This window comes from Vogesella fluminis, assembly GCF_014652335.1.
In the GTDB taxonomy this organism is placed as follows: domain Bacteria; phylum Pseudomonadota; class Gammaproteobacteria; order Burkholderiales; family Chromobacteriaceae; genus Vogesella; species Vogesella fluminis.
In genome coordinates this window covers 1-57,671 of record NZ_BMYP01000001.1, presented here as the reverse complement: position 1 = coordinate 57,671, position 57,671 = coordinate 1, and the positions used below count along the sequence as shown (strand labels likewise).

General features: G+C 64.3%; 50 protein-coding genes, 1 other RNA gene and 1 pseudogene (1 of these 52 running past the window's edge). 29 read left to right on the top strand and 23 right to left on the bottom strand.

Going from position 1 to position 57,671, the window contains the following annotated elements; translation table 11 throughout:
• Window positions 1–1,258, bottom strand: the 5' portion of a protein-coding gene (locus tag IE083_RS00260; RefSeq protein ID WP_189351638.1) for an aminotransferase class I/II-fold pyridoxal phosphate-dependent enzyme. It extends 710 nt beyond the left edge of the window; 1,258 of the gene's 1,968 nt are visible here — the first part of the coding sequence; its start codon is at window positions 1,256–1,258; its stop codon lies off the left edge, out of view.
• A gap of 132 nt (window positions 1,259–1,390) precedes the next feature.
• On the opposite strand from IE083_RS00260, the gene dinG reads away from it, so the two are divergent.
• The 4 genes and pseudogenes from dinG (at window position 1,391) to IE083_RS00240 (ending at window position 6,744) form a co-directional block, all read left to right on the top strand.
• Window positions 1,391–3,523 (top strand): ATP-dependent DNA helicase DinG, encoded by a 2,133-nt coding sequence (dinG, locus tag IE083_RS00255; protein WP_189351637.1) that lies wholly within the window; start codon window positions 1,391–1,393, stop codon window positions 3,521–3,523.
• Window positions 3,524–3,702: 179 nt separating this feature from the next.
• A pseudogene (locus tag IE083_RS00250) lies at window positions 3,703–3,990 on the top strand (DUF3579 domain-containing protein); the annotation flags it as partial.
• A 118-nt stretch (window positions 3,991–4,108) separates the two neighbouring features.
• A complete protein-coding gene (gene map, locus IE083_RS00245) occupies window positions 4,109–4,906 on the top strand; it encodes a type I methionyl aminopeptidase (protein ID WP_189351636.1) in 798 nt (265 codons plus the stop codon).
• 170 nt (window positions 4,907–5,076) lie between these two features.
• Entirely contained in the window at window positions 5,077–6,744 is a 1,668-nt protein-coding gene (locus IE083_RS00240; RefSeq protein WP_189351635.1) for a SulP family inorganic anion transporter, read from the top strand.
• 106 nt (window positions 6,745–6,850) lie between these two features.
• Here IE083_RS00240 and nagZ read toward each other — a convergent pair whose 3' ends face one another.
• From nagZ to rpoE, 16 genes are all read right to left on the bottom strand, one after another.
• Window positions 6,851–7,939, bottom strand: a complete 1,089-nt coding sequence (gene nagZ / locus IE083_RS00235; protein WP_189351634.1) for a beta-N-acetylhexosaminidase — start codon at window positions 7,937–7,939, stop codon at window positions 6,851–6,853.
• A gap of 13 nt (window positions 7,940–7,952) precedes the next feature.
• Window positions 7,953–8,348, bottom strand: coding sequence for a holo-ACP synthase (gene acpS / locus IE083_RS00230; protein ID WP_189351633.1), 396 nt, complete (start codon window positions 8,346–8,348; stop codon window positions 7,953–7,955).
• Window positions 8,348–9,082 carry a pyridoxine 5'-phosphate synthase gene (gene pdxJ, locus IE083_RS00225; protein WP_189351632.1) on the bottom strand — a complete coding sequence of 245 codons (735 nt, stop codon included), beginning with the start codon at window positions 9,080–9,082 and terminating at the stop codon, window positions 8,348–8,350. Before pdxJ ends, acpS begins: the two co-directional genes overlap by 1 nt.
• Window positions 9,083–9,107: 25 nt before the next feature.
• Complete coding sequence (gene recO / locus IE083_RS00220; RefSeq protein ID WP_229799513.1) at window positions 9,108–9,836, bottom strand: DNA repair protein RecO; 729 nt, start codon at window positions 9,834–9,836, stop codon at window positions 9,108–9,110.
• Window positions 9,817–10,173: an antibiotic biosynthesis monooxygenase family protein gene (locus IE083_RS00215; protein WP_189351630.1), complete on the bottom strand. Its 357-nt coding sequence runs from the start codon at window positions 10,171–10,173 to the stop codon at window positions 9,817–9,819. Before IE083_RS00215 ends, recO begins: the two co-directional genes overlap by 20 nt.
• A gap of 21 nt (window positions 10,174–10,194) precedes the next feature.
• Window positions 10,195–11,085: a GTPase Era gene (gene era, locus IE083_RS00210; RefSeq protein ID WP_189351629.1), complete on the bottom strand. Its 891-nt coding sequence runs from the start codon at window positions 11,083–11,085 to the stop codon at window positions 10,195–10,197.
• A 3-nt stretch (window positions 11,086–11,088) separates the two neighbouring features.
• A complete protein-coding gene (rnc, locus tag IE083_RS00205; protein ID WP_189351628.1) occupies window positions 11,089–11,793 on the bottom strand; it encodes a ribonuclease III in 705 nt (234 codons plus the stop codon).
• Window positions 11,794–11,798: 5 nt separating this feature from the next.
• On the bottom strand, window positions 11,799–12,167 hold the full coding sequence (locus IE083_RS00200) for a DUF4845 domain-containing protein (protein WP_189351627.1): 369 nt from the start codon (window positions 12,165–12,167) through the stop codon (window positions 11,799–11,801).
• 20 nt (window positions 12,168–12,187) lie between these two features.
• Window positions 12,188–13,150, bottom strand: coding sequence for a signal peptidase I (lepB, locus tag IE083_RS00195; RefSeq protein ID WP_189351626.1), 963 nt, complete (start codon window positions 13,148–13,150; stop codon window positions 12,188–12,190).
• Window positions 13,151–14,944, bottom strand: a complete 1,794-nt coding sequence (gene lepA / locus IE083_RS00190; RefSeq protein ID WP_189351625.1) for a translation elongation factor 4 — start codon at window positions 14,942–14,944, stop codon at window positions 13,151–13,153. It lies immediately after the preceding gene.
• A gap of 63 nt (window positions 14,945–15,007) precedes the next feature.
• Entirely contained in the window at window positions 15,008–15,262 is a 255-nt protein-coding gene (locus IE083_RS00185; RefSeq protein WP_047966275.1) for a glutaredoxin family protein, read from the bottom strand.
• Entirely contained in the window at window positions 15,259–16,674 is a 1,416-nt protein-coding gene (locus IE083_RS00180) for a DegQ family serine endoprotease (RefSeq protein WP_189351624.1), read from the bottom strand. Before IE083_RS00180 ends, IE083_RS00185 begins: the two co-directional genes overlap by 4 nt.
• A 2-nt stretch (window positions 16,675–16,676) precedes the next feature.
• A complete protein-coding gene (locus IE083_RS00175; RefSeq protein WP_189351623.1) occupies window positions 16,677–17,129 on the bottom strand; it encodes a SoxR reducing system RseC family protein in 453 nt (150 codons plus the stop codon).
• Window positions 17,130–17,131: 2 nt separating this feature from the next.
• The gene (locus IE083_RS00170; protein WP_189351622.1) at window positions 17,132–18,079 is read right to left on the bottom strand and encodes a MucB/RseB C-terminal domain-containing protein; all 948 of its coding nucleotides are present in this window, start codon (window positions 18,077–18,079) and stop codon (window positions 17,132–17,134) included.
• Window positions 18,079–18,573, bottom strand: coding sequence for a sigma-E factor negative regulatory protein (locus IE083_RS00165; protein WP_189351621.1), 495 nt, complete (start codon window positions 18,571–18,573; stop codon window positions 18,079–18,081). Before IE083_RS00165 ends, IE083_RS00170 begins: the two co-directional genes overlap by 1 nt.
• Before the next feature lie 7 nt (window positions 18,574–18,580).
• Entirely contained in the window at window positions 18,581–19,180 is a 600-nt protein-coding gene (gene rpoE, locus IE083_RS00160) for an RNA polymerase sigma factor RpoE (RefSeq protein WP_047966280.1), read from the bottom strand.
• Between the two features lie 255 nt (window positions 19,181–19,435).
• Here rpoE and prpB point away from each other — a divergent pair, with 255 nt between their 5' ends.
• The 8 genes from prpB to IE083_RS00120 all read left to right on the top strand — a co-directional run bounded on the left by prpB (window position 19,436) and on the right by IE083_RS00120 (window position 27,590).
• Window positions 19,436–20,314, top strand: coding sequence for a methylisocitrate lyase (prpB, locus tag IE083_RS00155; RefSeq protein WP_189351620.1), 879 nt, complete (start codon window positions 19,436–19,438; stop codon window positions 20,312–20,314).
• Between the two features lie 135 nt (window positions 20,315–20,449).
• Window positions 20,450–21,598 (top strand): bifunctional 2-methylcitrate synthase/citrate synthase, encoded by a 1,149-nt coding sequence (gene prpC, locus IE083_RS00150; RefSeq protein ID WP_189351619.1) that lies wholly within the window; start codon window positions 20,450–20,452, stop codon window positions 21,596–21,598.
• Between the two features lie 115 nt (window positions 21,599–21,713).
• The gene (gene acnD, locus IE083_RS00145; protein WP_189351618.1) at window positions 21,714–24,314 is read left to right on the top strand and encodes a Fe/S-dependent 2-methylisocitrate dehydratase AcnD; all 2,601 of its coding nucleotides are present in this window, start codon (window positions 21,714–21,716) and stop codon (window positions 24,312–24,314) included.
• Between the two features lie 57 nt (window positions 24,315–24,371).
• The gene (locus IE083_RS00140) at window positions 24,372–24,773 is read left to right on the top strand and encodes a GFA family protein (protein ID WP_189351617.1); all 402 of its coding nucleotides are present in this window, start codon (window positions 24,372–24,374) and stop codon (window positions 24,771–24,773) included.
• 8 nt (window positions 24,774–24,781) lie between these two features.
• Window positions 24,782–25,969, top strand: coding sequence for a 2-methylaconitate cis-trans isomerase PrpF (prpF, locus tag IE083_RS00135; protein WP_189351616.1), 1,188 nt, complete (start codon window positions 24,782–24,784; stop codon window positions 25,967–25,969).
• A 171-nt stretch (window positions 25,970–26,140) separates the two neighbouring features.
• Window positions 26,141–26,863 carry a substrate-binding periplasmic protein gene (locus IE083_RS00130; RefSeq protein ID WP_189351615.1) on the top strand — a complete coding sequence of 241 codons (723 nt, stop codon included), beginning with the start codon at window positions 26,141–26,143 and terminating at the stop codon, window positions 26,861–26,863.
• Window positions 26,864–26,961: 98 nt separating this feature from the next.
• Window positions 26,962–27,060: signal recognition particle sRNA small type (gene ffs / locus IE083_RS00125), an RNA gene on the top strand.
• Window positions 27,061–27,263: 203 nt separating this feature from the next.
• A complete protein-coding gene (locus tag IE083_RS00120) occupies window positions 27,264–27,590 on the top strand; it encodes a helix-turn-helix domain-containing protein (protein WP_047968489.1) in 327 nt (108 codons plus the stop codon).
• 220 nt (window positions 27,591–27,810) lie between these two features.
• Here the strand turns inward: IE083_RS00120 and IE083_RS00115 are convergent, their stop codons facing one another.
• Window positions 27,811–28,260, bottom strand: coding sequence for a universal stress protein (locus IE083_RS00115; RefSeq protein ID WP_189351614.1), 450 nt, complete (start codon window positions 28,258–28,260; stop codon window positions 27,811–27,813).
• A 127-nt stretch (window positions 28,261–28,387) separates the two neighbouring features.
• Here IE083_RS00115 and IE083_RS00110 point away from each other — a divergent pair, with 127 nt between their 5' ends.
• The 4 genes from IE083_RS00110 (at window position 28,388) to IE083_RS00095 (ending at window position 31,094) form a co-directional block, all read left to right on the top strand.
• A complete protein-coding gene (locus IE083_RS00110; protein WP_189351613.1) occupies window positions 28,388–28,834 on the top strand; it encodes an acyl-CoA thioesterase in 447 nt (148 codons plus the stop codon).
• Complete coding sequence (locus IE083_RS00105; protein ID WP_189351612.1) at window positions 28,831–29,247, top strand: hypothetical protein; 417 nt, start codon at window positions 28,831–28,833, stop codon at window positions 29,245–29,247. Before IE083_RS00110 ends, IE083_RS00105 begins: the two co-directional genes overlap by 4 nt.
• Window positions 29,248–29,361: 114 nt before the next feature.
• Complete coding sequence (locus IE083_RS00100) at window positions 29,362–30,201, top strand: AAA family ATPase (RefSeq protein WP_189351611.1); 840 nt, start codon at window positions 29,362–29,364, stop codon at window positions 30,199–30,201.
• Window positions 30,202–30,203: 2 nt separating this feature from the next.
• Complete coding sequence (locus tag IE083_RS00095; RefSeq protein WP_189351610.1) at window positions 30,204–31,094, top strand: tyrosine-type recombinase/integrase; 891 nt, start codon at window positions 30,204–30,206, stop codon at window positions 31,092–31,094.
• Between the two features lie 9 nt (window positions 31,095–31,103).
• Here the strand turns inward: IE083_RS00095 and IE083_RS00090 are convergent, their stop codons facing one another.
• The gene (locus IE083_RS00090; RefSeq protein WP_189351609.1) at window positions 31,104–33,236 is read right to left on the bottom strand and encodes a patatin-like phospholipase family protein; all 2,133 of its coding nucleotides are present in this window, start codon (window positions 33,234–33,236) and stop codon (window positions 31,104–31,106) included.
• 157 nt (window positions 33,237–33,393) lie between these two features.
• Here IE083_RS00090 and IE083_RS00085 point away from each other — a divergent pair, with 157 nt between their 5' ends.
• The gene (locus IE083_RS00085; RefSeq protein ID WP_189351608.1) at window positions 33,394–34,917 is read left to right on the top strand and encodes a cyclic-di-GMP receptor FimW-related protein; all 1,524 of its coding nucleotides are present in this window, start codon (window positions 33,394–33,396) and stop codon (window positions 34,915–34,917) included.
• 76 nt (window positions 34,918–34,993) lie between these two features.
• Here the strand turns inward: IE083_RS00085 and IE083_RS00080 are convergent, their stop codons facing one another.
• Window positions 34,994–35,824 carry an SDR family oxidoreductase gene (locus IE083_RS00080; protein WP_189351607.1) on the bottom strand — a complete coding sequence of 277 codons (831 nt, stop codon included), beginning with the start codon at window positions 35,822–35,824 and terminating at the stop codon, window positions 34,994–34,996.
• A gap of 204 nt (window positions 35,825–36,028) precedes the next feature.
• On the opposite strand from IE083_RS00080, the gene IE083_RS00075 reads away from it, so the two are divergent.
• The 4 genes from IE083_RS00075 to IE083_RS00060 are packed head-to-tail and all read left to right on the top strand — an operon-like array spanning window position 36,029 to window position 40,346.
• Window positions 36,029–36,262 carry an exodeoxyribonuclease VII small subunit gene (locus IE083_RS00075; protein ID WP_189351606.1) on the top strand — a complete coding sequence of 78 codons (234 nt, stop codon included), beginning with the start codon at window positions 36,029–36,031 and terminating at the stop codon, window positions 36,260–36,262.
• A complete protein-coding gene (locus tag IE083_RS00070; protein WP_189351605.1) occupies window positions 36,252–37,148 on the top strand; it encodes a polyprenyl synthetase family protein in 897 nt (298 codons plus the stop codon). The genes IE083_RS00075 and IE083_RS00070 overlap by 11 nt, the downstream gene beginning before the upstream one ends.
• A 24-nt stretch (window positions 37,149–37,172) precedes the next feature.
• On the top strand, window positions 37,173–39,026 hold the full coding sequence (gene dxs / locus IE083_RS00065) for a 1-deoxy-D-xylulose-5-phosphate synthase (protein WP_189351604.1): 1,854 nt from the start codon (window positions 37,173–37,175) through the stop codon (window positions 39,024–39,026).
• Window positions 39,027–39,050: 24 nt separating this feature from the next.
• On the top strand, window positions 39,051–40,346 hold the full coding sequence (locus IE083_RS00060; RefSeq protein ID WP_189351603.1) for an MgtC/SapB family protein: 1,296 nt from the start codon (window positions 39,051–39,053) through the stop codon (window positions 40,344–40,346).
• Between the two features lie 13 nt (window positions 40,347–40,359).
• On the opposite strand, the gene IE083_RS00055 is transcribed toward IE083_RS00060, so the two are convergent.
• A complete protein-coding gene (locus tag IE083_RS00055; RefSeq protein WP_189351602.1) occupies window positions 40,360–40,785 on the bottom strand; it encodes an acyl-CoA thioesterase in 426 nt (141 codons plus the stop codon).
• A gap of 133 nt (window positions 40,786–40,918) precedes the next feature.
• On the opposite strand from IE083_RS00055, the gene IE083_RS00050 reads away from it, so the two are divergent.
• The 3 genes from IE083_RS00050 to fdhF all read left to right on the top strand — a co-directional run bounded on the left by IE083_RS00050 (window position 40,919) and on the right by fdhF (window position 45,913).
• A complete protein-coding gene (locus IE083_RS00050; RefSeq protein WP_189351601.1) occupies window positions 40,919–41,470 on the top strand; it encodes a thymidine kinase in 552 nt (183 codons plus the stop codon).
• 295 nt (window positions 41,471–41,765) lie between these two features.
• Window positions 41,766–43,199, top strand: a complete 1,434-nt coding sequence (locus IE083_RS00045) for a complex I 51 kDa subunit family protein (RefSeq protein WP_189351600.1) — start codon at window positions 41,766–41,768, stop codon at window positions 43,197–43,199.
• Window positions 43,187–45,913: a formate dehydrogenase subunit alpha gene (fdhF, locus tag IE083_RS00040; RefSeq protein ID WP_189351599.1), complete on the top strand. Its 2,727-nt coding sequence runs from the start codon at window positions 43,187–43,189 to the stop codon at window positions 45,911–45,913. Before IE083_RS00045 ends, fdhF begins: the two co-directional genes overlap by 13 nt.
• A gap of 66 nt (window positions 45,914–45,979) precedes the next feature.
• On the opposite strand, the gene purL is transcribed toward fdhF, so the two are convergent.
• Window positions 45,980–49,861 (bottom strand): phosphoribosylformylglycinamidine synthase, encoded by a 3,882-nt coding sequence (purL, locus tag IE083_RS00035; protein WP_189351598.1) that lies wholly within the window; start codon window positions 49,859–49,861, stop codon window positions 45,980–45,982.
• Between the two features lie 149 nt (window positions 49,862–50,010).
• Here purL and IE083_RS00030 point away from each other — a divergent pair, with 149 nt between their 5' ends.
• Complete coding sequence (locus IE083_RS00030; RefSeq protein ID WP_189351597.1) at window positions 50,011–50,349, top strand: P-II family nitrogen regulator; 339 nt, start codon at window positions 50,011–50,013, stop codon at window positions 50,347–50,349.
• A 74-nt stretch (window positions 50,350–50,423) separates the two neighbouring features.
• On the opposite strand, the gene IE083_RS00025 is transcribed toward IE083_RS00030, so the two are convergent.
• Entirely contained in the window at window positions 50,424–51,215 is a 792-nt protein-coding gene (locus tag IE083_RS00025) for an outer membrane protein assembly factor BamD (RefSeq protein ID WP_189351596.1), read from the bottom strand.
• A 145-nt stretch (window positions 51,216–51,360) separates the two neighbouring features.
• Between IE083_RS00025 and rluD the strand changes: the two genes are divergently transcribed.
• From rluD to IE083_RS00005, 4 genes are all read left to right on the top strand, one after another.
• Window positions 51,361–52,479 (top strand): 23S rRNA pseudouridine(1911/1915/1917) synthase RluD, encoded by a 1,119-nt coding sequence (gene rluD / locus IE083_RS00020; protein ID WP_189351595.1) that lies wholly within the window; start codon window positions 51,361–51,363, stop codon window positions 52,477–52,479.
• On the top strand, window positions 52,454–53,233 hold the full coding sequence (gene pgeF, locus IE083_RS00015; protein WP_189351594.1) for a peptidoglycan editing factor PgeF: 780 nt from the start codon (window positions 52,454–52,456) through the stop codon (window positions 53,231–53,233). The genes rluD and pgeF overlap by 26 nt, the downstream gene beginning before the upstream one ends.
• A gap of 462 nt (window positions 53,234–53,695) precedes the next feature.
• Window positions 53,696–56,554: a ribonucleoside-diphosphate reductase subunit alpha gene (locus IE083_RS00010; protein ID WP_268245102.1), complete on the top strand. Its 2,859-nt coding sequence runs from the start codon at window positions 53,696–53,698 to the stop codon at window positions 56,552–56,554.
• 211 nt (window positions 56,555–56,765) lie between these two features.
• On the top strand, window positions 56,766–57,614 hold the full coding sequence (locus tag IE083_RS00005; RefSeq protein WP_189351593.1) for a tyrosine-type recombinase/integrase: 849 nt from the start codon (window positions 56,766–56,768) through the stop codon (window positions 57,612–57,614).
• The last annotated feature ends 57 nt before the right edge of the window (window positions 57,615–57,671 follow it).

The window sequence follows — 57,671 nt, the reverse complement described above, 5'->3', positions numbered from 1 at the left end:
CGGTCACCGCCTGCTTGCGCGCCACGTCGAGGCTGGCGATCAGGTTGTACTGCGGGCTGGTGGAGGCGTGCATGTTGAAGTTTTCGCGGAACAGGTGCTCGTCGAAAGCCGGATCGTTGACGTGGATCATGCTCGCCTGCGAGAACGCCGACAGCACCTTGTGCGTGCTTTGCGTGACATAGTCGGCGCCGGATTCCAGCGCCGTTGGCCGCAGCGCGTGGTGGAAGCGGGCGTGGCCGTACCAGGCCTCGTCGACCACCACCTTGATGCCGGCGGCGTGGGCGGCGGCGATGATCGGCGGCAGATCGTAGCGCAGGCCGTCGTAGGTGCAGGAGGTCAGGATCAGCGCCCGCGCATCAGGGTTGGCCGCAATGGCGTCGAAGATCACCTGCTTGGGCACCGGCCCGAAGATGCCGTAGTGGCGGTTGACCGAGGAATCGAGATACACCGGCAGCGCGCCGGACAGGATCACGCCGTGGTGCACCGATTTGTGACAGTTGCGGTCCAGCAGCAGCTTGTCGCCCGGCGCCAGCAGCGTCTGGAAGATCACCTTGTTGGAGGTGGAGGTGCCGTTGGTGGCGAAATAGGTCTTGCGCGCGCCGAACGCCTTTGCGGCCAACGTTTGCGCGTCGGCGATCACCCCGGTCGGGTGCAGCAGCGAGTCCAGCATCGGCACCGACACCGACAGGTCGGCGCGCAGCATTTCCTCACCGACGAAATCGTAGAAATCGCCCACCCACGGGCTGTTCTTGAACGAGTCGCCGCCGGAGTGGCCGGGGGTGTGCCACGAGTCCTTGGCCATGCTGACGTACAGCTTGAGGCGGTCGTAGAACGGCGTCGCCGATTTCTCCGCCAGCTCGGCGGCGAGGATGCGGAACCAGCCGTGAAAATCCTGCTCGTCGCGATAGAAATAGCCGTCCACCGCGTGGCTGGCCAGCGTCTCCATCAGCACCTTCTCGTCGTCGTCCTGCAGCAGGATGTACAGCGACAACTCCGGCCGCAGCGCGGAGATCTGGTTGGCCAGCTCCACCGCAGGCTGCGTCAGCCCCTGCTCCTTCATGCCCTTGTCCAGCAGCACGAACTGCAGCTCGCCGTCGTGCGCCACCTGTGCCAGCGCGTCGCGGCTGCAGGCGACGCTGGCAAAGCACAGCCCCAGCGGATTGTGCAGCTTCGCGGCGGCCGCGTTCAGCCCCGCCAGCACGCTGGCCTGCCAGCGTGCGTCGTTGCTGACGATCAAGACCCGGCTTACTGGTGTCATGGTTTCCTCCTGCGGCGCCAGCCGTGCTCCCAGTCTAGCCGCCCCGATGACAGACTGCTAAACGGCGTTGCGGGGTCGCCCGGCCGGCGACGCGGCAAAGCAGGCGGGCGGCCAATCCGCTACAATGCGCGGATGCTGACTGACGCCGAAAAAGATTCCCTGCGCGAGTACTATCGCGCCATTGCCGACAACCTGCCGGGCTTCCGCCCCCGTGCCGCCCAGCGCCAGATGCTGGCCACCGTCGCCAACGCCTTCGGCAACACCCTGAGCAAGGCCGAAGACAGCGACGACGCACCGGAACGCAACGGCGAGAGCATCGCCGTGATCGAAGGTCCGACCGGCGTCGGCAAGAGCCTGGCCTACCTGCTGGCCGGCGGCGTGATGGCCAAGTCGCGCGGCAAGAAGCTGGTGGTCACCAGCGCCACCATCGCACTGCAGGAACAGCTGGTCAACCGCGACCTGCCGTTCACCATCGAGAAAAGCGGCCTGCCGGCCACCTTCGCACTGGCCAAGGGCCGCGGCCGCTACCTGTGCCCGTACCGCCTGTACCAGCTCACCGCCGACACCGCTCAGGGCGAGCTGATCGCGCAGGACCCGGCGCTGGCACTGTGGGAGCGCAAGCCGGAACAGGGCGAGATCGAGGCGCTGCGCCAGCTGGCCGACGCCTTCTACTACCGCAAGTGGAACGGCGACCGCGACAGCTGGCCGGAGATGATCAACGACGAGTTGTGGCGCCGCGTCACCAACGACCGCCACGGCTGCCTGAAAGCCGGCTGCCCCAACCGTCCGGAGTGCCCGTTCTACCTGGCGCGCGAAACGCTGGAAACCGTCGACATCGTGGTCGCCAACCACGACCTGATGCTGGCCGACGTGGCGATGGGCGGCGGCGTGATCCTGCCGGCACCTGAAAACAGCTTCTACTGCATCGACGAAGCGCACCACCTGGCCAAGAAGGCGGTCAACCAGTTCGCCGCCGAGCACAGCCTGGCGCAGGCGATGGCATGGCTGGACAAGGTCACGCCGCTGGCCACCCGCGTCGAAAGCCTGATCGACAAGCCGGAGCTGGCCAGCAACGCCTGCGAGGCGGCGGCGGCCTGCATGGAGAGTCTCACCGAGTGGCTGTGGCTGCTGCAGACCGAGTCGTCGCTGGAAGCCAGCAGCGACAATCTGGAGCCGTCGTGGCTGATCGAGGACGGCGTGCTGCCGGAGTCGATGAAGATCCCTGCGGCCAACATGGCGCTGTCGGCGCGCATGCTCTACAAGAACCTGACCGGCATGAGCGACGGCCTCGGCCAGTTGCGCAAGGACAAGCAGCAGGAGACGCTGCTGATCGACAAGACCAGCTCCGACGTCGGCTTCATGGTCGGCAAGTGTGAACAGCTGATGGCGCTGTGGGACCTGTTCGAGAAGGAACCGGAAGAAAACGCGCCGCCGATCGCCAAGTGGGTGACCCGCCGCGCCGACGGCAAGGGCGACTACCTGTTCTCCGCCTCGCCGGTGAGCGCCGCCGGCAGCCTCGCCGCCACGCTGTGGCGCCGTGCCGCCGGCGCGGTGCTGACCTCGGCCACGCTGCGCTCGCTGGGCACTTTCGACCTGCTGCTGTCGCAAACCGGCCTCAAGTGGCTGGAGCAGGTGCAGACCGTGGCGCTGGATTCGCCGTTCAACTTCAGCGAACAGGGCGAGCTGTACGTGCCGCCGCTGCTCAGCACCCCGAAAGACCCGGCCGGCCACACCCGCGAAATCATCGACTGGCTGCCCAAGCTGGTCGACCTCAACGAGGCGGTCGGCACGCTGGTGCTATTCACCTCGCGCAAGCAGATGCAGGAAGTGGCGGAAGGGCTTGCGGCCAACCTGCGCGAACGGGTGCAGATGCAGGGCGAGCTGCCCAAGGCGGTGCTGCTGCAGAATCACCGCGACGCGCTGCAGGCCGGCCGCGCCAGCGTGCTGTTCGGGCTGGACTCGTTCTCCGAGGGGCTGGACCTGCCGGGCGAAGCCTGCGTGCACGTGATCATCGCCAAGCTGCCGTTCGCGATGCCGGATGATCCGGTCGGCCGCACCCTGTCGCGCTGGATCGAGAAACGCGGCGGCAACCCGTTTGTGGAGCTGACGGTGCCGGAGGCGTCGATCAAGCTGATCCAGGCCGTCGGCCGCCTGATCCGTACCGAGCAGGACTATGGCCGCATCACCATTCTTGACACCCGCATCGTGCGCCAGAACTATGGCAAACGCCTGCTGGCCGCCCTGCCACCATTCCGCCGGATTTGATATTGGGGAAAGCCGCCATCCTGCTGCCGCCTTGCAGGATGATGCCCACCCGGTTTTGCGGTAGAATAGCGGGTAAACCCGAACCGTGACTGACAGCGCAGAACAGTTTGCTCTGCCAAAACAACAATTCAGCACAGGGCAAGAGACCACACCCACTCAAGAACGCGCCCGGTTAAGCCATGATCTGTAATCCATACGAAATCGTTATCCAAGGCCTGACATCCGAAGGCCGCACCTTCCGCCCCAGCGACTGGGCCGAACGCCTCGCCGGCATCCTCTCGTCGTTTGGCGACGACCAGAAGCTGGCCTATCACCAGTTTGTACGCCCGATGATGCTGGACAATGTCCGCTGCGTCGCGGTAGACAAGAAGCTGGAAAAAAACCAGCCGCAGGTGTTCCGCTTCCTGATGGATTTTGCCAAGGACAACGATCTGCGCATCGTGGACTGCCGTACCCTGATCGACGAAATCTACCCGAACCAGTTCCTGGCCTGACATGCTGGCCGCACGCAGGCAGACGGCGCGGGTCGTCCGCTAACGTGATATTTGTTATCATTGCAGCTTGAACCCATCAAGCGATGAACGCATGTCCACACTGATCAAAAGCCAGCACGATATCGAAAAAATGCGCGTCGCCGGACGGCTCGCCGCGGAAGTACTCGACTACATCACGCCCTTCGTCAAGCCCGGCGTCACCACCAACGAACTGAACCAGCTCTGCCACGACTACATGGTCAATGTGCAGGACACCGTTCCGGCGCCGCTGAATTACGCACCGGATGGTGGTATTCCGTATCCGAAATCGATCTGCACCTCGATCAACCACGTGATCTGCCACGGCATTCCCGACGACAAACCGCTGAAAAGCGGCGACATCCTCAACATGGACATCACCGTGATCAAGGATGGCTACCACGGCGACAGCAGCCGCATGTACTACGTCGGCCAGGTCAGCGACTTTGCGCGCCGCCTGTGCAAGGTTACCTACGAGTGCATGTGGAAGGGCATCGAGAAGGTGAAACCGGGCGCGCACCTGGGCGATATCGGCAACGCCATCCAGCGCCACGCCGAAGGCGCCGGCTACAGCGTGGTGCAGGAATTCTGCGGCCACGGCATCGGCACCAAGTTCCACGAAGAGCCACAAGTGCTGCACTACGGCCAGCCGGGCACCGGCATGGAACTGAAAGCCGGCATGATCTTCACCATCGAGCCGATGATCAACCAGGGCAAGCGCCACCTGCGCCTGCTGGCCGATGGCTGGACTGTGGTCACAAAGGACCGCAGCCTGTCGGCGCAGTGGGAACACACCGTGCTGGTTACCGAAACCGGCTACGAAATCATGACCACTTCCGACGGCACCCCGCCAAAACCGGTGTGGAAATAAGCAGCACCAGCAAGGCCGGACCGGATGCCCGGCCTTTTGCGCAAACCTCTCTTCTCATCATTCTGCCGGCAAATTCAAGACGCTCCGGCGGCATACTTGCATAAAACCCTTGAGCGACACCGGGGTTTTTACTAGGCTGTGACTCTCCAGTTGCCAGCCGAGCCCACCCTATGCCTCCCCCCCGCTTTCACCCCGCCCTGCTGCACACCCTGCGCCACTACGACAAGAGCACCTTGCGCCAGGACGTGCTGGCCGGCATTACCGTCGGCATCGTCGCACTGCCGCTGGCGATGGCGTTTGCCATTGCCAGCGGTGTACCGCCACAGGCCGGCATTTTCACTGCCGTCATCGCCGGTTTCCTGACCTCGCTGCTGGGCGGCAGCAAGACATCGGTCAGCGGCCCGACCGGCGCCTTCATCGTCATCATCTACGGCATCGTGGTCAAATACGGCATTGCCAACCTGATCATCTGCACCTTCATGGCCGGCGCGATGCTGGTACTGATGGGGCTGCTGCGCCTGGGACAGGTGATCAAATTCTTTCCGATGCCGCTGATTACCGGCTTCACCAACGGCATCGCGGTGCTGATCCTGCTCACCCAGCTGAAGGACTTCTTCGGCCTGCCGATCGGCAGCATGCCCAGCGGTTTCTTTGCCGTTGTCGATATCCTGCGCCACACCATCAACCAGCTCGACCCGCTGACACTGGCAGTTTCCGCCGCCTCGCTGCTGCTGATCCTGCTGTGGCCGAAATCACTGAACCGGAAGCTGCCGGGACCATTCGTAGCACTGGTGCTGGCCACGCTGACCGTCAGCCTGTTCTCGCTGCCGCTGGCCACCATCGGCAGCAAGTTCGGCGGCATTCCGCAAGGACTGCCCGAGCTACACGGCCTGGCTTTTGATCCGGAACACCTGTCCGACCTGCTGGCCCCGGCCTTCACCATCGCCCTGCTCGGCGCCATCGAATCGCTGCTCTGCGCCGTGGTTGCCGACAACCTGACCGGCGACAAGCACGACGCCAACCAGGAGCTGATCGCACAGGGCATCGCCAACATGGTGGTGCCGTTCTTCGGCGGCATCCCGGCCACCGGCGCTATCGCCCGCACCGCCACCAGCATCAACAACGGCGGCAAGACCCCGGTTTCCGGCATCGTGCACGCACTGTTCCTGCTGCTGGTAATCCTGATCGCGGCACCGCTGGCGGCCTACATCCCGCTGGCAGTGCTGGCCGCCATCCTGATCGCGGTCGCCATCAAGATGGGGGACTGGGACATCCGCAAGGCGGCACAGTTTCCGAAGCGCGACACGCTGGTACTGGCAGTGACCTTCATATTGACCGTCGTGTTCGACCTTACCATCGCGGTGCAGATCGGACTGATGATCGCAGCGGTATTCTTCATCCAGCGCATGGCCGGCAGCACCAGCGTGCAGGAGTTGAGGGCTGAGCATCAGCAGCTGTACGAACGCCATTCCATTGCCGGCAAATACATTCCCGATGGCTGTATCGCCTACCGTATCGAGGGCGCACTGTTTTTTGGCGCCACCGACCGCATCGAGGCCATCGCCAATGCCCGCCCCGAAGCGCGGGTGATCATCCTGCAACTGCACCGGCTGGTGATGCTGGACACCACCGGCCTGCTGGCGCTGTCGGCGCTGAACCGGCACCTGAAGGCACAGGGGCGTACCCTGATCCTGTGCGGTGCCGGCACCGAGGTGATGCAGATGCTGAAGCAGGCACGCCTTGCCAGCGAGATGGGCAGCCGCAACATCCAGCCCGATCTGACCACTGCACTGCAGCATGCGGAAGAAGTGCTCACCGCCGGCGTGGTGTGGGCCTGAGCTGCGATGCCTCGACGCGCCGCGCCACAATCGGCGTAACCGTAAAGCAGACGTGAAAAGGGGCAGCCATCCGGCTGCCCTTGTCGCTTGCTGTGGACGGATTAACTCAGCAGGCCTCGCCCACTGCCGGCCCGGCCAATGCATCCTTGGGCATGCTCAGCTGCCGCACCGCCGCGCGCGCCTGCGCGAAGCCGTCGGAGGCCAGCAGCGCCTGCCAGTCCGCCTGCGCGCCCTGCCCGGCCATCTTCTGCAACCGTGCGGCCAACCTTGCAATCTGCGGATCGGCCAGTTCGGCCAGCAGCAGGTCGGCCAGATCCGGACGGTTGCACACCAGGGCCATGTCGCAACCGGCGTCAAAGGCAGCACGGGCACGCTCGACGATATTGCCGACGCCGGCGGCGCCTTCCATGGTCAGGTCGTCGGAGAAGATCACGCCGTCGAAGCCCAGCTCACCGCGCAGGATGTCCTGCAACCAGCGCCGCGAGAAGCCGGCCGGTTGCGCGTCCACCGCCGGATAGACCACGTGTGCCGGCATCACCGAGGCCATGCCGGCCGTCGCCAGCCGCGCAAACGGCTGCAGGTCGTCGGCCTGCAGTTGCGCCAGCGTCCGCTCATCGACCGGAATCACGTGATGGCTGTCGCCCTCGACAAAACCGTGGCCGGGGAAATGCTTGCCGCAGGTGGCCATGCCGCCGCCGGCCAGACCCTGCTGCAGTGCCAGCGCCAGCTCCGCCACCACTTGCGGGTCGCGGTGGAAGCTGCGGTTGCCGATCACCGCACACTGCCCCCAGTCCAGGTCCAGCACCGGGGTGAAGCTGAGGTCGATGCCGCAGGCACGCAGCTCGGCGGCCAGCACGTAGCCGACCTGGCACGTCAATTCCGCCGCCTTGTCGGCGTTGACATCCCACGCCTCGCCCAGCACCCGCATCGGCGGCAGGCGGGTGAAGCCGTCGATGAAGCGCTGCACGCGGCCGCCTTCGTGATCGACGGCGATCAGCAGCTGCGGCTCGCGCAGCGCGCGGATCTCGGCGGTCAGCGCCTGCAGCTGTTCTATGTTCTGGAAATTGCGGCGGAACAGGATCACGCCGCCGATCAGCGGGTGGCACAGCCGTTCGCGCTCGGCAGCGGTCAGGGTAAAGGCCGCGACGTCGATCATCACCGGGCCGCGGGGCAATTGCAGGGGAAGCTTGTTCATGGAGTGGACGCCATCAAGGGTTGGCCGCAAGCGCGCTTTCGCAGACCACGAAAGCGAACGCGTGTTGTTGTTCATCGCTGATCGACAGGTGCACCGCACAGATGCCGCACTGGTGCAGAAAGGCCTGCAGCGGATCGGAAAAGGCAAACATCGGCTTGCCCAGCGCATCGTGCACCACGGCGATCGCGGTCAGCAGCACCGGCGCGCGCACGCCGGTACCCAGCGCCTTGCCCAGTGCCTCCTTGGCGGCGAAGCGCTTGGCAAGAAAACGTGCCGGCTGTTTCGCCTGCGCCAGCTCGGCCCGCTCGGATTCGGCCAGCAAACGTTGGCCGCAACGCAGGCCATGCCGCACCAGCAGCGCGTCGAAGCGCTCGATGCGCGCCATGTCGGTGCCGATGCCGTAAATCATTACAGTCCCTGACGACCTTCGATCATCAGCGCCTTCATCTGGCGCACCGCCTCGGCAAAGCTGACAAACAGCGCGTGACTGACCAGCGCGTGGCCGATGTTCAGCTCGGCGATCTCCTCGATCGCGGCGATCGGCTTGACGTTGTGGTAGTTGAGGCCGTGGCCGGCATTGACCACCATGCCGAGATGGCTGCCGAACACCGCCGCCTCGCGGATGCGCGCCAGTTCGGCCTGCTGCTCGTCATGCTTGAAATCGGCGTGGGCGTAGGCGCCGGTGTGCAGCTCGATCACGCGGGCGCCGGCATCGAACGCGGCCTGGATCTGCTCGCGGTCGGGGTCGATGAAGATCGACACCCGGCTGCCGGCTGCCGTCAGCTGGCGGGTGAAGTCGCGCACCTGGTCAAAGTAGCGGATCACGTCGAGGCCGCCCTCGGTAGTGACTTCCTCGCGTTTTTCCGGCACCAGGCACACGTCTTCCGGCTGCACCCGCAGCGCGTTGGCCAGCATCTCGTCGGTCAGCGCCATTTCCAGGTTCATGCGCGTCTTGATCACGCGGCGCATGGTGTCGACATCGTGGTCCTGGATATGGCGGCGATCTTCACGCAGATGCAGCGTGATCAGGTCGGCACCGCTGGATTCGGCCACCAGCGCCGCTTCGATCGGGCTGGGGAAACGGGTACCGCGTGCCTGGCGCAGCGTCGCCACATGATCAATGTTCACACCTAGCAGTATCATTCTGTATCTCCGGCAAGGCGCGCCGTCAGTCGGACAGCGCGTAGAGGGTAGTCAGCAGTTCGCGCGAAGCCAGCGGCTCCGGGCCCAGCAATTCATCCAGCAACAGCCGCAACAGCAGGCGCGCTTCGCGCCGGGTTTGCGGCTGCTCGAAATCGGCGGCGGCCAGCGCCAGCAAGGTGGCGCCACTGACGTTGGCCGCACCGCGCGGCGCCTGTTCACTGTCGGTCGGCTCCGGCGCGGCGCCGAAGCGGCACAGGTAGCGCGCCTGCGGCACGATGGCCTGCGCCAGGTGATCCTGCGTCAGTGCCGGCGCGTAGCCCAGCTCTTCCAGCAGCGCCAGCTCGAAGCGGCGCAGCACGATGGCGGTTTGCGCATGGTCGACCAGGCTGCGCACCGCGCGATCGTACAGCTTGAACAGCGCCGGCGACGGGTCGTCGCGGGCCGCGAGGCGCAGCACCAGCTCGTTGAGATAGAAACCGGTCACCAGCCGCGCACCAGCAAACTGCGGCACACCGCCGCGCCAGTCGGCGGTGTGCAGGGTGCGCAATTCGCCCTTGCCGAACCAGGCCAGCTGCAAGGGCTGGAACGGCAGCAACAGCCCGCGCAAGTCGGAGCGTGGCCGCCGCGCACCGCGCGCCACCAGCGTGAAACGGCCGTAATCGCGGGTCAGCACTTCCACCAGCAGGCTGGTCTCGCGGTAGGGCTGGGTGTGCAGCACGTAGGCCGGCTGGCGATCAACCCGGCCCTGCTGCATCCGTCCCCGCCTGCGGCTTGCGCCAGCTGTGCACGCGGCCAACCTGCGCCACGCGCAGCTCGAAGCCGGCATACCACTGCGCAAAGCCCTGCCGCTGCGCCAGCTGGTGCTCGCTATTGGCCTTCCACGCCGCGATGGCCGCTTCGCTGTCCCAGTACGACACGGTGATGCCGAAGCCATCGGCATCGCGCACGCTTTCCACGCCGAGAAAACCGGGCTGCTCGGCCGCCAGTTCGACCATGCGCTCGCCCATGTCGGCGTAGCCCTCATCGACCGCGCTGCGCTGGCTGCTAAAAATCACCGCCCAGTAGGGCGGTGTCGGGGTACGGGCAAACATGCGGCCAACCTTTGCTCAGTCTCAGCTCAGGCCGAAATCGCGCAGGAAGCGCACATCGTCAGCCCAGCCGGATTTCACCTTCACCCACACCTCGAGGAACACCTTGCAGTCAAACAACTGCTCCATGTCGAGACGGGCCTCGGTAGAAATCTTCTTCAGTTTCTCGCCGCCACGACCGATCACGATCGGCTTCTGCCCTTCCTTGTCCACCAGGATGGCGACGTGGATACGGAACATGTGACCGTCGACCTCGAACGCCTCGACTTCCACGTTCATCTCGTACGGCAGTTCTTCACCCAGGTAGCGGAACAGCTTTTCGCGCACGATCTCGGCGGCAAGGAAGCGCTGGCTCTTGTCGGTGATCATGTCCTCCGGATACAGCGGCACCGAGGCCGGCAGATGCGGGCGCACCTTGTCCAGCAGCTCGGCCAGACGCTGGCCGTGCTTGGCGCTGACCACTTCGGCATCGGCGAATTCGAACTCCTCGCGCACCTGCTGGATAAAGGCGTTCAGCATCAGGCTGTCCTTGGCCTTGTCGACCTTGTTCAGCACCAGAATCACCGGCGTGTTCTTGGGCAGCAGCGCCATCACTTCGCGGTCGGCGTTGGACAGTCGCATCGCCTCCAGCACGAACAGCACACAATCGACGCTGCCAAGGGTGTCCTTCACCGACTGGTTCAGCGTGGCGTTGAGCGCGCCCTTGTGAAAGGTCTGAAAACCGGGGGTATCGACGAACACGAACTGCGCGTTCGGCTCGGTATGGATGCCGTTGACGCGGTGGCGCGTGGTCTGCGCCTTCTTCGAGGTAATGCTGATCTTCTGGCCGATGAGATGGTTCATCAGCGTGGATTTGCCCACATTGGGGCGGCCGACGATGGCGACAAAGCCACAGCGGAAATCGGTATCGGTCATGGCTTATTTCTTGCCTGCGGCAAAGTGTTGTTCAAGCAGCAGCAGCGCCGCATCGGCCGCCTGCTGCTCTGCCCCGCGGCGGCTGACGCCGTCACCGGTGGTGATGATGTCCAACTCGGCCAGATCGCACTGTACGCGGAAGCTCTGCTCGTGCGCTTCGCCGCTCTGCGACAGGATGCTGTAGCGTGGCAGTGACAGCCGGCGCGCCTGCAGCGCTTCCTGCAGCCGGGTCTTGGCATCCTTGGCGTGCTTGCTGGGGTCGATGGCGGCCACGCGCTCCTGGTACAGGCGGCGTACCACCCGCTCCGCCGCCATGAAGTCGGTATCGAAGCTGATGGCAGCAAAGATGGCCTCCACCGCATCGGCCAGGATCGACGGCCGGTTGAAGCCGCCGCTCTTCAGCTCGCCCTCGCCCAGGTACAGGTAGTCGCCCAGCTTCAGCTGCTGCGCGATCTCGGCCAGCGTGCTCTGGTTCACCAGGTTGGCGCGCAGGCGCGACAGTTCGCCTTCCGACAGTTTCGGAAAGTGATCGAACAGCATCCTGGCGACGGTGTAGTTGAGAATGCTGTCGCCAACAAACTCGAAGCGTTCGTTGTTCGGCGCACCGAAGCTGCGATGGGTTACCGCCTGACGCAGCAATTCGAAGCGGCTAAAAGAATAATCCAGCGCCGTACACAGGCGCCGGAAACGTTGATCAGACTGATTCACTGTATTTAGGGATTCGATTCCAGGACAGGGGTACCTGCCTCATGTTCAAAAGAAAGGATCAGGCCGAGATGGTCGACCAGCGGCACTTCGCGGCGATAGCGCACGCCGATGCCGACCGTGGTCGGTGTCGTCAGGATCAGCAGGTCTTCCGGCCTGATCGAGGCGATGCCCTGCACCGTGGTGCGGTTCCTGAATTCGCGACGCAGCTCTCCTTCGGTTTTTCCCGGGGTCACCACCATTTCGTCGATCGTCTTCTTGATCGCAAAATACTCGGTATACACCGGCAGCAGCTTGAAGAAGCCCAGCAGCACCACCGACAACACGATGGCCAGCGCCAGCACCACCAACAGGGAAAAACCACGTTGCTGCTTCATAGCATGCTCCTGCATCCGGATTAATGGATGGATTTGCCGATACGCGAGAAATCGCCCAGGTTCAGCCAGATCAGGAACGCCTTACCCACCAGCAGACGGTCCTCGACAAAGCCCCAGTAGCGGCTGTCTTCACTGTTGTCGCGGTTGTCGCCCATCATGAAATAGTGTCCCTGCGGCACCTTGCAGCGGAAACCGTCGTCACGGTATTCGCAGTTTTCGCGCCGCGCGAAGGAACGCACGCCGGCCGGGTTGTAAACCGGCGCCTCCGGGATGACCAGCGTATCGTAGCTGACCTTGCCCAGGGTTTCGGTATAGCGCTGGTTCTGCACCAGCATCAAGCCCTGCTCCAGGTAGCTGTGCTCGCCGGCGCTCAGGCGCGGCAGCGGCTTGCCATTCACCGATAGCTGCTTGTTGTGGTATTCCACCGTATCGCCCGGCAAGCCGATGGCGCGCTTGATGAAGCTGACCTTCTCGTTTTCGGGATAGGTAAACACCACCACGTCGCCATGCTCGACCGTGCCGACCGGCACGAACACCTTGTTCAGCACCGGCACGCGCAGGCCGTAGCCGAACTTGTTGACCAGAATGAAGTCACCCACCACCAGTCCCGGGCGCATTGAGCTGGACGGGATCTGGAACGGTTCCACCACGAAGGCACGCAGCAGGAACACCACCGCGATCACCGGGAAGAAGCCGCGCGGGAAGTCGATGTAGTGCGGCACCACCACGCCCGGCTGCCGGCGCTTGGCCAGCACCAGCTTGTCGAACAGCCACACGCCGCCGGTCACCACCACCACAAGCAGCATCACCGCAGTGAAGCTCATGTGGTCGGAGAGCAGGCCGAAGGCCCCGCCCAGAATCGCCAGATAGCCCCACTCGATGGATGACGCGTGGCTACCGTCTTCCCGCTTGCCGCCAAAAGCGATCAGCATCACGCCGACCGCCAGCAGCACCATCCACACCCAGAACAGGTTTGCCCCCATTTACTTGTCCCCGACTTGCAAGATTGCGAGGAAGGCTTCCTGTGGAATCTCCACGTTGCCGACCTGCTTCATCCGCTTTTTACCGGCCTTCTGCTTTTCCAGCAGCTTTTTCTTGCGGGTGATATCACCACCGTAGCACTTGGCCAGCACGTTCTTGCGCAGCGCCTTCACCGTCTCGCGGGCGATGATGTGACCGCCGATCGCCGCCTGCACCGCGATGTCGAACATCTGGCGCGGAATCAGCTCGCGCATCTTCGACACCAGTTCGCGACCGCGGTACACGCTGGTGGCGCGGTGCACGATCAGGCTCAGCGCATCGACCTTTTCGCTGTTGACCAGTACGTCCAGCTTCACCAGATCGGAAGACTGGAACTCCTTGAACTCGTAGTCCAGCGAGGCATAGCCACGGCTGGTGGATTTGAGCTTGTCGAAGAAGTCCATCACCACTTCGTTCATCGGCAGGTCGTAGGTCAGCATCACCTGGCGGCCCATGTATTGCATATTGCGCTGCACGCCGCGCTTGTTGTTGCACAGTGTCATTACCGAGCCGACATAGTCCTGCGGCACCAGGATGGTGGCGGTGATGATGGGTTCGCGCAGCTCTTCGTACTTGCCCGCTTCCGGCATCTTCGACGGGTTGGACACCACTTCCACCGTGCCGTCCTTCATCACCACTTCGTAGTTCACCGTTGGCGCGGTGGTGATCAGGTCCATGTCGAACTCGCGTTCGAGACGTTCCTGCACGATTTCCAGGTGCAAGAGGCCGAGGAAGCCGCAGCGGAAGCCGAAGCCCAGCGCCTGCGACACTTCCGGCTCGTACTTCAGCGAGGCGTCGTTCAGCTGCAGCTTCTCCAGCGCATCGCGCAGCGCTTCGTAGTCGTGGCTTTCCACCGGATACAGGCCGGCGAATACCTGCGACTGCACCTCCTTGAAGCCCGGCAGCGGCTCGGCCGCCGGCCTTGCGGCCAACGTGATGGTGTCGCCAACCTTGGCCGATTTCAGTTCCTTGATGCCGGCAATGACAAAGCCCACTTCGCCGGCGTTCAGGCTCTGGCGCTGTACCGATTTCGGCGTGAATACACCGACCTGTTCGCATAGATGCTCGGCCTGGGTGGCCATGAACTTGATCTTGTCTTTCGGCTTCAGCTGGCCGTCGATCACGCGCACCAGCATCACCACGCCGACGTAGTTGTCGAACCACGAGTCGATGATCAGCGCCTTCAGCGGGCCGTCCGGGTTGCCTTCCGGTGGCGGGATCTTGCTGACCACGGTTTCCAGGATATCCTCGATACCGATGCCGGACTTGGCCGAGGCACGCACCGCATCCACCGCCTCAATGCCGATGATGTCCTCGATTTCCTGGCTGACGCGGTCCGGATCGGCCGCCGGCAAGTCGATCTTGTTCAGTACCGGCACCACTTCCACCCCCAGCTCGATGGCGGTATAGCAGTTGGCCACGGTCTGCGCCTCGACGCCCTGCGAGGCATCGACCACCAGCAGCGCACCTTCGCAAGCGGACAGCGAGCGCGACACTTCGTAGGAGAAGTCGACATGTCCCGGGGTGTCGATCAGGTTCAGGTTGTAGACCTGGCCGTCGCGTGCCTTGTAGGTCAGCGCGGCGGTCTGCGCCTTGATGGTGATGCCGCGCTCTTTTTCGATGTCCATCGAATCGAGCACCTGCGCGCTCATTTCACGCATTTCCAGGCCGCCGCAATACTGGATAAAGCGGTCGGCCAGGGTCGATTTGCCATGGTCAATATGGGCAATGATCGAGAAATTTCGGATATTTTTCATCAGAATCCAGCAAAAATTAAGGGCACTGGTTTGTGCCCTTGATAACTCACACTGGCGCGGATTTTAGCCGATTTCGCCTGGCTGTGCAGCCAATCGTGCAAGCAGCCGCGGCAGGTCGAGATGCCAGTGGCAGATTTCGGTCGCCCCTTCCATCAATACCGGCACCAGCTCGTTGTATTTTTCTTCCAGCAGCGGATCGGCATCGACATCGACGACGTCCAGCGCAAAGCCGTATTGCTGCTGCAGCGGTTGCAGCTGTGCCAGCATGTCGTGGCACAGGCTGCAGTATTCGCGGAAATAGAGTGTCAGCTGCCTCATTGCGCTTTTTTCTCTGGCACCAGTGCCACGAACAGCGGATTGCCCTGTCGCAACAGCCGCATCGGCAGCGCCTGCCCTGCCGGCGTCGCCGCGATGGCATCCTGCAGCTGCTTGACGCTGCCCAGCTCGGCACCGGCAACACCGATGATCACGTCACCGACCACGATGCCGGCACGCTGTGCCGGGCCCTCGACCTTGCGCACCTGCAGCCCGAACTTGACGCCCAGCTGCTGTGCCAGCTGCGGCGCCAGCAACTGCACCGACAGGCCGGTGCGGTTCATCGCGTCACCGTCCTGCTGCTGGTGACCGTGATAGGCACGCTCGGCGGTGCGCGGGTCCTCTTCCTGCAGCGCAACGGTCAACACCGTCACCCGCGACAACGCACGGTTGCGCCACACGCCCAGCTCCACGCGCGAGCCCGGCTTGATCGCGCCAAGCAAGCGCGGCAGGTCGGCCGAGGCCTGCACATTCTCGCGGTTGACGCTCAGCACCACGTCACCGGCACGCAGGCCGGCCAGTTCCGCCGGGCCGCCCTTCTCCACCGAGTTGATCAGCGCGCCCTGCGGCTCTTTCAGGCCGAACGACGCGGCCAGTTCGCGCGTCAGCTCCTGGATGCTGACCCCAAGGCGGCTGCGGTTGACCTTGCCGTCCTTTTTCAGCTGCTCGGCGATATTCAGCGCGACATCGATCGGGATGGCGAAGGAAATCCCCATGAAACCGCCGGAGCGGCTGTAGATCTGCGAATTGATGCCGACCACCTCGCCGTCCAGATTGAACAGCGGGCCGCCGGAGTTGCCCGGATTGATCGCGGCGTCGGTCTGGATGAAGGGCACATAGCTCTCATCCGGCAGCTGGCGCCCCTTGGCCGAGACGATGCCGGAGGTCACCGTGCTCTCGAAGCCGAATGGCGAGCCGATCGCCAGCACCCACTCGCCGACCTTCAGCCTGTCCGACTTGCCGAGTTTAACCGTCGGCAGGTTGGCCGCATCGACCTTCAGCAGCGCGACATCGGTACGCGCGTCGGAGCCGATCAGGCGCGCCTTCAGCTCGCGCTTGTCACTGAGAGTGACGATCATCTCGTCCGCCTCGGCCACTACGTGGGCATTGGTCAGGATGTAGCCGTCGGCCGACAGGATGAAACCGGAGCCGAGGCCGCCGGTGCGGTACTCACGCAGCTGCGGCGGGGCAAAACGGCGGAAGAACTCGGCAAACGGGTCGTTCTGCATTGCTTCCGGAATCTGGCGCACCATTTCGCGCACCGTCTGCACGGTACGGATGTTCACCACCGCGCGGCCGTGCTGCTCGACCAGCTGGGTGAAGTCGGGCAATACCTGCGGCGCCGCCAGTGCGGGCACCGAGGCGCCCAGTGCGGCCAACATGGCAGAACACAGGATCAGTTTCTTGAACGGCATGTTTATCTTTTCTCCTGGATGATCAGAGACGGATCGACCCGGCGCACGATGCTGGGCATGAACAAGTGCCGGGAGGCCACGACTGCGGCATAACGTTTGACCCACCACAAGGTCAGGGCAAACAGGGAAAAAGCCAAGAGCACCGACTGCAACTCGCCCAGCGCCCGCCCCAGCACCGCCCCCGCCAGCAGCGCCAGCAAGGGCAGACCATACAGCAGACCGGTCGACACCAGCAGCGCACGCTCATGCACGGCGACGATCACCTTGTCGCCTGCACCGGCTGCAGCCGGGTTGCGCACGCGAAACAGCGGCTCACGCAGCACGAACATCCGCGCCAGCGACAGCGAACGGCAGCCGTGCACCGGATCGCACTGCCCGCACGGGGAATGTGGCGTTGGCCGCACCATGGCTTCGCCGCCATGACAGGACACCACTTGGGCTTCGGTTTCCAGCATGTTTATTTCTTGATCACGCGCACGGTGTTGATCATGTTTTCCAGGCCCTGCTCCGGCAGATCGCCAACCACGGTCAGCACTTGGTTGCCGAGGCGGCGCGATGCCAGCCCCAGTCCGCCGGGGCCGATCACGACCGGACGCGAGTCCGCCTCGCCCTTGCCGGATTCGATAAACAGCGACAGTTTGGCCAGGCCATCGGTATAGACAAAGTGTGACACCGGAGAATCATGCCCCGGCAGTTGGCGTGTTGCATAGCGCAGCAGGCGGAAGCCGGCCGGCATGCCGTGTATCTCGAAATCAGCCGACACCACCTCCTGCGGTGCGCTGACCGCAGCCCCCAGTGCCAGACTATGCTTGAAGCGCGGCCGCAACAGGGCCCGGTCTTTCGGATTGCCCAGCGTCAGATCGCTGAAAGCAAACTGCTCGATTACCGCACCCTTGGCGTCGTGGGTCACCGCCTTCAGCGGCAAGGTGCTGGCCGCGTCCACGCACACTTTCAGGCCATAGCGCAGGTTGGCTTCCTTCGGCGTCAGCAACAGCCACTGGCAGTCGCGACGCGCGACACGGTCCAGCTTGCCGCGGCTCAGCACGTAGGCCGGCCTCAGGTCTTGCGAACGCTCCGGCAGGATCGCAGGAAACAGCTTGATGGCATTGACCTTGGCCGCGCCCAGCGCCTTGGCATCCGGGGCGTAGCAGGTCAGCTCGTTGTCGTCGCGCACCAGCTCACGCGGCATGCCGTCCATCGACTCGCGCCGCTCGCGCACCACGCCGCCATCTTGTGCGCGATACAGGCGGAAGGTTTCCAGCTCGTCATCGACGTGATGGGTATAGCTGCCGCTCAGCGCCTGGTGACGGCCCGCCTGCGCGGCTTTTTGCAACAGATCCCAATCCGACTCCGCGGCCGCCAATAATGGAATGCCCAGCAACAGATAACCGGCAAACTTGACCATCAGCGCGCCACCCCCGACACCGGCTCTGCCAGATTGACACGCTCCAGTCCTTCGGCGGCCATCATGTCGCGATGGGCCTGCAAATAGGAATTGCGGGAGGAAACCTGCTCGGCCGACACCTGCACCGCGCCGCCCTGCGGCGTGGACACCGCCTGCGCCATCAGGCCCGGCACCGGCTCCGGCTGGTTCTGCCACACCGCCCAGCCGACCACTCCCGCCAGCGCAAAGGATGCCGCCATGGCGTAGCGCATCAGACCCCCCGTTCTGCGCGTGGGCTTGGGTGCCAGCACCGTCGGTTCCTGCTGCAGGGCCTGTCCGACTTCGGTGCGCACATCGACCGACAACAGCGCAGAGCCGCGAATTGCATCACCAATCAGATGGTATTCATTCCATGCCGCTTTCAACTCCGGATCAGCATCCAGCGCACGAATACACTGAGTGGAAGCCGCATCGTCCAGCTCCCCATCCATCAAGGAAGAAAGGTTTTGTTTCATAATCGGTTCACCATCTTTTGTTTTTTGCTGTATCCAGCAAGGGACGCAACTCTGCCGCGATCGCTTCGCGGGCGCGGAATATCCGCGACCGTACGGTACCGATTGGACAGTTCATGGCACTGGCAATTTCGTCATAGCTAAGACCTTCCATCTCGCGCAGCGAAATGGCCGTGCGCAACTCTTCCGGCAGCCGCTCCACCGCGGCATTGACCGCGGCGAGGATCTGCTGGTTCATCATCTCGGCTTCCGGCGTGTGGTAATCCGGCACCTGCGAAGCCATGTCCAGGCTCTCGCCGTCCTCGTCCTCGAACTCGGCACTGATTACCGGCCGGCGGCCGGCGGAAGTCAGAAAATTCTTGGCCGTATTGATACCGATACGATACAGCCAGGTATAAAACGCACTTTCGCCACGAAACGAAGGCAGTGCACGATAAGCCTTTACAAACGCTTCTTGTGTCACATCCTCGATATCCGCCGAATCCCGGATAAAGCGTGACAACAGGCGGGAAAGCCGTCGCTGGTACTTTGCCACCAACAAATCGAACGCACGCTTTTCACCACGCTGCGCACGCTCGACCAATTGCTGATCGATATCACGATCACTCATCGTTGCCGTTATCTCCCTGATTCGTCCTGCTTGTTTTTGTTGTGGCCAACGCCGGGCCAGCACAGGACAAAAACTGTGACCTGCCTTGTCCGGGATAAGTTCACCGTACAGGCCGTTGCACTTATAACAAAGCCGTCCACATCCGGCAAAGAAAGCACACAGAAATTCGTTTACTATTTTACCAAGCACTTGCTAGAATACAGACAACTACCGTTGGAACACAAAACATCCAAACCCGCAGACAGGAGAAAACCGATGACGACACCAGGCCAACGTTTCCGCGACGCCGTTGCCAACGAAAAACCTTTGCAGGTCGTCGGCGCCGTCAACGCCTACGCCGCCCGTCTGGCCGAGCACAGCGGCTTCAAGGCGCTGTACCTGTCTGGTGGCGGCGTCGCCGCCTGCTCCTGCGGCATCCCCGACCTCGGCATCACCACGCTGGAAGACGTGCTGATCGACGTGCGCCGCATCACCGACGCCACCGAGCTGCCGCTGCTGGTGGACATCGATACCGGCTGGGGTGGCGCCTTCAACATCGCCCGCGCCATCCGCAGCCTGGAGAAGGCCGGCGCCGCCGCGGTGCACATCGAAGACCAGGTGCAGCAGAAGCGCTGCGGCCACCGCCCGAACAAGGCCATCGTCAGCCAGGACGAGATGGTGGATCGCGTCAAGGCCGCCGTGGATGCACGCAAGCAAGACATGGTGATCATGGCCCGTACCGACGCGCTGGCGGTAGAAGGGCTGGATGCCGCCATCGAACGCGCGGTAGCCTGCGTGGAAGCCGGCGCCGACATGATCTTCCCGGAAGCGATTACCGACCTGGCCATGTACAAGCAGTTTGCCGAAGCGGTGAAAGTGCCGGTGCTGGCCAACATCACCGAATTCGGTTCCACCCCGCTGTACACCACCAAGGAGCTGGGTGCCAACGGCGTGAGCCTGGTGTTGTATCCGCTGTCCGCCTTCCGCGCCATGAGCCAGGCGGCGCTGGAAGTCTACGGCGCACTGCGCCGCGACGGCAGCCAGCAGAACGTGGTGGACAAGATGCAGACGCGCATGGACCTGTACCAGCACCTGGGCTATCACGATTACGAGCAGAAGCTGGACGCGCTGTTCGCCGAAGGCAAGAACAAGTAAGCGCTACGGGGTTGGCCGCAACACGCCACAACATACACAGAGAACCGTGCGGCCAACCTCACCCTCAGCAGCCATCGCGGCAACGCCGCAAAAGCATCGCCAGGCCGTGCACCGGCCCTACCTAGGAGAAACAACATGACTGAAGTGGTTCTGACCGGCAAGCCGAAGAAATCCGTTGCCCTGTCCGGCGTCGCCGCCGGCAACACCGAGCTGTGCACCGTTGGCCGCAGCGGCAACGACCTGCACTACCGCGGCTACGATATTCTGGACCTGGCCGCCGACACCGAATTCGAGGAAGTCGCCTACCTGCTGGTGCACGGCAAGCTGCCGAACAAGACCGAGCTGACCGGCTACAAGAAAAAACTGAAGAGCCTGCGCGGCCTGCCGGCATCGGTGAAGGCGACGCTGGAAGCGCTGCCGGCGGCATCGCACCCGATGGACGTGATGCGCAGCGGCGTGTCGGCGCTGGGCTGCACGCTGCCGGAGAAGGACGATCACGGCACCGCCGGCGCGCGTGACATCGCCGACCGACTGATGGCGAGCCTAGGCTCGATGCTGCTGTACTGGTACCACTTCAGCCACAACGGCAAGCGCATCGAAGTGGAAACTGACGACGACTCCATCGGCGGCCACTTCCTACACCTGCTGCACGGCGAGAAGCCATCCGAACAGTGGGTACGTGCCATGCACACCTCGCTGAATCTGTACGCCGAGCACGAGTTCAACGCCTCCACCTTTACCGCCCGCGTCATCGCCGGCACCGGCTCCGACATGTACAGCGCGATCACCGGCGCCATCGGCGCGCTGCGTGGCCCGAAACACGGCGGCGCCAACGAAGTGGCGTTTGAAGTGCAGAAGCGCTACGAGACCCCGGACGAAGCCGAGGCCGACATCAAGGCCCGCGTCGAGCGCAAGGAAGTGGTGATCGGCTTCGGTCACCCGGTGTACACCATCAGCGACCCGCGCAACAAGGTGATCAAGGAAGTGGCACGCGAACTGTCGCAGGCGGCTGGCGACAGCAAGATGTTCGACATCGCCGAACGCCTGGAAAGCGTGATGTGGGACATCAAGAAGATGTTCCCCAACCTGGACTGGTTCAGCGCGGTGAGCTATCACATGATGGGCGTGCCGACCGCTATGTTCACCCCGCTGTTCGTGATCGCCCGTACCAGCGGCTGGAGCGCACATGTGATCGAACAGCGCATCGACGGCAAGATCATCCGTCCGAGCGCCAACTACATCGGCCCGGAAGACCAGCCCTTCGTGCCACTGGCGCAGCGCTGATGCTTTACGCCCTGCCGGCAGCGACCGGCGGGGCGCTTACAACAGAACAGGAACGGCGCCATGCGGCCAACGTTGGCCGCAGGGCGAACTCCAACCTCACCCTCGTGCCCACGCCATGAATAGCCAATACCGCAAGCCGCTGCCCGGCACCCGCCTTGACTACTTTGACACCCGCGCCTCGGTGGATGCCATCGCGCCCGGCGCCTACGCCACCCTGCCCTACGTTTCCCGCGTGCTGGCCGAACAGCTGGTCCGCCGCTGCGAGCCGGCCCTGCTCACCGACGCGCTGACACAGCTGATCGAACGCCGCCAGGATCTGGATTTCCCGTGGTATCCGGCACGGGTGGTGTGCCACGACATCCTCGGCCAGACCGCACTGGTGGATCTGGCCGGCCTGCGCGACGCCATCGCCGACAAGGGCGGCGACCCGGCGCAGGTCAACCCGGTGGTACCGACGCAGCTGATCGTCGACCACTCGCTGGCGGTGGAATGCGGCGGCTTTGACCCTGAAGCGTTCGAGAAAAACCGCGCCATCGAAGACCGTCGCAACGAGGACCGCTTCCACTTCATCAACTGGACGCGCACCGCGTTCAAGAACGTGGACGTGATCCCGGCCGGCAACGGCATCATGCACCAGATCAACCTGGAGAAAATGTCGCCGGTGATCCAGGCGCGTGACGGCGTCGCCTTCCCCGACACCTGCGTCGGCACCGACAGTCACACCCCGCACGTGGACGCGCTGGGTGTGATCGCCATCGGCGTCGGCGGCCTGGAAGCCGAAACCGTGATGCTGGGCCTGCCGTCGATGATGCGTCTGCCGGACATCGTCGGCGTCAAGCTCACCGGCCAGCGCCAGAGCGGCATCACCGCCACCGACATCGTGCTGGCGCTGACCGAGTTCCTGCGCAAGGAGCGCGTGGTCGGCGCGTGGGTGGAGTTCTTCGGCGAAGGCGCCGACAGCCTGTCGATCGGCGACCGCGCCACCATCTCCAATATGTGCCCGGAGTACGGCGCCACCGCCGCCATGTTCTACATCGACGGCCAGACCATCGACTACCTGAAACTCACCGGCCGCGAGCCGGAACAGGTGGCGCTAGTGGAAAACTACGCCAGACTGACCGGCCTGTGGGCCGACGATCTGGCCAGCGCGCAGTACCCGCGCGCGCTGGAATTCGACCTATCCAGCGTGACCCGCAACATGGCCGGCCCGTCCAATCCGCACAAACGCCTGCCGACCTCGGCGCTGGCCGAGCGCGGCATTGCGGCCAACCTTGCCACCGCCCGCGAACAGGAAGCGCAAGGGCTGCTGCCGGACGGCGCGGTGATCATCGCCGCCATCACCAGCTGCACCAACACCAGCAACCCGCGCAACGTGGTCGCCGCCGCGCTGCTGGCCAAGAAAGCCAACCAGCTGGGCCTGACGCGCAAACCGTGGGTGAAGACCTCGTTCGCGCCCGGCTCCAAGGTGGCCAAGCTGTATCTGGAAGACGCCGGCCTGCTCGGCGAGCTGGAACAGCTGGGCTTCGGCATCGTCGGCTACGCCTGTACCACCTGTAACGGTATGTCCGGCGCGCTGGATCCAGCCATCCAGCAGGAGATTATCGAGCGCGACCTGTACGCCACCGCGGTGCTGTCCGGCAACCGCAACTTCGACGGCCGCATCCACCCGTACGCCAAGCAGGCCTTCCTCGCCTCGCCGCCACTGGTGGTCGCCTACGCCATCGCCGGCACCATGCGCTTTGACATCGAGCGTGACGTGCTGGGCGTGGTCGACGGCCGCGAAATCCGCCTGAAGGATCTGTGGCCGAGCGACGAGGAGATCGACGCCATCGTCGCCGCCAGCGTGAAGCCGGAACAGTTCAAGCAGATCTACATCCCGATGTTCGATCTGGGCACCGCCGAGCAGGCCAAGAGCCCACTGTACGACTGGCGCCCGCAGTCCACCTACATCCGCCGTCCGCCGTACTGGGAAGGCGCGCTGGCTGGTGAACGCACACTGAAGGGCATGCGCCCGCTGGCGCTCTTGCCGGACAACATCACCACCGACCACCTGTCGCCGTCCAACGCCATCCTGGCCAACAGCGCCGCCGGCGAATACCTGGCCAAGATGGGCCTGCCGGAGGAGGACTTCAACAGCTACGCCACCCACCGCGGCGACCACCTCACCGCGCAGCGCGCCACCTTCGCCAACCCGCAGCTGGTCAACGAGATGGCGGTAGTAAACGGTGAAGTGAAGAAAGGCTCGCTGGCCCGAGTCGAGCCGGATGGCCAGGTGATGCGCATGTGGGAAGCGATCGAGACCTATATGCAACGCAAGCAGCCGCTGATCATCGTCGCCGGCGCCGACTACGGCCAGGGCAGCTCGCGCGACTGGGCCGCCAAGGGCGTGCGACTGGCCGGGGTCGAGGCGATCGCCGCCGAGGGCTTCGAGCGCATCCACCGCACCAACCTGGTGGGCATGGGCGTGCTGCCGCTGGAGTTCAAGCCCGGCGTCAACCGCAAGACGCTGAACCTCGACGGCAGCGAGACCTACGACGTAGAGGGCGACATCGCGCCGCGCGGCGACCTGACGCTGGTGATCCACCGCAAGAACGGCGAGCGCGTGGCGGTGCCGATGACCTGCCGCCTGGACACCGCCGCCGAGGTGCGCGTCTACCAGGCCGGCGGCGTGCTGCAGCGCTTCGCCCAGGATTTCCTGGCCGGCCAGCCGGCTTGAGCATCAAGCGGCAGGCACCGTCCAGTGGTGCCTGCCACGTAACCGGGAACAGGCAATATGGAAAAGACCTATCATGGCAGTTGCCATTGCGGGTCTGTCACCTTTGAAGCAGACCTCGACCTGAGCCAACCCACCTACCGTTGCAACTGTTCAATCTGCCGACGCACCCGCTTCTGGCCCGCCATCGCCCGGGCCGGGCAGTTCCGCCTGCTGACCGGGCAAGCCGAGCTGACCCAGTACCTGTTCAATACCCGGAAAAATCAGCATTACTTCTGCAAACACTGTGGCGTGCGTTGCTTCGGCATCGGCACCGAGACCCCGACCGGCCTCATGTATGGCGTAAATCTGGGCTGCCTCGACGATGTCAGCGACACAGAACTGGCACAAGCCCCCATCACCTATGTGGATGGTCGTGACGAGCACTGGGATCGGCCGCCGGTGGTGTTTGCCCACCTTTGAGGATAGTCATGACTCATCAAGCTCAAGCCCGCATTGCCGCTACCTACATCCGCGGCGGCACCAGCAAGGGCGTGTTCTTCCGCCTGCAGGACCTGCCCGCCAGTTGCCAGCAGCCGGGACCGGCGCGCGACAAGCTGTTCCTGCGCGTGATCGGCAGCCCCGACCCCTACGCCGCGCACATCGACGGCATGGGCGGCGCCACCTCCAGCACCAGCAAGTGCGTGATCCTGTCCAGGAGCACGCGGCCCGACCACGACGTGGACTACCTGTACGGCCAGGTCGCCATCGACAAGGCCTTCGTGGACTGGAGCGGCAACTGCGGCAACCTGTCCACCGCCGCCGGCGCCTTCGCCCTCCACGCCGGCCTGGTGGACCCGGTGCGCGTGCCGGACAACGGCGTGTGCGTGGTGCGCATCTGGCAGGCCAACATCCGGAAGACCATCATCGCCCACGTGCCGGTAAGCAATGGCCAGGTGCAGGAGACCGGCGACTTCGAGCTGGACGGCGTGACTTTCCCGGCGGCAGAGATCGTGCTGGAGTTCCTCGACCCGTCCGACGACGGCGACGAAGGCGGCGCGATGTTCCCCACCGGCCAACTGGTGGACGACCTCGACGTGCCCGGCATCGGCACGCTCAAGGCGACGATGATCGCCGCCGGCATCCCCACCGTGTTCGTCAACGCTGCCGATATCGGCTACACCGGCACCGAGCTGCGCGAGGCGATCAACAGCGACCCGGCGGCGCTGGCCCGCTTCGAGGCCATCCGCGTGGCCGGCGCGCTGCGCATGGGCCTGATCAAGACCCCGGAAGAAGCCGCCACCCGCCAGCACACACCCAAGATCGCCTTCGTGGCGCCGCCGGCCGACTACACCGCCTCCAGCGGCAAGCAGGTGAAGGCCGCCGATATCGACCTGCTGGTACGCGCGCTGTCGATGGGCAAGCTGCACCACGCGATGATGGGCACCTGCGCGGTGGCCATCGGCACCGCCGCCGCCATTCCCGGCACGCTGGTCAACCTGGCCGCCGGTGGCGGCGAACGCAGTGCGGTGCGCTTCGGCCACCCGTCCGGCACCCTGCGCGTCGGCGCCGAAGCCAAACAGGTTGACGGCCAGTGGTCGGTGACCAAGGCGATCATGAGCCGCAGCGCGCGCGTGCTGATGGAAGGCTGGGTGCGCGTGCCGGGCGACATCCTGTAGCCCCAGCCGTCACCCCGTTGCGGCCAACCTTGCCGCCAATAACGCCCGACACAACAAAACCAGCTCTTGCCTTGCTTCCGGATATGCTGCCGGCAGAATCACGCCGGCAGCATTCCCGCACTCCCTCTACCGTGTTAGATTCACTCTTCGCACCATCGCAACGGATTGCGCATGAAACAAACCTTGATGGCCGCCAGCTGGCTGCTGGCGGCTTCACTGGCATCCGCCACCCCCGGCAAACTATTAATACTGCTCGATAACAGCACCGAGATGCCGCTGGCCAGCCTGCAAGGCTCAACCTTACTAGCCGGCATTCATCTGGAAGTGGGGCGCGCGCTTGCCAGTGAATTCGGCAAGCAGGCCAGTTTTCTGGTACTGCCCCGCAAGAGAATCAGCGACAGCCTGCAAAATGGCGACGCAGACCTGCTTTGTCTGTATCGGCCCGAATGGCTGCCAGGCCCGTTTCAGTGGTCCCGCCCGTTCCTGCCCAATGCCGAGCTGTTGATTACGCGCCGCGATCAGCCTCGCCCCGGCAGCATCACATCACTGGCCGGACAAGGCATCGGCACCATCCACGGCTTCCGCTACCCGGAGCTGGAAACCGGTCTTGGCAAAAACCTTATCCGGGACGACGCTCCCAATGCCAGTAGCAACCTGAAAAAGCTGGAAGCCGGGCGCACCCATCATGCTGCAATCAACCAGCTTTATCTGCACTATCAGCAAAAACTGGGGCAATTACCGGTTGCACTGCACCCGCCACTGGTGCTGAACAACTACCAGACCGGTTGCGCCCTGTCCCGACGCAGCCAGATCAGTTTGCCACAGCTCAATCACGCCATTACCCACCTGGTCAACAATAAAACCATAGCGCGCATCCTGGAAAAATATCGATAGCATCAGCATTGCCACCGCACCATGACTGCCGTACCCGCCCACACCGGCACCCCTCCTTGCCATGGCCGGAATTAATCTATACAATGCCTTTTCTCAATGGCGGGTCTCCCCGCATTGCGCGATGGTCAACCTGGTCAGGTCCGGAAGGAAGCAGCCACAGCCGTTTAGCGCAAGTGCCGGGGGTCGGGCTCGCCACCCCAATTTACCCCGTTGCCGGCAATCACCCTCGGCAACGGGCGTTTCGCATAAATTACACTGTCCTTTTCCTCGCAATCCTGCTATCATACCGATGCAAGTCAAATAAGGCTGGGCAAAGACTCGGCCATATGTTTTATTTTTGCAAAAGTCACGCGGACACTACCCCGTCCATGATTAACAGAACTCATATGCGAGGAACGCCATGAAATTGTTTGATAAAATCCCCAATCCGCGCGAAATCCGCCGCAAGCTTGGTTTGAACCAACAGGAATTCTGGAGCCGCATCGGCGTTACCCAGTCTGGCGGTTCGCGCTATGAAAGCGGTCGCAACATGCCAAAACCGGTACGCGAATTGCTCCGTCTGGTACATGTCGAGCAGATCGACCTGGCGAAAGTCCGCCGTGAAGACTTCGAGATTGTTGAATATCTCAAGGAAACCCACCCGGACCTGTACAAGAGCCTGCGCAAAGCGGTTCGTGCCCGCCTTGATACCCAAGGCGAAGCTGAAGGCACCGTTGCCGAAGCCTGAGCAAGCGATTGAAGCAGCAAAGAACGCTCCGGTCCGCCGGCAATGCCGCTCCATAAGGACTTTTGGGCTGCCTTTCCAGTTTGGAGAGCACCTGAAACCACAAAAAAGCACCGTTCCCCATACTTGGAGACGGTGCTTTTCTGTTATGTGAACGACATTATATCCGTCAGGGGCGTTCTTTAGTTACCGGCCGCCACAAAAACCGGCAGCACAGCAGCGATCAATCTCCGGCATTACGCACCAGCAGTACCGGCACGTCAGCGATCTTCAGCACCCCCTCGGCAACACTTCCCAGCAGCAGGTGCATCAACCCGCCAATGCCGTGAGTACCCATCACCAGCAAATCTGCCCCCCACTTGCCGGCGTCGTCCATGATGACACTGGCGATGCGGTCGCCCCAGCTTTCGATGATGGCAGCCTCCGGCGCCACACCCAGCGCCTCGGCACGCACACGTGCCTGCGACAGCACCTGCTCGCCTGCCTGGCGAATCGACCCCTGCAGCTCTGCCGCGTCCAGAAACTCGGCACCACCCCAACCAAACTGCGCCAAATCCACCACATGAACCATCCTCACGGCGGCACCAACTTCCTTGGCCAGCTTGCACGCCTCGGCCAGGGCCAGGGCCGATGTCGCACTATCGTCAACCGGTACAAAAATACGCTGATACATGGTGACCTCCCGTCTTGATACACGATTGGATTGCTGTATTCATACTAGATTACCGGTGCCGAGGAAAGTATTGATAAAGATTAACGGCGGGCGCAGTATGACAAAAACCCTCACAACAGGTTAACGCATGGCACGCCTCATCTTGCCTGAACTCGACAACCCGGTATTTGACTGCCGGCTCGACATCCGTATCAGCGACATCAACTACGGCGGCCACTTGGGCAACGATGCCGCACTGCGCTTTGCGCACGAGGTCCGGCTGCGCTTCCTGCAGAGTATTGACTGTACCGAGATGGATATTTACGGTGCCGGCATCATCATGAGCGACGCGGCGGTAATCTACCGCAACGAGGCCTTTCATGGCGACACGTTGGTATTCAGCCTCGGCATCACCGACTTTAGCCGCTGCGGCTGCGATTTCATTTACCAGGCCCGACGCTTGAGCGACAATGCCGCAATACTGCATATCAAGACCGGCATTGTCTTCTTTGACTACCAGCAGCGAAAAGCAACCGCTGTACCAGCCGCCTTTGCCGCGCAATTCAGACAGCAACAAGAAGGAATCGCGACATGAAAAACTATCCCACCAACAGTCCGGAAGCCCTTGCCCGCATCCTTGCCATGTTCATGATTACCGATGGCGAAATGGAAGCACACGAGATCGAGTCCATGGAAAGCCTGAACGTCTATGAGATCATCGGCCTGTCGCGCAAGCGGTTCATCGAAGTGCTGACCAAATACTGTGACGACATATCGGACGAAGCCGAGAACGACGGCACCATCCACCTGCTGTCGCCGCAGCGCGTCAACGAGGTGCTGGACGTGATCACCGATCGCAGCAAGCGCCTGTTGTGCTGCGCCATCGCGCTGGACATCTGCAAGGCCGACAGCGCGATCAGCGACCCGGAAATGCTGCTGCTGCGCCACATGATGCAGCACTGGCAGCTGTCGCTGGAAGACCTGGAAAATGAATTCATCCGCCAGTAACTCCCTGGTACACCTGTAGCTGAACCATAATCAGCGCAGGCACTGCTGCACCGCAACGGCCACCCTGAGTGGCCGCTTTCGTTCGGCAATCACCATCCAACACGAGCCCATCACATGAAGCAGAAATTCACCGGCAGCGAGCAGTATATTGCCACCCCCGACCTGATGACCGCGGTCAACGCCGCCATCACCCTGGAACGCCCGCTGCTGATCAAGGGCGAGCCCGGCACCGGCAAGACCATGCTCGCCGAGCAACTGGCGAAGGCGCTGGGCAAGCCGCTGATCGTGTGGCCGGTCAAATCCACCACCAAGGCGCAGCACGGCCTGTACGAGTACGATGCGGTATCGCGTCTGCGCGACTCGCAGCTTGGCAACGAGCGCGTGCACCACATCGGCAACTACATCGTCAAAGGCAAGCTGTGGCAGGCGTTCGAGGCCAGCGAGGCGCCGGTGCTGCTGATCGACGAAATCGACAAGGCCGACATCGAGTTCCCCAACGACCTGCTGCGCGAACTGGACCAGATGGAGTTCTTCGTGCACGAGACGCAGGAGCAGATCAAGGCCCACCAGCGCCCCATCATTGTCATCACCTCCAACAACGAGAAAGAGCTGCCCGACGCCTTCCTGCGCCGCTGCTTCTTCCACTACATCCGCTTCCCCGATCAGGACACTCTGCAGCGCATCGTCAACGCCCACTTCCCGACGCTGCGTGACAGCCTGCTGCGCCATGCGCTGGAAAGCTTCCTCGCCATCCGCGAGCTGCCCGGCATCAAGAAGAAACCGTCAACCTCGGAGCTGCTGGACTGGCTGCGCCTGCTGCAGGCCGACGGCACGCCGGACAGCGCGATCCACAACGGCGGCGTGCCGCCGTTTGCCGGCGCCCTGCTCAAGAACGAGCAGGACATGTCGCTGCTGGAGCGCATCCTCAACGCCACCCGCGCGCGCCGCAACTGACCATGAACGACGCCTGGACCACCAAGCTGCAACAGTTCGACCAGCAACTGCAGTTGGCCGCAAGGAGCGAACACACGCGCGCAGCCTACGCGCGTGACATCACCTACCTCGCCAGGCTGACCCGGCTGGAGCAGCCGGAACAGGTCAACACCCTCGCCGTGCAGCGGGCACTGGCGCAATTGCGCCACCAGGGACTGTCGCCGCGTTCGCTGGCGCGCATCCTGTCCAGCTGGCGCAACCTGTTTCACTGGATGATCCGGCAGGAGCACATTGCGGCCAACCCTTGCACCGGCCTGCGACCGCCACGGGCGCCGCAACGCCTGCCCAAGGCACTCAGCGTCGACGCCACCATGCAGCTGCTGGATCAGACCAGCGAGGGGCGGCTGCAATGGCGCGACCACGCCATGTTTGAACTGATGTACTCCTCCGGCCTGCGCCTGAGCGAAACCACCGCACTCAATGTTGCCGACCTCGACCTGTCACAGCAGCTGGTCAAGGTCAGCGGCAAGGGCAAGCGCGAACGGCTGCTGCCGGTTGGCCGCAGTGCTGCCGACGCGCTGCGCCGCTGGCTGGATGTGCGCGGCAGCACCCAGGATGACGCACTGTTCGTGTCGGAACAGGGAACACGGCTATCATCGCGGCAGCTGGCGCGGCGACTGGAAAAATGGCGACTGCAAAGCGACTGCGAACAGCACGTGCACCCGCACATGCTGCGCCACTCGTTTGCCAGCCACATCCTGCAGTCGTCCGGCGACCTGCGCGCGGTGCAGGAAATGCTGGGGCACGCCAACCTGGCCACCACCCAGATCTACACCAGCCTCGACTTCCAGCACCTGGCCAAGGTCTACGACGGCGCCCACCCGCGCGCCAAGAAGACACCGGACAACTCGTAACGCGCACCCTCAATACTGCGCGCCGAGGCTGAAATAGCCGGTCCACTGCCCGCCCTTGGCATTACCGACGCCGACCGACCACGGCCCCAGCACGGTGTCGGCGCCCAGGAATAGCGTCATGCCCGGCAACCAGCTGCTATTGCACTGATCCCACACCGTGCGCCACGCCTTGCCAGCCTCGAACGACACCCCGGCATACAGCCCGGAGCCGAGCGCCGACGGCAAGCCGGCGGCACGCCAGTACAGCATGCTGCGCAGCAAGGCGGTGCGACTGGCCAGCAACTCGCCCGGCTGGTAGCCGGACAGGTTGTTGAAGCCGCCCAGCGCGTAGACCATGCCGTCGCCACGCCCGAAGGAGCCGTCAAACCGCGCGGTGGTGCGCAGCGTGACGTCGCGCGGCAGCAGCTGCGCCGCGTCAAGGCGGAGGCCGACACTGTGATAGCGCTCATCCAGCGCCATGGTGTACGGCGCCGACAGCGAAAACTGTGCCGCCATGCCCTGTCGCGGCCAACGTGGATTATCCAGCTGATCGTAGTTGAACAGCATTCGCACACCGCGCGCACTCTGCCGCTCGCGCGCATCGTCATAGACCGCCGCGCCGGTCTTCAGTCGCAGCGCGGTACGGCTCTGGTACACCCCCAGCCGCAATTCGCCGAACTGCCGGAAATCCCAGCCCAGATCGGCATTGGCCTGCGTGGTGCCGAAGATGAAATCCGCCTCGCGCCGGTGACCGGGCGAGTACAGCGAATACAGCCGGTCCTCGTAGCGCGCCGACAGGCTGGCGAACAGCTGGCTGTCGGTTGCCAGCGGCTGATACCACTCGCTGCGCAACATCGGCTCCTCGCCCAGCCGCAACTCGTTGAGCCACATGCCGCCCGCGGCGTTCAGCCAGCTGCGCTTGTGCTCACCCAGCAGCGCGAAGCTGGCGCGGCCGTTGGTGGCGCTACTCAGGCTCAGCCCGGCACGCAGGTAATTGGGGCCGACAAAGCGCTCCTCTGCCGTCACCCGCGCCACATTCTGCCCCTGCTCGAACGCGGCGCGGTAGGACAGCCGCTCCAGGTCGCCACCGGCGAACACCTCGGTCAGGCGACGATGAAAGGTCTCCAGCGGTAGCGCGGTGGAGGCGGCCGACAGCCGCTGCTGCAACGCCTGCGGATCGACAAAGTCGAAATTGCCGGCCACCTCGACACGGTCGATGCGCGCTGACTGCGGTGCCCGTTGCGTCGCCTGCCAGGCGGCATAGCGCTCCGGCGGCAGCGCGAACGGTGCCAGTTGCGCGGCGATGCCCTGCGCCGCGCGCCGGCCGGCCTCGGCGATATCCGCGTTGCGCGCAAAATCGGCGGGAGAAAAGCCGTCCAGGGTTGGCCGCAACAGCAAGTCCTGCGGCCGCATCTTCGCCAGCTGCTCCTTGCTGTTGCGCGCCACCATCAGGTAGCTGGTCTGGTCCAGCACATTGATGAAGCTGCGCAGCTGCTCAGCCTTCAGCGGCGGGGTGCCGACATCAATCACCAGCAGCACGTCGGCGCAGCCGCCGAGCAGCTCTTCCACCGGCAGCTGCCGCGCCAGGCCGCCATCCACCAGCAGCCGGCCGTCATGCTCCACCACATCGAACAGCCCCGGCACCGCCATGCTGGCGCGCATTGCCAGGCTCAGGTCGCCACGGTCAAACACCACCGCGTCTCCGCTTTCCAGATCGGTGGCCACCGCGCGAAACGGGATCGACAGGCGGTCGAAGCCGGGCTCGTCGCGGGCGCGGGGCAGCTCGCGAATGAACAGGTCGATGGCCTGCGAATTGATCGCGCCGCGCGGAATGCGCAGCTCGCCGTCGCGCACACCGAAGGACAAGTCGAAGTAGTTGACCAGATCGCCCTGCTTGCGCTGATAGGGCACGTCCTGCCGCGCCGGCTTGCCGGACAACAGCACATCCCAGTCGGCACGCCGAAACAGCCCGGCCATCTCGTCCAGCGAGCGGCCACTGGCGTAGGCGCCGCCGATCAGGGCACCGGCGCTGGTGCCCGCGATGCAGGCCACCGGCACCTGCAGGCGCTCCAGCTCCTGCAGCACGCCCAGGTGGGCAAAACCGCGCGCCCCGCCGCCGCCGAGCACCACCCCCAGCCGTGGCGGGGCGGCAGCGTGAGCCAACAACGGCAGCAGCAAGACGGCAGCCAGACACAGGCACCGGAATCCGGAGAAAGGCATAGCCAGCAACCACTCTTTCTGTTATTGGTCCAAGATACGCTAATATAGCGGGATAATAACGTTCCCTGATTTACAACCTACCCGTGCCCGTTTCCAAGCAATGATCGACAACATCAAAACCATTCTGGGATCCCTGCTCGGCAAGCACAAATCCAGCGACAGCACCGTATCCGCCACCTTGCTGGTAAGAAACCTGCCGGGTGACGAGTATTACACCACGCTGATCGAGATCATCAAGGCCGTCAGCAAGGTCAACAAGGATGCCACGGTTACCCTGAAAGACCGTATCAGCACCCTGCTCTACGTCGACAGCCAGTCCGTGGCCATGCATGACAAGCTGTGCAGTGAATTCCTGCACGGCTCACCACGCTCAAAATCATTCCTGCCCAGCATCCTGTCCTACTGGACCGAGCTGTCCAATGGCTATCAGCTGTGCCTGCGCCAGATGCACAGTGCCAAGAATTTCGCCATCGACAGCAATATCGAACTGGCCACCGTGCGCGCACTGCACCACCAACTGAGCTTGGTGAAATGGAGCGCGCTGCGCTACATCTCGGCCGAAGGCAACATCTGGCAACAGGCCTATCACCTGTACCAGTTTGCCGAGCAAGAGCAGTTTCACACCAAACGCATTGCCCTGTACGAGCGGCGCAGCAGCATTTCTGCCGAAGAGCTGCTGATCCAGGCGGCAATGCTGCACCTGGCACAGACCGACAACCTGCTGCCGCAGGAAATCGAGGCCATCCACCTGCTGCTGCAAAGGCTGGTGGATGGTGTGCATCTGGAACAGCAGACCACACAAAGCGAATTCCAGTACGTGATCAACCTCGACATGCCTGCCGCGCCGCAGCTGCTGCGCCGCGGCGTGCTGGGCAAGAGCTGCCGCTACTGGTCCGGTGACCATGTCGTCAACCGTCTTGCCGACCTGATCCTCGACTTTGACCAGGGCATTCCGGATGCCTTTACCCGCGCGCTGCCGGAAATGAACCGGGAATTGTGGCATGACATGCTGCAGAAGCTGTCGACGCGCTGGTCGCAGGATGGCGGCAAGTCGATGCGCCGCCACGAACGGCTGGCATCGACCGGGCAGGCGCGGGCGGAAGTCGGTTTCGAGCGCATCGCCCACCATCTGAAAGTCAACCGCAACCTGCCGCCGGATGATGACAACCTGGTACCGGAATGGCGGGTCAACGATGCCAGCGAGGCCGGCATGGGGCTGGTCTACATTGGCCGTGCCGTAGAAAGCCTGGTCATCGGCCGCAGCATCTGGGTATCGCAAAAAGACCGCCCCAGCCAGTTTGGCATCATCCGCCGCGTGCAGCGCCTGCCGGAAGGCGGCACCCGTATCGGCGTCGAGCTGCTCGGCACCCTGCCGCTGCCGGTGATCCTCAGCGAAAACGAGCGGGAGGCCATCGCCAACCACAATGGCCTGTACATCACACAGACCAATGCCAAAAAAGGCAAGCGTGTCTTCATCGTGCCCAAGCTTTTTGCCAGGCCGGGCTTGCTGCTCAATTTCCAGGCCAACGGCAAGTCCTACCAGATCCGTATCGGCAGCGTGATCAACCAGTTCGAGGACTGCCACCAGGTCGAGTTCGAGACCCTGGAACGGCTCAGCGACTGAGCCGGCCTACACCGGCGACAAAAAGGCGGTCGTCACTGGCGACCGCCTTTTCATTTGTGCCTGGCGGCAAACCCGCTCACGCCGCCCGCCCCAGCACCGCATCCAGCCAGCGCGTCGGCAGCAGCCGCTTCAGCCACCAGAACAGGTGCGTCGGAAAGGTGACACGGTAGCGCGCCACCGGCCGTGCGGCCAGCAAGGCCCGCTCTACCTTGGCCAGCACCGCCGTCGCCGGCAAGGTGAACGGCGCGGCGTGGCCTTCCTTCTTCAGCCGCTGCAGCTGCTTTTCGTAAGAGTCGCGGTGCGCGCTGTGCGCGATGTCGATGTTGGCCAGAAACCTGGCCAGCGCATTGCGGCGGAAGCGGCTCTCGATCGGCCCCGGTTCGATCAGGCTGACATGGATGCCGCTGCCGGCCAGCTCCAGCCGCAGCGTGTCGCACAGCCCTTCCATCGCGTACTTGCTGGCGTTGTAGGCGCCGCGATACTTCATCGCGGCAAAACCCAGCACCGAGCTGTTGAACAGCACGCGGCCATGTCCCTGGCGCCGCATCACCGGCAACACCGCATTCAGCAGCTCCCAGGCACCGAACAGATTGGTCTCGAACTGCGCCCGCATCGCATGGCGCGGCACGTCCTCGGCGGCACCGGGCTGGCCGTAACCGGCGTTGTTGAACAGTGCGTCCAGCGTGCCGCCGGTGCGGCACAGCACCTCCGCCACCGCGGCGTGGATGCTGGCGCTATCGTCCACATCGAGCCGCAGCGCCTCCAGCCCCAGCTGCTGCAGGCGGCTGACGTCCTCCGTCTTGCGCGCGCTGGCAAACACGCGCCAGCCCCTTGCGGCCAACCCTTGCGCCACTACCAGACCAATGCCGGACGAACAACCGGTAATCAAGATGCTTTTGGCCGCCACGCTGCCATCCTTCCGTCGATCATTGAGGCCGCCACGATAAACAGCTGCCCGCCGGGGGTCAAACACAACAGGCAGCCTGTCGCTGCGGCAGCCTGCCGCCAGCCACGGCGACACGGCGTGCAAACACCGGCGCCACTTTGTGCGGGCGCAGAAAACACCTACAATGACGGCCGGTAAACCGAACACTGCACAAGGAACAAGGTAATGGCCAAATCCGCCAAGGCGCCGGCGAGCTTCGAAAGCTCACTGGCACAACTGGAAGACATCATCCAGGCAATGGAAAGCGGTGACATGCCGCTGGATGCGGCACTCGCCTCCTACAAGCAGGGCATCGAACTGATGAAGTTCTGCCAGGCCAGACTGGCCGATGCCGAACAACAACTGCGGGTGCTGGAAAACGGCGAACTCAAGCCACTGGACATCAGCCATGAGCAATGAAAACCTTGTCGGCTGGATGACCGCCACCCAGCAATACGTCGAAAACGCACTGGAAGCGGCACTGCCGGACGAACAGCGCGCCCCGCAGCAACTGCACCAGGCGATGCGCTACAGCACGCTGCAGGGCGGCAAGCGCGTGCGCCCGCTGCTGGCCTTCGCCGCCGGCGAGCTGGTCGCCGCCGATGCGGCCAACCTTGGCCGCGTCGCCTGTGCCGTGGAAATGATCCACGCCTACTCGCTGGTACACGACGACATGCCGTGCATGGACGACGACGTGCTGCGCCGCGGCAAGCCGACCTGTCACGTCGCCTACGACGAGGCCACCGCGCTGCTGGTCGGCGACGCCCTGCAGACGCTGGCCTTCGAGCTGATCACCACCCCGTTACCTGGCGTGGATGCCGCACAGCAACTGGCAATGGCAAGACTGCTGGCACAGGCCTCCGGCCACGCCGGCATGGCCGGCGGCCAGGCCATCGACCTCGCCAGTGTTGGCCGCAGCCTGAACCAGACCGAGCTGGAATTCATGCACTGCATGAAAACCGGCGCGCTGATCCGCGCCGCGGTACTGCTCGGCGCCATGTGCGGCCAACCTTTGAGCGCCGAACAGATCGACAGCCTCGACCATTTCGCCAAGCGCATGGGACTGGCATTCCAGGTGGTCGACGACGTGCTGGATGTCGAGGCCGACACCGCCACCCTCGGCAAGACCGCCGGCAAGGACGAGGCCAACGACAAGCCGACCTACGTCAGCCTGATGGGCCTGCAGGAAGCCAAGCAGTTTGCCCGCGAACTCTACAACGACGCGCAGGCCGCACTGGCACCATTTGGTGACAAGGCCGCGCGTCTGAAACAGCTGGCCGACTACATCGTCGCCCGCTCGTTCTGAACGACAACACAACACAACAACAATATGACCACACTGCTCGACACCATCCACAGCCCGGCGGACCTGCGCCAGCTGAAACGCGGCGACCTGCCGCAGCTTGCGCGCGAGCTGCGCGAATTCATCGTCGAATCGGTGAGCAAGACCGGCGGCCACTTCGCCTCCAACCTCGGCAGCGTGGAGCTGACCGTCGCCCTGCACTACGTGTTCAACACCCCGGACGACCGTCTGGTGTGGGATGTCGGCCACCAGACCTACCCGCACAAGATCCTCACCGGCCGGCGCGAGCGCATGCACACCATGCGCCAGCAGGGCGGTCTCGCCGGCTTCCCCAAGCGCGACGAATCCGAATACGACACCTTCGGCGTCGGCCACTCGTCCACCTCGATCGGTGCCGCGCTGGGCATGGCGGTTGCGGCACAACTGCAGGGCATCGAGCGCCGCTGCATCGCCATCATCGGCGACGGCTCGATGACCGCCGGCCAGGCGTTCGAGGCACTGAACAACGCCGGCGCGATGGACACCAACCTGCTGGTGATCCTCAACGACAACGACATGTCGATCTCGCCCAATGTCGGCGCGCTGAACAACTACCTGGCCAAGATCATGTCTGGCCGCTTCTACGCCGCCGTGCGCCAGGGCTCCAACAAGGTGCTGGGCGGCATCGCCCCGCCACTGCGCGACATCGCCAGCAAGGTGGAAGAACACGTGAAGGGTTTCTTCACCCCCGGCACGCTGTTCGAGGAGTTCGGCTTCAACTACATCGGCCCGATCGACGGCCATGATATCGACGTACTGACCGATACCCTCAACAACATCAAGAGCCTGAAAGGCCCGCAGTTCCTGCACATCGTCACCAAGAAGGGTCAGGGCTACAAGCTGGCCGAGAACGACCCGGTGAAATACCACGGCGTGACCAAGTTCGACCCGGCCAACGGCCTCTCCGGCAGCAAGAGCGGCGGCAAACCACAGTACACCCAGGTGTTCGGCGACTGGATCTGCGACATGGCCAAGCTCGATTCGCGCCTGGTCGGCATCACCCCGGCGATGCGCGAAGGCTCCGGTCTGGTGCGCTTCGAGCAAGAATATCCGCAGCGTTACTTCGACGTGGCGATTGCCGAGCAGCACGCGGTCACCTTTGCCGCCGGCCTCGCCTGTGACGGCCTGAAGCCGGTAGTGGCGATCTACTCCACCTTCCTGCAGCGCGCCTACGACCAGCTGATCCACGACGTGGCGTTGCAAAACCTGCCGGTGGTGTTCGCCATCGACCGCGCCGGTCTGGTCGGCGCCGACGGTCCGACCCACGCCGGCTCCTTCGACCTGTCCTTCCTGCGCTGCATCCCCAACATGACGGTGATGGCACCGTCGGACGAGAACGAATGCCGCCAGATGCTGTACACCGCGTTCACGCTGGACGGCCCGAGCGCGGTGCGCTACCCGCGCGGCACCGGCCCCGGCGCTCACATCCAGCACGAGATGAGCGCGCTGCCGATCGGCCGCGGCCACATCCGCCGCCAGGGTGCCGGCAAGGTAGCCATCCTCGCCTTCGGCAGCATGGTGACGCCGGCGCTGCAGGCGGCCGAGGCCTTCGACGCCACCGTCGCCGACATGCGCTTCGTCAAGCCGCTGGACGCCGAACTGGTGCTGCAGCTGGCCGCCAGCCATGAGCTGATCGTCACCGTCGAGGAAAACGCCATCATGGGCGGTGCCGGCAGTGCCTGTGGCGAAGTGCTGGCTGCGGCCAACATTCAGGTGCCGCTGCTGCATCTGGGCTTGCCGGACGACTACGTCGAGCACGGCGACCCGGCTGTGCTGCTGGCCGGCTGCGGCCTCGACGCCGCCGGCCTCGAAGCCGCCATCGCCGCCCGTCTGGAGCAGTAACCCGTATCGCCGGAGGGCGTGCACATGAGCAATTGGGACTTGGGCAGCTGGCTGTCACTGGCCGATTCGCCGTATGCCGCGCTGCCGGCCATCGTGACCAGCCTCGGCATCGGCCTGCTGATGGGGGTGGAGCGCGAACGCAAGAAGCGCGCACTGGCCGGTATCCGTACCTTCCCGATGACCTCGGTATTCGGCTGTCTGCTGGCGCTACTGGCGCAGCACGGCAGCGCGAACTGGCTGCTGCCGGCACTGGGGCTGCTGGTGGTCGCCAGTCTCGGCTTCCTGCCGCTGGGCCGCGAGACAGAGGAGAACGAACCGCGCACCACTACCGTGGTCGCGCTACTGCTGGCCTACGGCCTGGGCCTGCTGTCGGCCAACGGGCTGGAAGAACTGGCCGTCGCCATTGCCATCATCGTCACCGGCCTGCTGTACCTGAAACCGGAGCTGAGCGGCATCAGCCAGCGGCTGGACCGCCGCGACCTGCTGGCGCTGCTGCAGTTCGCCGCCCTCACCTTCATCGTGCTGCCGGTGCTGCCGAATCAGGGCTTCGGCCCCTACACCGCCCTCAATCCGTACCGGGTCTGGCTGATGGTGGTGCTGATCGTCGGCGTCGGCCTCGCCGGCTACTTTGCCGTGCGCATGCTCGGCGAGCGCGTCGGCACGCCGGTGCTGGGCATCCTCGGCGGCCTGGTCTCCACCACCGCCACCAGCCTGGTCTATGCCCGCGCCGCGCACGACAACCCGGCCTCGGTGGCGCTGTCGGCGCGGGTGATCCTGCTCGCCAACCTGGTGCTGTTCGTGCGGCTGGCGCTGATCATCATGGCCGTGGCGCCGGCGGCGCTGGAAGGCGCCATCCTGCTGATGGCACCGCCGCTGCTGCTCGGCCTGTTAACGGTGATGCTGCGCCCGCGCCATGCCGCCAATGACCAACACGAGACGCCGGCGCTGCAGCTGAGCAACCCGGCGGAGCTGAAACTGGCGCTCAGCTTCGCGCTGGTATTCGCCATCGTGCTGGTGTGCAGCGCGTGGCTGAACGACCTGTTCGGCCAGCGCGGCGTGTACGTGATCGCGCTGATCTCCGGCCTCAACGACGTCGACGCCATCACCCTGACCGCGCTGGAAATGCTGGGCAAGCAGCAGCTGGCGCTGATGCCGACGCTGCTGGCGATCAGCATCGCCATCGCCAGCAACACCCTGTTCAAGTTCGGGCTGATCTCCAGTCTCGGCGGCCGCCTGCTGGCGCTGCGCTGCCTGCCGACCTTCGTGGTGATGCTACTGGGGCTGGGCATCGGGCTGTGGCTCAACCTGGTCGCCGGCTGAGCCTGCCCGCCGTTCAGGCGTCGGCGCCAACGGCGCGCAATCGCTCGCGGATCGGCTCCGGAATCGACACCGTCTTGCCGGCCTGGTAATCGACCCACACCAGCGTCGCCTCGCCCACCGCGTACACGGTCTCGGCATCACCCTCGACTCTGAAATGGTGGCGCAGCTTCAGGCTGCTGCGGCCAACCTTTTCCACCTCGATGCTGATCAGCACCGTCGCCGGATAGGTCATCTCGCGCTTGTAGACGCAGCTGGTGCTGCCCAGCACCGGGCCGATGCCCTGCGGGTCGATCGGGTAGCCGATGTCGTCCAGCCACTCGACGCGGATCTGCTCCATGTAGCGGAAGTAGCAGGTGTTGTTGAGATGGCCGACCGCGTCCATATCGCCCCAGCGCATGCTGATGCGGCGGGTGTCGAGCAGTGGCAGGATTTTTTCCATCGTGGGCTCCGGTATCTGGTTGCATTGCAGCATGCGATCATAACGCGCGACTGACGTTAACGTCAGCACGCCGCCGTGCAACACAGTGTTCAGCCTGCGCTAGAATGGCGGGCTTACCTGCCTTCAGCTCATCATGGCCAAACTCTTCTTCCGCTACGCCGCAATGAACAGCGGCAAAAGCACGCAACTGCTACAGATCGCCAACAACTACGAATCGATGGCCAAGACGGTGCGGCTGTATACCGCCGCCATCGACGACCGCTTCGGCGTCGGCAAGATCACCTCGCGCCTCAATATCCAGCGCGACGCGCTGACCTACGACGACCATTTCGATTTTCTGGCCGCGGACTACGCCGGCATCGCCTGCGTGCTGATCGACGAGGCGCAGTTCCTGAGTCCGCAGCAGGTACAACAGCTGCACCGGCTGGCGCATACCCGCCACGTGCCGGTAATCTGCTTCGGCCTGCGCAGCGATTTTCGCGGCGAGCCCTTCCCCGGCGCCGCCTGGCTGCTGGCGCTGGCGGAAGACATCGAGGAGATCAAGACCATCTGCCACTGCGGCCGCAAGGCCACCATGCACATCCGCCGCGACGGCGACGGCCGCCGCATCAAGGAAGGGCCGCAGGTGGAGATCGGCGACGAGGCCCGCTACCACGCGGTGTGCGCCAGGTGCTTCTACGCCTGAACGCCAACGCCACCCTTCCCCGCCGGCGTCCAGCGCTGGCGTTTTTATTGGCCGTGACCGGTGCGCGGCCACGCCGCTAACCGGCCGGCGCTGGCACTGACGGCGAGACGCACACCTCGCTTGCGGCCAACCTTGCCCGGCTACGCAAGCCCGGCCGCCCACCCGGAGCATCACCGCGCGCCAATGGCAGCGCCGGCCGGCCTTTCCTGAGCGCGCCGCAGTCTCGCCTTCCTGTGGCGCCGGCCTTGGCACTATAAAGAACTGCCAACCCGTTCCCCGTCACAAGGAGCGCCCCATGTTGCCAGCCGGTAGTCAGGATGCGGTCAACAGTTTCTATCACCTGCACGGCGCGGAGCCGGCCGCGCTGCCCTGCCAGGGGCTGGCCTGCTTTGCCGCCCGCGCGCAGGCACCGGCGGCGTGGCGCGCGGCGCAGCGGCAGGACCGCGGCCTGTACTGCCACGGCCAGTGCCACCAGCCACCGGGAGCGGCGCCGGTGCGCCCGCACATCGCCAGCCTGCTGCCGCACAGCGTGCTATTGGACAACGTGCTGGCCGGCGGCATCCACGACTTCGGCGCCTACCTGGCACGTGGCGGCGGCGTGGCGCTGCAGCAGGCGCGCCGCATGAGCCAAGCGGCGTTGCTGCAGGCGCTGGACGACAGCGGCCTGCGTGGCCGCGGCGGCGCTGGTTTTCCGGCCGGTCGCAAGTGGCGTGCGGCGGCGGCGGCCAGCGGCAGCCGCAAATACCTGGTGGTGAACGCCGACGAGGGCGACCCCGGCAGCTTTTCCGACCGCTACCTGCTGGAAGACGACCCGTATTGCCTGATCGAAGGCTGCCTGATCGCGGCGCAGGCGATAGGCACCCGCCATGGCGTCATCTACCTGCGCAAGGAATACCCGCACGCCGCACGCGTGCTGCAGGTCGCGCTGCAACAGGCACGCGACGCCGACTGGCTGGGGACGGATTTCGAGCTGATGCTGCACATCGGTGACGGCAGCTACCTGTGCGGCGAGGAAACCGCGCTGCTCAATGCGCTGGAAGGCAGGCGCCCGGAGGTGCGGCTGCGCCCACCGCAAATCACCACGCACGGGCTGCACGGCCAGCCCACGCTGCTGCACAACGTGGAAACCCTGTGCGCGGTGCCGTGGATCATCCGCCACGGCGCGGCGGCCTATGCCGCACTGGGGGTTGGCCGCAGCCGGGGCAGCAAGCTGCTGTCGCTGAACGCCAGCTTCAAGCGTCCCGGCCTGTACGAGGTGCCGTTCGGCCTGCCACTGCACGCCATCGTGACCGAGCTGGGCCTGGGGCTGCGCCACGGCAGCCTGCGCGGGCTGATGATAGGCGGACCGCTGGCCGGGCTGGTGCCGCCGGCGCTGCTGGACACACCGCTGGACTACGAGGCGCTGCACGCCATCGGCTGCGCCGTGGGCCACGGCGGCGTGATCGCCTTTGCCGACGACACGCCGCTGCTGGCTATCATGGCCGAGGTGTTCCGCTTTGGCGCGCGCGAGTCCTGCGGCAAGTGCACCCCCTGCCACTACGGCACCGCCGAGCTGGTGCGGCAGTTTGTCGCCGCGGCGAATGGCCAGGCCATCGACGGCGCCCGCTGCCGGGCGCTGCTGGACAACCTGGCGCAGGCCAGCCTGTGCGGCCACGGCCGCGGCTTGGCCGAGTTCGTCCACGCCCTGCAACGCCACTACCCGGAGGAGCTGCGCGCATGCCTCGCCTGATACTCAACGGCCAAGCCCATGACGTGCCGGTCGGCACCCTACTGCTGGACGCACTCGCCGCCGCCGGCAGTCCGGTGCCGCAGCTGTGCCACGACGTGCGGCTGGCTCCCAGCGGTGGTTGCCGGCTGTGCCTGGTCGCCATCGACGGTCAGCCACTGCCCCAGCCAGCCTGCGCCACCCGCGCCGAAGACGGCATGGTGGTGCACAGTCATACCCCGGCGCTGGAAGCGCTGCGCCACAGCAATCTGCAACTGCTGGCCGAGCGCTACCCGGCCAGCGCCGTGATGGCTAATCCCCAGTTGCCCTTTCACGCGCTGCTGCACCAGTACCACATTCAGCCCGGCGGCAAGGCGACCGGCAACGGCTTCCGTGACGACAGTCATCCCTACATCGGCGTCGACATGGACCGCTGCATCCACTGCCAGCGCTGCGTGCGCATCTGCGACGAGGTGCAGGGCCAGTTCGTGTGGGCGACGTGGGGACGCGGCGAGCAGACCCGCATCGCCACCGCGCACGGCAACAGCATGCTGGCCGATGGCTGCGTCAGCTGCGGCGCCTGCGTCGACAGCTGCCCCAGCGGCGCGCTATTCGACAAGCCGGCAACGGCCGCGCAGCAATGGACACGCACCACCTGCGGCTACTGCGGCGTCGGCTGTCAGATGGACGCCGGCAGCGCCGATGGCCGCGTAGTGGCGGTTCGCCCGGCGCAGCACCCGGTGAACTGTGGTCACCTGTGCCTGAAAGGCCGCTACGGCTTCGAGTTCAACCACGCCGCCGACCGCGTCACCCAGCCGATGATCAAGCAGCACGGCGAGTGGCAGCCGGTGGGCTGGGACGAGGCGCTGAGCTTTGTCGCCAACCGCCTGCTGGCCATCTGCGGCCAACATGGGCCGGACGCCATCGGCGTGCTGGGCTCGGCGCGCGCCAGCAACGAGGAAAACTACCTGGCGCAGAAGTTTGCCCGCGTGGTCATCGGCAGCAACAACGTCGACTGCTGCGCCCGCGTCTGCCACACCCCCAGCGCCAAGGCGCTGAAAACCATGCTCGGCACCGGCGCGGCCACCAACCACTTCGACGACATCGAGCAGGCGCGCACCCTGCTGCTGTGCGGCTGCAACCCCACCGAGAACCACCCGGTGATCGGCGCCCGCATCAAGCAGGCAGTGCGGCGCGGCGCCCGGCTGGTGGTGATCGACCCCCGCCACACCGAGCTGGCCGCGATGGCCGATGTCCACCTGGCGGTGCGCCCCGGCCACAACGTGCCGCTGCTCAACGCGATGGCCGCCACGCTGATCGAGGAAGATCTGCTGGACCATGATTTCATCGCCGCGCGGGTGACGGGCTACGCCGAGCTGGCCGACTTCCTGCGCGACTACACCCCGGAACGGGTCGCCGCCGGCTGCGGCGTGGCCGCCACCGACATCCGCGCCGCGGCACGGCTGTACGCGACGCAAGGCCCGGCGATGTGCCTGCACGGCCTGGGCGTCACCGAGCATCTGCAGGGCACCGAAGGCGTGATGTGCCTGATCAACCTGGCCTTGCTCAGCGGCAACCTGGGCAAACCCGGCAGCGGCATCAACCCCTTGCGCGGGCAGAACAACGTGCAGGGCGCCGCGCACATGGGCTGCGACCCGGTCACCCTGACCGGCGCGCAGTCGTTTGCCGACGCCGGCGAGCGCTTCGCCGCGCACTGGGGCACGCCGCTGCCACAGAGCCGCGGGCTGGACCTGCTGCAGATGATGGACGCGGCCCGCGACGGCCGGCTCAAGGCGCTGTGGGCGATGGGCTACGACATCTACCTGACGCTGGCCAACGAGGCTGCCACCGCGGCCTCGTTGGCGCAGCTGGAGCTGGTCATCGTGCAGGACCTGTTCCTCAACGAGACCGCGCGCCGCTTCGGCCACGTGTTCCTGCCGGCGGCCTCCTTCCTGGAAAAGGACGGCACCTTCATGAATGCCGACCGCCGCGTGCAACACATCCGCCAGGTGGTACCGCCGCCCGGCGACGCGCTGCCCGACTGGCAGATCATCTGCCGCCTGGCCGCCGCCATGGGCCAGCCTGCGGGCTTCGACTTTACCGACCCGCAAGCCGTCTGGGACGAGATCCGCGCCCTGTGGCCGGCCGGGGCTGGCCTGAACTACGCACGGCTGGCGCAGGAAAGCCTGCACTGGCCCTGCCCGGACGAACAGCACCCCGGCACACCGGTGCTGCACGGCGAGCGCTTTGCCAGCAGCCAGACCGCCACGCTGGCCTGCATCCCGTTCCTGCCCAGCAGCGAGCAGCCGGATGACGACTACCCGCTGCTGCTGGTCACCGGCCGCGTGCTGACCCACTTCAACGCCGGCACCATGAGCTATCGCGGCCGCAATGCGCTGTTGCGGCCGTCGGACACGCTGGACATGGCGCCGGCGGACGCCGCACGGCTGGGCCTGCAACCGGGTGAACGCGTGCGCATCCACAGCCGCTACGGCAGCGCGGTGCTGCCGCTGAACATCAGCGACGCACAGCAAGCAGGGCAGCTGTTTGCCAGCTTCCACCACCCGGACCTGCTGCTGAACCGGCTGACCTCTAGCGTGCGCGACCGGCTGGTGCACGCCCCGGAATACAAGCTGTCCGCGGTGCGGGTGGAAAAGCTGGTGCACCAGGGACCATCCTCACCCCGGATACGGCAAGCCGACTTGAGCAGCCCGCCGTTTGAAACAAAAAGCCCCTGATTGCTCAGAGGCTTTCCCGGCAACGCGACACCCGCCGACGCAGGTGTCATGGTGGTCCGAAAACGTTTAGCCGATCCAGCGGCGGGCGCTGGCGAACATGCGGAACCAGCCGCCGTTCTCGCCCCAGCCTTCCGGATGCCAGCTGTTCTGCAGCGTGCGGAACACACGCTCCGGGTGCGGCATCATGATGGTGAAGCGGCCGTCCGGCGTGGTGATGCCGGTAATGCCTGCCGGCGAACCGTTGGGGTTCATCGGGTAGGTTTCGGTCGCCTGGCCGTCGAAGTCCACGTAACGCAGCGCGGTCAGCACCTGCGCCTGCGCGCCCGGGGCGAACACCGCGCGGCCTTCGCCGTGCGACACCACCACCGGCAACCTGGAGCCAATCATGTCCTGCAGGAAGATGGACGGCGAGTCGGTCACTTCTACCATCGCGAAGCGCGCTTCGAACTGCTCGGACGCGTTGCGGTTCAGCTTCGGCCAGTACTGCGCGCCCGGAATGATGTCCGACAGGTTGGACATCATCTGGCAGCCGTTGCACACACCCAGCGCGAAAGTGTCGCCGCGGCCGAAGAAGGCCTCGAACTGGTCGCGCGCCTGCGCGTTGAACAGGATGCTCTTCGCCCAGCCTTCGCCGGCGCCCAGTACGTCGCCGTAGCTGAAGCCGCCGCAGGCCGCCAGGCCCTTGAAGTCAGCCAGTTGCACGCGGCCGGCAATCACGTCGGACATGTGCACGTCCACTGCCTCGAAACCGGCGCGGGTGAAGGCGGCCGCCATTTCGATCTGGCCGTTCACGCCCTGCTCGCGCAGGATGGCGATGCGCGGACGGCTGCCGGTGGCGATGAACGGCGCCGCCGGGTTGTCTTCGGGGTCGAAGCTCAGCTCGGCGAACAGGCCGCGCGACGCCTCGTCGGCGATCTGCGCGTACTCGCTGTCGGCACCAGCCGGGTTGTCACGCAGGCGCTGCAGGCGGTAGCTGGTTTCCGACCACGCTTGCTGCAGCGCCACGCGGCTGTGGGCAAACAGCTCGTCTTCACCGTGCACCAGGCGCAGCACGCCGTCGGTCGCCGGCATGCCGATCACCGCTACGTTGGCCGCCAGGCCCATGATGTCGAAGCGCTTCAGCACGTTGTCAATGTCGTCGGCCGCCACTTGCAGCACTACGCCCAGCTCTTCGTTGAACAGCACGGCGTTAACGTTGGCCGCATCGCCGCCGGTCAGCATCGACAGCTCGACTTGCGCCCCCAGGTGGCCGGCAAAGCACATCTCGGCCAGGGTGGCGAACAGGCCGCCGTCGGAGCGGTCGTGGTAAGCCAGCAACTTGCCGTCGTCCACCAGCGACTGGATGACGGTGAAGGCCGACGCCAGCTTGTCGGCGCTGTCCACGTCCGGCGCCTGGCCGTTCATGTCGTTCCATACCTGGCCGAAGATGGAGCCGCCGAGGCGGTTCTTGCCTTCGCCCAGGTCCAGCAGCAGCAGTGCGCTATCGGCAGCGCGCAGCTGCGGGGTGACGGTCTTGCGCACGTCGGCCACCGGGGCAAACGCGGAGATGATCAGCGACAGCGGCGCGGTCACCGCTTTCTTGTCGCCGCCCTCTTCCCAAACCGTCTTCATCGACAGCGAGTCCTTGCCCACCGGAATGCTGACGTCGATGGCGATGCACAGCTCGGAGATGGCTTTTACGGTGGCGTACAGCCTGGCGTCTTCACCGGCGTGGCCGGCAGCGGCCATCCAGTTGGCGGACAGCTTGACGTTGGAGAGCTCGCCCACGTTGGCCGCCGCCAGGTTCAGCAGCGATTCGCCTACCGACACGCGGCCGGCAGCCGGCGCGTCAAACAGTGCCACCGGGGTGCGCTCGCCCATGGCCATCGCTTCGCCCAGCGTGGTGTTGAAGCCCATCGCGGTCACGGCCACGTCGGCCACCGGCACCTGCCACGGGCCGACCATCTGGTCGCGGCAGGTCTGCCCGCCCACGGTACGGTCGCCAATGGTGATCAAAAAGCTCTTGTCGGCCACGGTCGGGTTGCGCAGCACGCGGTACGCCGATTCTTTCAGGTCGTACTGGGCGGCGTTCAGCGCATCGGTGGTCACCGGCACGGTTTTCACGTCGCGGGTCATGCGCGGCGGTTTGCCCAGCAACACATTCAGCGGCATGTCGACCGGGTTGTTATCGAAGTAATCGTCACGCACTTGCAGATGGCCGTCATCGGTAGCCACGCCCATCACTGCAAACGGGCAACGCTCGCGCTCGCAGATGGCGGTGAAGGTGGCCAGGTCGTCCGGCATTACCGCCATCACGTAACGCTCTTGCGATTCGTTGGACCAGATCTGCATCGGGGTCATGCCTTTTTCTTCCAGATGCACCTTGCGCAGCTGGAAGATGGCACCACGGCCGGCGTCGTTCACCAGTTCCGGGAAGGCATTGGACAGACCGCCGGCGCCCACATCGTGAATGGACACGATAGGGTTGGCCGCACCGCGCTGCCAGCAGCGGTCGATCACTTCCTGACAGCGGCGCTCGATTTCCGGGTTACCGCGCTGCACCGAGTCGAAGTCCAGGTTTTCGCTGTTGGCGCCGGTATCCATCGACGATGCCGCGCCGCCGCCCAGACCGATCAGCAGGCTGGGGCCGCCCAGCTGGATCAGCAGTGCGCCTTCCGGGATCTCGTTCTTGAAGATTTGCTGTTCCTGGATGTTGCCCAGGCCACCGGCGATCATGATCGGCTTGTGGTAGCCGCGACGCTCGCCCTGGAAGTCTTCTTCAAAGGTACGGAAGTAGCCGGCCAGGTTCGGGCGACCGAATTCGTTGTTGAACGCGGCGCCGCCGATCGGGCCTTCGATCATGATGTCGAGCGCCGACGCGATGCGGCCCGGCTTGCCATACTGTCTGGCTTCCCACGGCTGCTGGAGACCCGGGATGTTCAGGTTGGAGACGGTGAAACCGGACAGGCCGGCCTTGGGGCGCGAGCCGCGACCGGTGGCGCCCTCGTCGCGGATCTCGCCGCCGTTACCGGTCGAGGCGCCGGGGAACGGGGAAATCGCGGTCGGGTGGTTGTGCGTCTCCACCTTCATCAGGATGTGGGTCGGCTCTTCGCTGTAGGCGTAGGTGTTGCTGTCCGGCTGCGGATAGAAGCGCTCGATGGTGGCGCCATCGATGACCGAGGCGTTATCCTTGTACGCCACGCGCGTGCCCTGCGGGTGGGCGTCGTGGGTGTCGCGGATCATGCGGAACAGCGACTTGCCCTGCTCCACGCCATCGATCACGAACTGCGCGTTGAAGATCTTGTGACGGCAGTGCTCGGAGTTGGCCTGTGCGAACATCATCAGCTCGACGTCGGTCGGGTTGCGCTGCAGCTTGATGAAGTTTTCGACCAGGTAATCGACCTCGTCTGGCGACAGCGCCAGGCCCATGTCAAGGTTGGCCGCATCCAGTGCTGCCTTGCCGCCGCCGAGGATGTCGACGCTGGTCAGCGGTTGCGGTTCGATGTGCACGAACAGACGGTCGGCGTCATCCAGCGACGGCAGTACGGTCTCGGTCATGCGGTCGTGCAGGAGGCCGGCCAGACGCTGACGGGCCTCTTCGGTCAATGGGGTTGCCGCAACGACATGGAAGGCAATGCCGCGCTCGATGCGCAATACCTGCTCCAGACCGCAGTGGCGCGCGATATCGGTCGCCTTGGAAGCCCACGGCGACAGCGTGCCAAGACGCGGAGTAACCAGGAAAAGATCGCCAGCAGGCGGCTGTGCCAGCGGTGGTTCGCCGTAGGTCAGCAATTTTTCCAGTACGGCGACTTGCGCTTCGGAGAGTGGCGCTTCGCTTTCGGCAAAGTGCCAATATTCTGCCGCGATAGCCAGATCAGGCAGGCCCGCTTCGCGAGCGGCAGCAAGAAGTTTATCGAGTCGGAACCGGGACAGGGCGACACCGCCCCGCAGCTTGAGAACGTGCGACATTGGATACCCGCAACAATGAAGACAAGGATCAGGGAAGCGCGTCATAATACACGAAACCCCCTGTCTTTATAAGGCCGCAATTTGCTTTTTGCCTGACGGCCGGCACTATTCGGACGCGCTTACCCGCAAAAATTCAAGGAGTTACTTCAATGAAGAAAGTCGAAGCGATCATCAAGCCGTTCAAACTGGACGAAGTACGTGAAGCGCTGTCCGAAATCGGCATCAATGGTCTGACCGTAACCGAGGTCAAGGGCTTCGGCCGGCAGAAGGGGCACACCGAATTGTATCGCGGTGCGGAATACGTGGTCGACTTCCTGCCCAAGGTCAAGATCGAGGTCGTCATCGCCGACGATCTGGTCGACCGCGCCATCGAATCCATCGTCAGCACCGCCCGTACCGGCAAGATCGGCGACGGCAAGATCTTTGTCACCCCGGTGGAACAGGTGGTACGCATCCGCACCGGCGAGACCAATGAAGACGCGGTATAAACCGCTGACACAGCAATGAAAAACGGCACCTGCAGGTGCCGTTTTTTCTGGTGCCAAGGTTGGCCGCAAGGGCATCAGCCCCAGAACTTCCACCACGACTGCTCGCGTACCTGCCACGGCGTCTGCAGATAGCTGCTCTGCGGGAAGTTTAGCTGCAGCACGCGACGGGCATCGGCCGCCATGTCCTTCATGCCCAGCCGCTCGTAGGCCACCACGATGATGGCCAGCGCCTCTTCGTTATGACCGGTATTGGCGTACTCCTTCACCACCGTCTGTGCGCGGTTGATTGCCGCCAGCCAGGCACCACGCTTCATGTAGTAGCGCGCGACGTGCACCTCACCGGCACCCAGCGCGTTGATCAGGCGCACCATCTTTTCGGTGGCATCTGCGCTGTACTGGCTCTGCGGAAAGCGCGCCACCAGCTCCTGGAATGCCTGGTACGATTCGCGCGCCGCTTTCGGATCGCGCTCGCTCATGTCCTGGCCGGACAGGCGCGACATCCACGAACTGTCCTCGTTGAAATACACCAGACCCTTCAGGTAATACATGTAGTCCAGGTTCTGATGCGATGGATACAAGCGGATGAAACGGTTGGCCGAGGCAATTGCCAGCTCCGGCTCGGCATCCTTGTAATGGGTATAGGCTTCGTCCATCAGCGCCTGCTGCGCATAGCGACCGTACGGGAAACGTGCCTGCAAGGTTTCATACAGTTTCAGCGAGCGCTGATAGTTGCCACCGTCCAGCTCTTCGCGTGCAGTGGCGTAGATGCGCTCCACCGTCCAGCCACGGGTTTCATCCTTGGTATCCACCGTGGCGCAACCTGCCATCAGCACGACGGCCAGCAAGGCTACAAAACTATTTTTCATGAGGTGTCCTTGTTTGACTGCCGTCGATTATAACCAAAACAGCACTTTGCGCACCCCCACCGTTTCCGGCAGTGCACAAAGGGCCGCGGGACAATCCCGCCCGACTCCTTTAAAATCACCGGATTTACCTCACGCCAGCAAAGACATGAACGAACACGACATCAATCCCGACGAGCTGCCGGACGACGACACCCTGGATGGCGAAGCGGAACCCGGCGGCGAGGCAAAACAGTTTACCGTACCGTACGAGCTGTCCGGCGAACGTCTGGACGCTGCACTCGCCAAGCTGTTGCCGGACTACTCGCGCAGCCGCATGACCCAATGGATCAAGGACGACAAGGTCAGCGTCGACGGCAAGACCGTCCCCGGCAAGACCAAGCTGCTGGGCGGCGAGATCGTGCGCGTGGAAGTGGTCGCCGCACCGGAAGCGCTGTCCTACGTGCCGGAAGACGTGCCCTTCCCGGTCATTTTCGAAGACGAACACCTGCTGGTGGTCAACAAGCCAGCCGGCATGGTGGTACACCCGGCAGTCGGCAACTGGAGCGGCACCCTGCTCAACGGCCTGCTGTTCCGCTACCCGGAGCTGGCGCACATCCCGCGCGCCGGCATCGTGCACCGCCTCGACAAGGACACCTCCGGCCTGATGGTGGTTGCCAAGACCTTGCAGGCACAGGCCGATCTGGTACGCCAGCTGCAGGCCCGTACCGTGAAGCGCATCTACCGCGCGGTCGCCACCGGCGTGGTGCCCTACGACGGCAAGATCGAAACCCTGATCGGCCGCGACCCGCACAACCGCCTGCGCATGGCGGTGGTGCGCTTCGGCGGCAAGCCGGCAATCACCCACCTGCGCGTACTGGAACGCTACGACGACTTCAGCTACGTGGAATGCAAGCTGGAAACCGGCCGCACCCACCAGATCCGCGTACACATGAAAGAAGCCAAGCACCCGCTGGCCGGCGATCCGCTGTACGGCAATGCCCGCCACCACGGCAGCGAGACCGTCGACGAAGCGGTGCGCAATCTTGGCCGCCAGGCACTGCATGCCTACAAGCTGTCGCTGATGCATCCGGTCACCGGTGCCACCCACAGCTGGAGCGCACCGCTGCCCGACGACATGAAGGCACTGCTGGCCATCCTGCGCGACGAGCGCGAGATCAAGCTGAACAAGGCCAAGGCCCAGACGCCGCTCGGCGCGGCAATGGAAGACGACGACGATGACTGGGACGAGGACGACTACGATGTGGAAACCCATTACATCCGCTGACACCCCTGCCCAGCCGGTCGACCTGTCGTGGCGCGAGGCCGGCTGGCCGCTGGCCGGCAAGGTCGGCACGCTGATCACGACGCGTGACGGCGGCGTCAGCCCGCCACCCTACGCCAGCCTGAACCTGGGTGACCACGTCGGCGACGCTGCGGCCAACGTTGCCGCCAACCGCGCCCGCGTGCGCGAACGGCTGCCGGCGGAACCGGCCTGGCTGCAGCAGGTGCACGGCATTACCGTGGTCGACGCCGCCGGCGTCGCGCCCGGCGCACCACCGCAGGCCGACGCCAGCTTCAGCCGCACCCCCGGCGCGGTGTGCGCGGTGATGACCGCCGATTGCCTGCCGGTGCTGCTGGCCGACCGGGCCGGCAGCGTGGTCGGCGCCGCCCACGCCGGCTGGCGCGGCCTGCTGAACGGCGTGATCGAAGCCACCGTGCAGGCGATGAACGAGCCTGCGGCCAACCTTGTTGCCTGGCTCGGCCCCGCCATCGGCCCGGACGCATTCGAGATCGGCGCCGAGGTGCGTGATGCCTTCCTTGCGCACGATGTGCACGCGGTGCAGGCATTCAACCCGATCGGCGACGATAAATACCTGGCCGACATCTACCTGCTGGCACGGCAGCGGCTGGCCGCCATCGGCATCAGCGAAGTCCATGGCGGCGACGAGTGCACGGTAATAGACCGCGAGCGCTACTTCTCCTACCGCCGCGACGGCGTCACCGGGCGCATGGCCAGCCTCATCTGGATCAAGCCGTAAGCAGAAACACCAGATGTTGTGGTCAACGGGCGGCTGCGGCTGCCCTTTTTCTTGGATAAAGCGTCGCATCCATGCCACATCGCCATGATGTTGCAATGAAATGACAGCAGGCGCCGCCGCAGCAAACCCTTGTTGTGGCACGGCATTCGCCTATGGCGTTACAAGCACTCCCGCCCCGGAAACATTCTTGCAGCCCTCACGCCGGCAACGGGCGCTGCTTCCCGGCTTCCTGCCATCTGTCAAGACTTGTTCTGCCTCGCCTTAACCACTAGAATTTGCGCCACAATCATGCTGCAGCAGTACATATTGTGTTTTATGCAAAACCATGTACAGGCTTTCGACAGAAAGCCGGCTGCAACCAACCCGGGCAACGCAGGCTACCCACCCGGCCGCCCAGGCCGCCCGCTGTTGCAAGACAGGCAGCAGGGTCACCCGAACAACCCCACCCACCACCAGGGAAACATGACTATGCAAACCACGATATCTGACGGAAAAACCGCCGCCGAACTGGGCCGCGCCGCCGCGCCGCAGGCGGATTTCAGCCAGTACAAGACCATCCGCCGCAACGGCGCGGTGGTGCCATTCGAACCGGTGAAAATCTCCATCGCCATGACCAAGGCCTTCCTGGCCGTGCTCGGCACGCACAGCGCCGGCTCCGCTAGCCTGCGCGACAAGGTGGCCCAGCTCACCGAAGGCGTGGTCAACGCGCTGATGCGCCGCAAGCCGGAAGGCGGCGCCATTCATATCGAGGACATCCAGGACCAGGTCGAGCTGTCGATGATGCGTGCCGGCGAGCACGACGTGGCCCGCGCCTACGTGCTGTACCGTGAGCAACGCTCGCAGGAGCGCGCCGCCCGCGGCGAAGCGCTGCACCAGATCCAGATCAACGTGGTCCGCAAGGACGGTCGCAAGCTGCCGCTGGACGTGGCCCGCCTGCGCGCCAGCATCGAAGCCGCCTGCGTAAGCCTCGCCAACACCGACGTGGACGCCATCCTGTCCGAGACGCTAAAGAACATCTACGACGGCGTATCGGAAGAAGAAGTCAACAAGTCCGCCATCCTCGCCGCCCGCGCGCTGATCGAACAGGACCCGGCCTATGACTACGTGACCGCGCGCCTGCTGCTGGGCAACATCCGTCTGGAAATCCTGGGCGAAGCCATCAGCCAGGCCGAGATGGACAGCCACTACCCGCTGTACTTCCCGGACTTCATCAAGAAAGGCATTGCCACCGAGCTGCTGGATGAAAAACTGGGTGAGTACGACCTGAAAAAACTGGGCGCCGCGCTGCAGCCGGAGCGCGACCTGCAGTTCGGCTACCTCGGCCTGCAGACCCTGTACGACCGCTACTTCCTGCACGTGGACGGCACCCGCATCGAAATGCCGCAGGCGTTCTACATGCGCGTCGCCATGGGCCTGGCGCTGAACGAGGTCGACCGCGAAAACCGCGCCATCGAGTTCTACAACGTGCTGTCCAGCTTCGACTTCATGTCGTCCACCCCGACGCTGTTCAACGCCGGCACCCGCCGCAGCCAGCTGTCCAGCTGCTACCTGACCACCATCGCCGACGACCTGGACGGCATCTACGAAGGCATCAAGGAAAACGCGCTGCTGTCCAAGTTTGCCGGCGGCCTGGGCAACGACTGGACCCCGGTGCGCGCGATGGGCAGCCACATCAAGGGCACCAACGGCAAGAGCCAGGGCGTGGTGCCGTTCCTGAAGGTGGTCAACGACACCGCCGTCGCCGTCAACCAGGGCGGCAAGCGCAAGGGCGCGGTGTGCGCCTACCTGGAAACCTGGCACGCCGACATCGAGGAGTTCCTGGAGCTGCGCAAGAACACCGGCGACGACCGCCGCCGCACCCACGACATGAACACCGCGAACTGGATTCCCGACCTGTTCATGAAGCGCGTGATGGACGGCGGCGAGTGGAGCCTGCTGTCGCCGTCCGAGTGCCCGGACCTGCACGACCTGGTCGGCAAGGAATTCGAGCGCGCCTACACCGCCTACGAAGAGAAAGGCCGTCGCGGCGAGCTGCGCGTGTTCAAGCAGATTCCGGCGCTGTCGCTGTGGCGCAAGATGCTGACCATGCTGTTCGAAACCGGCCACCCGTGGATCACCTTCAAGGACCCGTGCAACATCCGCAGCCCGCAGCAGCACATGGGCGTGGTGCATAGCTCCAACCTGTGCACCGAGATCACCCTGAACACCAACGACGACGAGATCGCCGTCTGCAACCTGGGCTCGATCAACCTGGCGCGCCACCTGAAGCAAGGCGCCGCCGGCCTGGAACTGGATACCGGCAAGCTTGGCCGCACCGTGCGCGTCGCGCTGCGCATGCTGGACAACGTGATCGACATCAACTTCTACCCGGTGAAGAAGGCGCGCAACGCCAACCTCAAGCACCGTCCGGTGGGCATGGGCATCATGGGCTTCCAGGACTGCCTGCACCAGCTGCGCGTGCCGTATGCCTCCGACGACGCCGTCGAGTTCGCCGACGTGTCGATGGAAGCCGTCGCCTACCACGCCTACATGGCCTCCACCGAGCTGGCCGAAGAGCGCGGCCGCTACCCGTCGTACAAGGGCAGCCTGTGGGACCGCGGCATCCTGCCGCACGACAGCATCAACCTGCTGGCCGCCGAGCGCGGCGGCTACCTGGAAGTGGACCGCAGCGAACGCCTGGACTGGAGCCGCCTGCGCGAGCGCGTTGCCAAGCACGGCATGCGCAACTCCAACGTGCTGGCCATCGCCCCGACCGCCACCATCGCCAACATCATCGGCGTGTCCGCCTCCATCGAGCCGACCTACCAGAACCTGTTCGTCAAATCCAACCTGTCCGGCGAATTCACTGTTACCAACGAATACCTGGTGCGTGACCTGAAAAAGCTGGGCCTATGGGACGAGGTGATGGTCGCCGACCTGAAATACTTCGACGGCAGCCTGGGCCGTATCGACCGCGTGCCGGCCGAGCTGAAGGCGCTGTACGCCACCGCGTTCGAGATCGACCCGCGCTGGCTGGTGGAAGCCGCCGCCCGTCGCCAGAAGTGGATCGACCAGGCGCAGTCGCTGAACCTGTACCTGGCCGGCGCCTCCGGCAAGAAGCTGGACGAGCTGTACAAGCACGCCTGGATTCGCGGCCTGAAGACCACCTACTACCTGCGCACCCTGGGCGCCAGCTCGGCGGAGAAATCCACCGGCCGTGGCGGCGAACTGAATGCGGTACAGGCGGCCCCGGCAGCGGCGCCGGCGGCGGTGGACAACACCCCGGCCACCGACGCCAAGTTCTGCTCCATCGACAATCCGGACTGCGAAAGCTGCCAATAGACAGAGTTAAGACAAGTTTGTCTTTAACGACCCTCATATCCCTTACTGGGCGGGAATTTTGGTGAATTCTTAACTTGTCTTTAATGTTGAAGTAGTGGTTGGTATCTGAGAGAATGAAAAAATGTCTCTAAGCCAACCCCTTCCCTTCCAACTCACAAGAGCGCTGCTCCCCGACGGGGAGCGGCGCTCTTTTTTGGTTGACCGCCATGGAATGGAAGATGACTACAGCGCTCTGTTCGTCATTTCAACGATTCGGAACCCGGGCCTATCGGTCGCATCACAAGATGCCGCCTTGAATGCCGTCAACGTGTTCTACGCCTTCTGTCGCAACTACCAGATTGACTTGGTGGCACGGTTTCTAGCGGGCAAGTACCTGTCCGTTGTGGAGTGCGAATTGCTAAGTAACTTCGCCCGGCAAAGCTTCGGAGCAGAAGCAAAACGCCATCAGAAGGTTGTTGAACTGGGAAAAGTACGCCGTGGTTTCACCTACGCTCTCCCTTCCGTTGCAGGACCGACGCACTTCAAACGGTTGACGCACATCGCTGACTTTGCCGAGTGGTTGGCAAAGTACCTCCTCAGCCACGTTAGTCAAGAACGTATGGGCGGCATTGCTGAGATGCATGCACAATTGCTGCGGCATCGTGGCTTGGCCACACAGAGAAAGGACGACTTTAAAGAGGCCGAGTTTACGCGCCGTCACAATCAAATTCTCAACGAACTGATTACGCCCGGTGCCGAGCGCAATCCTTTTCGGGCGGATTTACAATTACGCAACCTGCTCCTGGTGGAATTACTTCGCCAGACAGGTATTCGCCAAGGGGAGGCGCTTAGCCTGCAAGTCCGTGACATCGACCAGGTGAAACGACAAATCACCATCCGGCGGCGCCACGACGCCAAGGATGACCCACGCGTCAACCAGCCCGTGGCCAAAACCGAGGGCCGCACCATCCCAATTGGCAGCTACCTCACCGAGATTTTAGTGCAGTACGTAAGTCAGCGACGCACTGTGCCCGGCGCCACCAAGCATCGCTACCTGTTTGTCACCCACAAATCTGGCTGAACCGCCCCGGGTTTCGCGGAGGCTCCCTCACTTGAGAGAATGGAGCCATGAGCAAAT

Bases quoted from the DNA above. Each gene is read 5' to 3' on its own strand.
- dinG (WP_189351637.1), top strand. From the start codon at position 1,391: ATGCTGACTGACGCCGAAAAAGATTCCCTGCGCGAGTACTATCGCGCC.
- map (WP_189351636.1), top strand. From the start codon at position 4,109: ATGTCCACACTGATCAAAAGCCAGCACGATATCGAAAAAATGCGCGTC.
- IE083_RS00240 (WP_189351635.1), top strand. From the start codon at position 5,077: ATGCCTCCCCCCCGCTTTCACCCCGCCCTGCTGCACACCCTGCGCCAC.
- nagZ (WP_189351634.1), bottom strand. From the start codon at position 7,939: ATGAACAAGCTTCCCCTGCAATTGCCCCGCGGCCCGGTGATGATCGAC.
- acpS (WP_189351633.1), bottom strand. From the start codon at position 8,348: ATGATTTACGGCATCGGCACCGACATGGCGCGCATCGAGCGCTTCGAC.
- pdxJ (WP_189351632.1), bottom strand. From the start codon at position 9,082: ATGATACTGCTAGGTGTGAACATTGATCATGTGGCGACGCTGCGCCAG.
- recO (WP_229799513.1), bottom strand. From the start codon at position 9,836: ATGCAGCAGGGCCGGGTTGATCGCCAGCCGGCCTACGTGCTGCACACC.
- IE083_RS00215 (WP_189351630.1), bottom strand. From the start codon at position 10,173: ATGTTTGCCCGTACCCCGACACCGCCCTACTGGGCGGTGATTTTTAGC.
- era (WP_189351629.1), bottom strand. From the start codon at position 11,085: ATGACCGATACCGATTTCCGCTGTGGCTTTGTCGCCATCGTCGGCCGC.
- IE083_RS00200 (WP_189351627.1), bottom strand. From the start codon at position 12,167: ATGAAGCAGCAACGTGGTTTTTCCCTGTTGGTGGTGCTGGCGCTGGCC.
- lepB (WP_189351626.1), bottom strand. From the start codon at position 13,150: ATGGGGGCAAACCTGTTCTGGGTGTGGATGGTGCTGCTGGCGGTCGGC.
- lepA (WP_189351625.1), bottom strand. From the start codon at position 14,944: ATGAAAAATATCCGAAATTTCTCGATCATTGCCCATATTGACCATGGC.
- IE083_RS00185 (WP_047966275.1), bottom strand. From the start codon at position 15,262: ATGAGGCAGCTGACACTCTATTTCCGCGAATACTGCAGCCTGTGCCAC.
- IE083_RS00180 (WP_189351624.1), bottom strand. From the start codon at position 16,674: ATGCCGTTCAAGAAACTGATCCTGTGTTCTGCCATGTTGGCCGCACTG.
- IE083_RS00175 (WP_189351623.1), bottom strand. From the start codon at position 17,129: ATGCTGGAAACCGAAGCCCAAGTGGTGTCCTGTCATGGCGGCGAAGCC.
- IE083_RS00170 (WP_189351622.1), bottom strand. From the start codon at position 18,079: ATGGTCAAGTTTGCCGGTTATCTGTTGCTGGGCATTCCATTATTGGCG.
- IE083_RS00165 (WP_189351621.1), bottom strand. From the start codon at position 18,573: ATGAAACAAAACCTTTCTTCCTTGATGGATGGGGAGCTGGACGATGCG.
- rpoE (WP_047966280.1), bottom strand. From the start codon at position 19,180: ATGAGTGATCGTGATATCGATCAGCAATTGGTCGAGCGTGCGCAGCGT.
- prpB (WP_189351620.1), top strand. From the start codon at position 19,436: ATGACGACACCAGGCCAACGTTTCCGCGACGCCGTTGCCAACGAAAAA.
- prpC (WP_189351619.1), top strand. From the start codon at position 20,450: ATGACTGAAGTGGTTCTGACCGGCAAGCCGAAGAAATCCGTTGCCCTG.
- acnD (WP_189351618.1), top strand. From the start codon at position 21,714: ATGAATAGCCAATACCGCAAGCCGCTGCCCGGCACCCGCCTTGACTAC.
- IE083_RS00140 (WP_189351617.1), top strand. From the start codon at position 24,372: ATGGAAAAGACCTATCATGGCAGTTGCCATTGCGGGTCTGTCACCTTT.
- prpF (WP_189351616.1), top strand. From the start codon at position 24,782: ATGACTCATCAAGCTCAAGCCCGCATTGCCGCTACCTACATCCGCGGC.
- IE083_RS00130 (WP_189351615.1), top strand. From the start codon at position 26,141: ATGAAACAAACCTTGATGGCCGCCAGCTGGCTGCTGGCGGCTTCACTG.
- IE083_RS00120 (WP_047968489.1), top strand. From the start codon at position 27,264: ATGAAATTGTTTGATAAAATCCCCAATCCGCGCGAAATCCGCCGCAAG.
- IE083_RS00115 (WP_189351614.1), bottom strand. From the start codon at position 28,260: ATGTATCAGCGTATTTTTGTACCGGTTGACGATAGTGCGACATCGGCC.
- IE083_RS00110 (WP_189351613.1), top strand. From the start codon at position 28,388: ATGGCACGCCTCATCTTGCCTGAACTCGACAACCCGGTATTTGACTGC.
- IE083_RS00105 (WP_189351612.1), top strand. From the start codon at position 28,831: ATGAAAAACTATCCCACCAACAGTCCGGAAGCCCTTGCCCGCATCCTT.
- IE083_RS00100 (WP_189351611.1), top strand. From the start codon at position 29,362: ATGAAGCAGAAATTCACCGGCAGCGAGCAGTATATTGCCACCCCCGAC.
- IE083_RS00095 (WP_189351610.1), top strand. From the start codon at position 30,204: ATGAACGACGCCTGGACCACCAAGCTGCAACAGTTCGACCAGCAACTG.
- IE083_RS00085 (WP_189351608.1), top strand. From the start codon at position 33,394: ATGATCGACAACATCAAAACCATTCTGGGATCCCTGCTCGGCAAGCAC.
- IE083_RS00075 (WP_189351606.1), top strand. From the start codon at position 36,029: ATGGCCAAATCCGCCAAGGCGCCGGCGAGCTTCGAAAGCTCACTGGCA.
- IE083_RS00070 (WP_189351605.1), top strand. From the start codon at position 36,252: ATGAGCAATGAAAACCTTGTCGGCTGGATGACCGCCACCCAGCAATAC.
- dxs (WP_189351604.1), top strand. From the start codon at position 37,173: ATGACCACACTGCTCGACACCATCCACAGCCCGGCGGACCTGCGCCAG.
- IE083_RS00060 (WP_189351603.1), top strand. From the start codon at position 39,051: ATGAGCAATTGGGACTTGGGCAGCTGGCTGTCACTGGCCGATTCGCCG.
- IE083_RS00055 (WP_189351602.1), bottom strand. From the start codon at position 40,785: ATGGAAAAAATCCTGCCACTGCTCGACACCCGCCGCATCAGCATGCGC.
- IE083_RS00050 (WP_189351601.1), top strand. From the start codon at position 40,919: ATGGCCAAACTCTTCTTCCGCTACGCCGCAATGAACAGCGGCAAAAGC.
- IE083_RS00045 (WP_189351600.1), top strand. From the start codon at position 41,766: ATGTTGCCAGCCGGTAGTCAGGATGCGGTCAACAGTTTCTATCACCTG.
- fdhF (WP_189351599.1), top strand. From the start codon at position 43,187: ATGCCTCGCCTGATACTCAACGGCCAAGCCCATGACGTGCCGGTCGGC.
- purL (WP_189351598.1), bottom strand. From the start codon at position 49,861: ATGTCGCACGTTCTCAAGCTGCGGGGCGGTGTCGCCCTGTCCCGGTTC.
- IE083_RS00030 (WP_189351597.1), top strand. From the start codon at position 50,011: ATGAAGAAAGTCGAAGCGATCATCAAGCCGTTCAAACTGGACGAAGTA.
- IE083_RS00025 (WP_189351596.1), bottom strand. From the start codon at position 51,215: ATGAAAAATAGTTTTGTAGCCTTGCTGGCCGTCGTGCTGATGGCAGGT.
- rluD (WP_189351595.1), top strand. From the start codon at position 51,361: ATGAACGAACACGACATCAATCCCGACGAGCTGCCGGACGACGACACC.
- pgeF (WP_189351594.1), top strand. From the start codon at position 52,454: ATGTGGAAACCCATTACATCCGCTGACACCCCTGCCCAGCCGGTCGAC.
- IE083_RS00010 (WP_268245102.1), top strand. From the start codon at position 53,696: ATGACTATGCAAACCACGATATCTGACGGAAAAACCGCCGCCGAACTG.
- IE083_RS00005 (WP_189351593.1), top strand. From the start codon at position 56,766: ATGGAAGATGACTACAGCGCTCTGTTCGTCATTTCAACGATTCGGAAC.